The 41,656-nt window shown below is 59.7% G+C and carries 38 protein-coding genes; 21 read left to right on the top strand and 17 right to left on the bottom strand.

Translation table 11 applies throughout. From position 1 onward, the window contains the following. The 5 genes from HRF49_08920 to HRF49_08900 form a co-directional block, all read left to right on the top strand. Positions 1–2,019: heavy metal translocating P-type ATPase (locus HRF49_08920; GenBank protein ID MEP0814770.1), on the top strand; the 2,019-nt coding region annotated here is incomplete at its 5' end. Between the two features lie 110 nt (positions 2,020–2,129). After that, positions 2,130–3,215, top strand: a complete 1,086-nt coding sequence (locus HRF49_08915; protein MEP0814769.1) for a Fic family protein — start codon at positions 2,130–2,132, stop codon at positions 3,213–3,215. 233 nt (positions 3,216–3,448) lie between these two features. Further along, positions 3,449–4,939 (top strand): amidophosphoribosyltransferase, encoded by a 1,491-nt coding sequence (gene purF, locus HRF49_08910; GenBank protein MEP0814768.1) that lies wholly within the window; start codon positions 3,449–3,451, stop codon positions 4,937–4,939. Positions 4,940–5,059: 120 nt separating this feature from the next. Beyond that, on the top strand, positions 5,060–5,353 hold the full coding sequence (locus HRF49_08905; GenBank protein ID MEP0814767.1) for a hypothetical protein: 294 nt from the start codon (positions 5,060–5,062) through the stop codon (positions 5,351–5,353). 110 nt (positions 5,354–5,463) lie between these two features. Next, positions 5,464–5,751: a hypothetical protein gene (locus HRF49_08900; GenBank protein ID MEP0814766.1), complete on the top strand. Its 288-nt coding sequence runs from the start codon at positions 5,464–5,466 to the stop codon at positions 5,749–5,751. 44 nt (positions 5,752–5,795) lie between these two features. Here HRF49_08900 and HRF49_08895 read toward each other — a convergent pair whose 3' ends face one another. The 3 genes from HRF49_08895 to HRF49_08885 form a co-directional block, all read right to left on the bottom strand. Further along, on the bottom strand, positions 5,796–6,548 hold the full coding sequence (locus HRF49_08895; protein MEP0814765.1) for a DUF554 domain-containing protein: 753 nt from the start codon (positions 6,546–6,548) through the stop codon (positions 5,796–5,798). A 36-nt stretch (positions 6,549–6,584) separates the two neighbouring features. After that, positions 6,585–9,662 (bottom strand): PAS domain-containing protein, encoded by a 3,078-nt coding sequence (locus tag HRF49_08890; protein MEP0814764.1) that lies wholly within the window; start codon positions 9,660–9,662, stop codon positions 6,585–6,587. A gap of 181 nt (positions 9,663–9,843) precedes the next feature. Continuing rightward, on the bottom strand, positions 9,844–10,947 hold the full coding sequence (locus HRF49_08885; protein MEP0814763.1) for an alkaline phosphatase family protein: 1,104 nt from the start codon (positions 10,945–10,947) through the stop codon (positions 9,844–9,846). A gap of 30 nt (positions 10,948–10,977) precedes the next feature. Between HRF49_08885 and HRF49_08880 the strand changes: the two genes are divergently transcribed. The 11 genes from HRF49_08880 to HRF49_08830 all read left to right on the top strand — a co-directional run bounded on the left by HRF49_08880 (position 10,978) and on the right by HRF49_08830 (position 22,072). After that, positions 10,978–11,925 (top strand): DUF92 domain-containing protein, encoded by a 948-nt coding sequence (locus tag HRF49_08880; GenBank protein MEP0814762.1) that lies wholly within the window; start codon positions 10,978–10,980, stop codon positions 11,923–11,925. 274 nt (positions 11,926–12,199) lie between these two features. After that, positions 12,200–12,565, top strand: coding sequence for an NADH-quinone oxidoreductase subunit A (locus HRF49_08875; GenBank protein MEP0814761.1), 366 nt, complete (start codon positions 12,200–12,202; stop codon positions 12,563–12,565). After that, positions 12,556–13,071 (top strand): NADH-quinone oxidoreductase subunit B, encoded by a 516-nt coding sequence (locus tag HRF49_08870; GenBank protein ID MEP0814760.1) that lies wholly within the window; start codon positions 12,556–12,558, stop codon positions 13,069–13,071. The genes HRF49_08875 and HRF49_08870 overlap by 10 nt, the downstream gene beginning before the upstream one ends. 58 nt (positions 13,072–13,129) lie before the next feature. Then, complete coding sequence (locus HRF49_08865; protein ID MEP0814759.1) at positions 13,130–13,642, top strand: NADH-quinone oxidoreductase subunit C; 513 nt, start codon at positions 13,130–13,132, stop codon at positions 13,640–13,642. Beyond that, positions 13,639–14,787, top strand: coding sequence for an NADH-quinone oxidoreductase subunit D (locus HRF49_08860; protein MEP0814758.1), 1,149 nt, complete (start codon positions 13,639–13,641; stop codon positions 14,785–14,787). Before HRF49_08865 ends, HRF49_08860 begins: the two co-directional genes overlap by 4 nt. Before the next feature lie 80 nt (positions 14,788–14,867). Continuing rightward, positions 14,868–16,247, top strand: a complete 1,380-nt coding sequence (gene nuoH / locus HRF49_08855; GenBank protein ID MEP0814757.1) for an NADH-quinone oxidoreductase subunit NuoH — start codon at positions 14,868–14,870, stop codon at positions 16,245–16,247. Further along, the gene (locus tag HRF49_08850) at positions 16,240–17,274 is read left to right on the top strand and encodes a 4Fe-4S binding protein (GenBank protein ID MEP0814756.1); all 1,035 of its coding nucleotides are present in this window, start codon (positions 16,240–16,242) and stop codon (positions 17,272–17,274) included. Before nuoH ends, HRF49_08850 begins: the two co-directional genes overlap by 8 nt. Beyond that, complete coding sequence (locus tag HRF49_08845) at positions 17,271–17,822, top strand: NADH-quinone oxidoreductase subunit J (protein MEP0814755.1); 552 nt, start codon at positions 17,271–17,273, stop codon at positions 17,820–17,822. The genes HRF49_08850 and HRF49_08845 overlap by 4 nt, the downstream gene beginning before the upstream one ends. Positions 17,823–17,856: 34 nt before the next feature. Next, the gene (nuoK, locus tag HRF49_08840) at positions 17,857–18,249 is read left to right on the top strand and encodes an NADH-quinone oxidoreductase subunit NuoK (GenBank protein ID MEP0814754.1); all 393 of its coding nucleotides are present in this window, start codon (positions 17,857–17,859) and stop codon (positions 18,247–18,249) included. An 11-nt stretch (positions 18,250–18,260) separates the two neighbouring features. Continuing rightward, a complete protein-coding gene (nuoL, locus tag HRF49_08835; protein MEP0814753.1) occupies positions 18,261–20,507 on the top strand; it encodes an NADH-quinone oxidoreductase subunit L in 2,247 nt (748 codons plus the stop codon). Between the two features lie 5 nt (positions 20,508–20,512). Next, positions 20,513–22,072 carry an NADH-quinone oxidoreductase subunit M gene (locus tag HRF49_08830; GenBank protein MEP0814752.1) on the top strand — a complete coding sequence of 520 codons (1,560 nt, stop codon included), beginning with the start codon at positions 20,513–20,515 and terminating at the stop codon, positions 22,070–22,072. A gap of 1 nt (position 22,073) precedes the next feature. Here HRF49_08830 and HRF49_08825 read toward each other — a convergent pair whose 3' ends face one another. From HRF49_08825 to HRF49_08760, 14 genes are all read right to left on the bottom strand, one after another. Beyond that, the gene (locus HRF49_08825; protein ID MEP0814751.1) at positions 22,074–23,060 is read right to left on the bottom strand and encodes a CAP domain-containing protein; all 987 of its coding nucleotides are present in this window, start codon (positions 23,058–23,060) and stop codon (positions 22,074–22,076) included. Positions 23,061–23,083: 23 nt separating this feature from the next. Beyond that, positions 23,084–23,350: a flagellar biosynthesis protein FliQ gene (fliQ, locus tag HRF49_08820; GenBank protein ID MEP0814750.1), complete on the bottom strand. Its 267-nt coding sequence runs from the start codon at positions 23,348–23,350 to the stop codon at positions 23,084–23,086. A 65-nt stretch (positions 23,351–23,415) separates the two neighbouring features. After that, positions 23,416–24,228, bottom strand: coding sequence for a flagellar type III secretion system pore protein FliP (gene fliP, locus HRF49_08815; GenBank protein MEP0814749.1), 813 nt, complete (start codon positions 24,226–24,228; stop codon positions 23,416–23,418). Beyond that, positions 24,215–24,868, bottom strand: a complete 654-nt coding sequence (locus tag HRF49_08810) for a flagellar biosynthetic protein FliO (GenBank protein MEP0814748.1) — start codon at positions 24,866–24,868, stop codon at positions 24,215–24,217. Before HRF49_08810 ends, fliP begins: the two co-directional genes overlap by 14 nt. Before the next feature lie 90 nt (positions 24,869–24,958). Continuing rightward, entirely contained in the window at positions 24,959–25,966 is a 1,008-nt protein-coding gene (gene fliN, locus HRF49_08805) for a flagellar motor switch protein FliN (GenBank protein ID MEP0814747.1), read from the bottom strand. Beyond that, on the bottom strand, positions 25,953–26,963 hold the full coding sequence (fliM, locus tag HRF49_08800) for a flagellar motor switch protein FliM (GenBank protein MEP0814746.1): 1,011 nt from the start codon (positions 26,961–26,963) through the stop codon (positions 25,953–25,955). The genes fliN and fliM overlap by 14 nt, the downstream gene beginning before the upstream one ends. Beyond that, positions 26,960–27,202 (bottom strand): flagellar FlbD family protein, encoded by a 243-nt coding sequence (locus HRF49_08795; protein ID MEP0814745.1) that lies wholly within the window; start codon positions 27,200–27,202, stop codon positions 26,960–26,962. Before HRF49_08795 ends, fliM begins: the two co-directional genes overlap by 4 nt. An 83-nt stretch (positions 27,203–27,285) precedes the next feature. Next, positions 27,286–29,565 carry a flagellar hook-basal body complex protein gene (locus HRF49_08790; GenBank protein MEP0814744.1) on the bottom strand — a complete coding sequence of 760 codons (2,280 nt, stop codon included), beginning with the start codon at positions 29,563–29,565 and terminating at the stop codon, positions 27,286–27,288. A 117-nt stretch (positions 29,566–29,682) separates the two neighbouring features. Next, on the bottom strand, positions 29,683–30,084 hold the full coding sequence (locus HRF49_08785; protein ID MEP0814743.1) for a flagellar biosynthesis protein: 402 nt from the start codon (positions 30,082–30,084) through the stop codon (positions 29,683–29,685). A gap of 14 nt (positions 30,085–30,098) precedes the next feature. Next, positions 30,099–30,620 (bottom strand): hypothetical protein, encoded by a 522-nt coding sequence (locus HRF49_08780; GenBank protein MEP0814742.1) that lies wholly within the window; start codon positions 30,618–30,620, stop codon positions 30,099–30,101. A gap of 13 nt (positions 30,621–30,633) precedes the next feature. Next, positions 30,634–32,352 (bottom strand): flagellar hook-length control protein FliK, encoded by a 1,719-nt coding sequence (locus tag HRF49_08775; GenBank protein MEP0814741.1) that lies wholly within the window; start codon positions 32,350–32,352, stop codon positions 30,634–30,636. 324 nt (positions 32,353–32,676) lie between these two features. After that, complete coding sequence (locus HRF49_08770) at positions 32,677–33,234, bottom strand: hypothetical protein (GenBank protein MEP0814740.1); 558 nt, start codon at positions 33,232–33,234, stop codon at positions 32,677–32,679. 19 nt (positions 33,235–33,253) lie between these two features. Further along, positions 33,254–35,209, bottom strand: a complete 1,956-nt coding sequence (locus tag HRF49_08765; protein ID MEP0814739.1) for a motility associated factor glycosyltransferase family protein — start codon at positions 35,207–35,209, stop codon at positions 33,254–33,256. A 15-nt stretch (positions 35,210–35,224) separates the two neighbouring features. Then, positions 35,225–35,875: a hypothetical protein gene (locus HRF49_08760; GenBank protein MEP0814738.1), complete on the bottom strand. Its 651-nt coding sequence runs from the start codon at positions 35,873–35,875 to the stop codon at positions 35,225–35,227. Between the two features lie 266 nt (positions 35,876–36,141). Here HRF49_08760 and dnaK point away from each other — a divergent pair, with 266 nt between their 5' ends. The 5 genes from dnaK (at position 36,142) to HRF49_08735 (ending at position 41,260) form a co-directional block, all read left to right on the top strand. Beyond that, on the top strand, positions 36,142–37,962 hold the full coding sequence (gene dnaK, locus HRF49_08755; GenBank protein MEP0814737.1) for a molecular chaperone DnaK: 1,821 nt from the start codon (positions 36,142–36,144) through the stop codon (positions 37,960–37,962). A 110-nt stretch (positions 37,963–38,072) separates the two neighbouring features. Further along, positions 38,073–38,507: an Hsp20/alpha crystallin family protein gene (locus HRF49_08750; GenBank protein MEP0814736.1), complete on the top strand. Its 435-nt coding sequence runs from the start codon at positions 38,073–38,075 to the stop codon at positions 38,505–38,507. Positions 38,508–38,587: 80 nt separating this feature from the next. Beyond that, the gene (locus tag HRF49_08745) at positions 38,588–39,616 is read left to right on the top strand and encodes a nucleotide exchange factor GrpE (GenBank protein MEP0814735.1); all 1,029 of its coding nucleotides are present in this window, start codon (positions 38,588–38,590) and stop codon (positions 39,614–39,616) included. A gap of 40 nt (positions 39,617–39,656) precedes the next feature. Further along, entirely contained in the window at positions 39,657–40,799 is a 1,143-nt protein-coding gene (gene dnaJ / locus HRF49_08740) for a molecular chaperone DnaJ (GenBank protein ID MEP0814734.1), read from the top strand. A gap of 113 nt (positions 40,800–40,912) precedes the next feature. Then, on the top strand, positions 40,913–41,260 hold the full coding sequence (locus HRF49_08735; GenBank protein ID MEP0814733.1) for a MerR family transcriptional regulator: 348 nt from the start codon (positions 40,913–40,915) through the stop codon (positions 41,258–41,260). The last annotated feature ends 396 nt before the right edge of the window (positions 41,261–41,656 follow it).

Genomic DNA, 41,656 nt, shown 5'->3' with positions numbered 1-41,656 from the left:
GGCGGCGGCGACGTGCGACGCGCCGGGGGGGAGTCCGGCGGGGATGCTCCGGGCGCGTGCTGCGCGTCGGGAACGTGCCAGTCAGGGAAAAAATCATCGGCGCGGACGCCCGATCTCAAGCTGCACTTCTGCGCGGCGGGGCTGCTCTCGCTTTTCATCGGGTTCGCAATCCACGCCGCGACGCACGGGATCATGGACGCGCTGACCGGCGGATTCGGCGGCGAGGGGCACGAATATCCGGCGCCCGCCGTCGCGTTTTATTCGCTATCGGTCGCGTTCTCGTACTGGTACGTGGCGCGCAAGGCGTGGTCTTCGCTTTTGCGGATGCGGCCGGACATGAACCTTTTGATGAGCGTGGCGGTCGTGGGCGCGGCGGCGCTGGGCGACTGGTTCGAGGCGGCGAGCGTGGCGTGGCTGTTCGCGGTGGCGCTGCTTCTGGAATCCTGGAGCGTGGGGCGCGCGCGGCGGGCGGTGGAAAAGCTGATGGACCTCTCGCCGCAGACCGCGCGGTACGTCTGCGCGCCGGACGGGAGCGTGATGGAGCTGCCGGTAGCTTCCGTGCCGTTCGGCGCGACGATAATCGTGCGGCCGGGCGAGCGCATCCCGCTGGACGGCGTGGTGACGAAAGGCGCGACGTCGGTGAACGAATCGCCGATAACGGGCGAGAGCGCGCCCGCGGCCAAGGAGCCGGGCGACAAGGTGTTCGCCGGAACGATCAACAACGAGGGCGCAATCGAGTTCCGCTCCACGAAAAAGGCGGAGGACACGACGCTTGCGCGGATAATCCGGATGGTGGAGGAAGCGCAGCGGCGGCGCGCGCCTTCCGAGCAGTGGGTCGAAAAGTTCGCGCGGTGGTACACGCCGCTGATGTTTCTCACTGCAATGGTAATCGCGGTCGTGCCGCCGCTGTTTTCGGGCGACTGGCAGCGGTGGCTGTACGAGGCGCTGGTCGTGCTCGTTATCGCGTGCCCGTGCGCGCTGGTGATTTCGACACCCGTTTCGATTGTGGCGGGGCTTGCGTCGGCCGCGCGGGCGGGGGTGCTCGTCAAGGGCGGCGCGTTTTTGGAAGCGCCGGCGTCGGTGTCGGTCGTCGCGTTCGACAAGACGGGGACGCTGACGCGCGGCCTGCCCGCGGTCACCGACGTGATTCCGCTGAACAACCACACCGAAGCCGAAATAGTCGCTCGCACGGCGGCGCTGGAATCGCTGTCCGCGCATCCTTTCGCGCAGGCGATAACCGATTACGCAAAATCCGGGGGGGGAGCGATTCCGCAGGCCGAGAGCCTGGTCTCGTTCGCCGGAAAGGGCGCCGAAGGATTGATAAACGGCAAGCCGTACTGGATCGGCAGCCACCGGCTGATGCACGAGCGCGGGTACGAAACGCCGGAATACTGCGACAGGGCGAACGCGCTGGAAGCCGCGGGCAAGTCCGTGGTCGCGGTGGGCACGGATTCTCATGTATGCGGAATTCTTGGAATCGCCGACGAGATACGTCCGGGCGCGGCTGACGCGGTGCGCGCGCTCAAGGACGCGGGGATCGCGCGCGTCGTGATGCTCACGGGCGACGGCGAGCGCGCGGCCGCGGCGATTGCGGACGCGGCGGGCGTGGACGAATTCCGCGCTTCGCTTTTGCCCGAAGACAAAGTCGCGGCGGTCGAGAAATTGGTTGCGGATTTCGGCAAAGTTATGATGGTGGGCGACGGCGTGAACGACGCGCCCGCGCTGGCGGCGTCAACCGTGGGCATCGCGATGGGCGCGGCGGGCAGCGACGCGGCGATTGAGACCGCGGACGTCGCGCTTATGAGCGACGATCTTTCGAAACTGCCGTGGCTCGTGCGCCACAGCAGGCGGACACTGGGAACGATAAAGGCCAACATCGCATTCGCGCTGGCGATAAAAGCCGCTTTCATGGCGCTCGCGCTCGCGGGCGCGGCGACGCTGTGGATGGCGATCCTGGCGGACATGGGCGCGTCGCTTGCGGTAATCGCCAACGGTCTGCGCTTGATTCGCAGCCGGTGACATGTCGCCGCAATCGACATATGTTAGGGATATGTCGATTATGCGGCTGGAATTCGACAAGTTCGCGGATTTACGCGATATAATGTGCGGCGCGCCATGCGCGAATCCATATGCCCTTCAATCCGCGAATTCCGTATGACGAGCTGCCTCTCCTGCCCCCGAAGCAGGACGTGGAGACCAAGGCCGTTTTGAAACAGGCGCTGGCCGCGACGCGCGCGCTGGCCGAACTCAAGGGCGCGGGCGGCCTCATTCCCGACCAGGCGATTTTGATAAACGCAATTCCGCTGCTGGAAGCGAAGCTGTCGTCGGAAATCGAAAACATCGTCACGACGCAGGACGAGCTGTTCCACGCGGAGGCGACGAACCCGGAAAAGGCGGACGCTGACACGCGCGAGGTGCTGCGATACCGCACCGCACTAAGGCTGGGGTACGACGCGATCGCGTCGCGCGCGATTTCGCTGGAGCTGATTAAAAACATTTGCTCGACCATTTTGGACAGGCCGATGGATTTCCGCGCCGGGCAAACGGATCAGGTGTTCATCGGCAATCCGCAAACGAGGCAGCCTAGCTACACCCCGCCCCGCGGCGGCCGCGCGCTCATGTCGAAGCTGCGCAATTTCGAATCGTTCCTTGCGGGCGACAACGGCATCGATCCGCTCATCAAAATGGCGGTCGCGCACTACCAGTTCGAGGCGATCCATCCGTTCACCGACGGCAACGGCCGCACAGGGCGGATTCTCAACATCCTGATGCTCGTCCGCGCCGGGCTTCTTGAAATCCCCGTGCTCTATCTAAGCCGGTTCATTCTCGAAAATAAATCGCGGTATTACCGGCTGCTGCGCGGCGTGACAGAGCACGGCGAGTGGGAGCCGTGGCTCGTTTACATGCTGAAAGGCGTCGAAGAGACCGCGCGATGGACGACCGCGCGCATCCGCGCGATCCGCGCGCTTTTCGATGAAACCGCCGGGCGCATCAAGCGGGAGCTTCCGAAGGTTTATTCGAAAGAGCTGGTCGAAATAATTTTCCGCCTGCCGTACTGCAAGATCGCGTTTCTCGTGGACGCGGGAATCGCGAAGCGCCAGACCGCTAGCGAATACCTGCGCGCGCTGGAAGGCATCGGCGTTTTGCGCGGCGAAGCCGCCGGACGCGAAATCGTGTACCGCCACCCCGCGCTGCTGGAAGTGCTGCGGCATTGACCTGTCCGCCGAGGCGGCAAGATTCTCGGATGTGTCGAATTTGTATCCGTTTTTCGACACTTAAGGCGGCACTGCGAAACTTCCCGCGTGTTTCGGAAAGTGCAAATCGCCGCGGCGATTGGAAACAAACCTTCGACATGTCCGCCGCACGTACATGCGGCTTACGGCAGCCGGTTTAAGCCAATCCGCCCGCGGCGCGATATAATGTCGCGCCATTCGTGGCCTAAACCGCGATGCTCGAAGCAGATTCGTTTCTGGAAGCAAATCACGTCGGCGAGAACTGCGCCGTCTTCGGCGTATTCTCGCCCGCACGCGACGTCGCGCGCATCACCTTCTACGGCCTTTTCACGATGCAGCACCGCGGCCAGGAATCGAGCGGCATCGCGGTTGCGAACCCGGACTGGATAACCTGCCATGTGGATATGGGGCTGGTTTCCCAGGTCTTCAAGGAGCGCACGCTGCGGATGCTCAAGGGCGCGGCGGCCATAGGCCACAACCGCTACTCGACGACGGGGTCGAGCAAGCTCGAAAACGCGCAGCCGGTCGTGATAGACGACACGCCGGGCAAGCACATCGCGCTCGCGCACAACGGGAATCTTGTAAATTCGATAGAGCTTCTGCGCGAGCTGGGCGGCAACGGCCGCGCGTACGGCGGCGGCGCGTCCACAGACAGCTACCTGATGGCGCGGATACTCTCGGACGCGTACAAAACGAAGCCCATCGAAGACGCGATAATGGAAGTGTTTCCGCGGTTCCGCGGCGCGTACAGCCTGCTTATATTGACCAACAGCGAGCTGATCGCGGTTCGCGATCCGCTAGGAATCCGTCCGCTCTCAATCGGCAAAATCGGAAACGAATACTGCTTCGCCAGCGAGTCGTCCGCATTCCCGCTAGTGGGCGCGACGCTGGCGCGCGAGGTCGAGCCGGGCGAGGTCGTGATAGTCGACGAGGGGGGGATGCGTAGCATGCGCCTTCCGATGCCCGCCGAGCGCAAGATGTGCATGTTCGAATACGTTTATTTCTCGCGCCCGGACAGCCACATCAACGGAAAGCTGGTGTACCGAATCCGCCAGCAGATGGGCCGCGAGCTAGCGCGCGAGGCGCCTGTGGAAGCGGATCTCGTCATCGGCATCCCCGACAGCGGCACGCCGGCGGCAATCGGATACGCCGAGGAGAGCGGCATCCCGTTCGGCGAGGGCTTCGTCAAAAACCGCTACGTGGGGCGAACGTTCATCGAGCCGCTTCAGGTTTTCCGCGACCTCGGCGTGCGCATCAAACTCAATCCGCTGACCGAAGTGCTGGAAGGCAAGCGCGTCGTCCTCGTGGACGACAGCATCGTGCGGGGCAGCACGATGCGCAAGGTGGTTCGGCTGCTGAAGGAAAGCGCGCGCGCGGCCGAGGTGCACGTGCGGCTTTCAAGCTCGCCGATCCGGTACACGTGCCACTACGGCGTGGATTTCGGCGACAAGAGGGAGCTTATCGCCGCGGGGCACAGCGAGGAAGAAGTGGCGGATTTCATCGCCGCGGACAGCCTGCATTACCTTTCGGTGGACGGAATGGTGCGGGCTACGGGCATCGAAAAAGAAGGCTTCTGCCTGGCATGCTTCACCGACGATTATCCGCTGCCCTTCACGCGGCAGATGAGCATTGACATTCCCAAGTTCGCGCTGGAAGGCGCAGCCGAGCACGACACGGGCGGCAGGCCGGCGGGTCTTCCCGAGTAAACGTGGAAAACACGCGGCGCGAAGATGCGAATTCGGAATCCCTTGACAACGATTCCGGAGTTTTGTGCTATAATCCAATCGTCCCCGCCGCGGGCGCGGTATCCCAGGGGAGGTTTGCCGATGGAAAGCACCAGTGTATCGCAGGACTTCCAAAGCTTTACGTTTTTGTGGAGCCGATATCAGGCTTTGCAACATCATCTGCACCGTACTTATTCGTATCCCGGCGCGGAGCACGAAGTCGACCGGCGCCACGAAGAATTCCTCCGCGGACTCATAGAGCAAAAGCGGTTTGCGGATGCGGCGCAATACATCGAAAGCATGACGGAATTCTGCGACTCCATCAACGATTCCGCCGCTGCGCTTAGATACAGGGGCTACAAGCGGCGCCTCGAGGAATTCGTCGCGAGCGACTGAACGCGTTCTTGAACATTACGGCGTCCGGGGGACGGACCGCCGCATTTACAAACAAGACAGCTTTGCAGGCCCGCTTCCCAACGATGTGAAGCGCGGCCGGAGGGGCGGCAATGCAACGGGAAATGGAAATCGAATACACGGATTCATTTTTGCGGGAAAATTACAGAGGTCTTCTGAACCACCTGATCAACGCGTCCGAATTCGAGCTGACTCCGACCGGGCGCGAGCGCAGGCACGACCATTACCTCCGGGCTCTCGTAGAGAACGGCGAGCGCGAGCGGGCCATGCGCTATCTGGATAGCATGATCGGTTTCTGCGAGCGCCGCAACCTCGCCGAAGCGCCGCGCTACCGCCAGTACAAGGAGCGCGTGGAGCGGGTTTTCGCGGGAAGCGATTAAATCAGCAAAGCGTAACGGCGCATACCGCGGCTCCAATCAAGGGTTCAGAACCTCCAGCCGGCGCCGAGCGCGTCGAGCAAAAGCACGATCAGCGCCGTGATGATCAATCCCGGCAGCATATTCGTCGCGCGTGCTTTTATCGCGCCCAAAAGCCCCAAGCCGATCACGACCAGCATGTAACCGCCGCAAGCGGAAAATTCCGCGATCACCGGCTCGCCGAGATACGGCTGAAGAAATCCCGCGCCGAGAGTAATCCCGCCCTGGATGACGAGCACGGTCAGCACAGAGAACCAAACGCCGATCCCCAGCGCCGCGCTGTACGCCGCCGATGCGACGCCGTCCAGAAGCGACTTTATTGCGAGCGTTTTGAAGCCGAGGCCGAGGCCGTCCTCGATCGAGCCGAGCACAGTCATCGGCCCGACACAGAAAAGCACGCTGGCCGCGACGAATCCGTCAACGAACCGGGATTTCGCATCGCCGGAAATTGAAGCAGCGGGATCGCCCGAATTGGCGGCCGGCTCCTTTCCTCCGAACCGCCGCCGGAGCTTTTCGCCCGCGGATTCCAGCCTGCCCTGGAGATTCATAAGCTCGCCGATTATCGTTCCCAGCACCAGCCCGCCCAGCGGGACAAGCAGGTTTGCGGATTTGAGGCCGAGCGAGACGCCGTAAACAAGCGTCACCGCGCCCATCGCGGCAAGCACGGTGTCGCGCGATTTTGCGGGAATCCGGGAGCGGGACATCAGGCCGACCCCCGTTCCGGCGGTTATCGCGGCGATGTTGAGCAGCGTCCCGAGCACGCGTGGAGTGTAGCAAAACGAAACCGGGCGATAAGGTTACGCGTCCAACGCCTCGCGGACTTTCGAAAGCAGCGCCTGCGAGGTGAACGGCTTCTGGACAAAGAATACGCCCTTTTTGAGAATCCCGTGCTTTGACACGATTTCGTCGGTATAGCCGGACATGTAAACCACTTTGAGCTCCGGGATCGCGGCTTGAAGCACTTCATACACCTGCCTGCCGCCCTTTCCAGGCATTACAACGTCGGTCAGAAGCAGGTGAATCTGACCTGCCCTTTGCGCGAGTTGCTTGGCTGTTTCAATGTCGTGCGCCGAGAGAACGCGGTAACCCGCGGGGCCGAGAAAACGCTCGGCGAGCCTCCTTACGCTTTCGTCGTCTTCGACTATCAGAATCGTTTCATGGCCGCCGCCTGCCGCGGCCTCGTGCGCGCTCTCCGATTTCACTTCGGGCGATCCCGCCTTGGGCAGGTAAACCTTGAATGTCGTGCCGATTCCAGGCTCGCTGTATACGTAAATGTGTCCGCCGTGCTGCTTCACGATTCCGTAAACCGTGGACAATCCAAGACCGGTTCCCATGCCGAGGCCTTTTGTGGTGAAAAACGGCTCGAATATTTTGGAAGCAGTATCCGGGTCCATCCCGGTTCCGGTGTCGCTGACCGAGATGCACACGTAGTCGCCAGCATTCATCTCCGGGCGCATCGACGCGTATGATTGGTCAAAATGCTCCGAGGCGGTTTCGATAACCAACGTCCCGCCGGTCGGCATCGCGTCGCGCGCGTTAACGGCCAGATTCAGAATCACCTGCTCGATTTGCGACGGGTCGGCTTCGACTTTACCCGCGTCCGCTCCGAGCATCAGCTTCAGCTCTATGTCTTCGCCGATTAATCTCCCCAGCAATTTTTGAAAGTCCGAAATAAGCTCGTTGATTTCGAAAACATTCACTTGGAGAACCTGCTTGCGGCTGAAAGCGAGAAGCTGGCGCACTATTCCCTGCGCGCGCTTTCCGGCTTTGTATATCTCTCCGGCCTGCTCGTAAAGCTCGGACGAAGACTGCTTCAGAGCTTCCATCAACATTTCGGAATAACCGAGGATAATCGTCAGCATATTGTTCATGTCGTGCGCGACGCCGCCCGCAAGCCTGCCCACCGATTCCATTTTCTGCGCCTGGGCAAATTCCTCGCGAAGCTGGGCAATCTCCATCTCGGCAAGCTTTCGTTCGGTTATGTCCTGGTTCGCCCCGATGGTTTTAATCGTCCTTCCCTGTTCATCCTTCACGACTTGAAATCGAACGGCGACGTGCCCCGCGGTTCCGTCGGCGAACTTGACGCGGTGTTCCAATCTGGCGCTGTAATTTGGATCCGTGGTTTCAATCGCCTTCTTGATTTCGTCCGCAACCATATGCGCGTCCCGGGGATCCATGAAAAGCTCGACATACCTTTCAGGTGGAATTTCATACCCGCCCATTTCGATTGCATTGGTGTGCATCAGCTCGTAAAACTCGTCGGTGAAGCGAAAAACGTTGTTGATGTAATCGTGCTCCCAGTGGCCGACCTTGGCGATGCGCAAAGCGTTGGACAGGTGAACCCGGCTTTCCCTTAACGCGATTTCCGCGTTTTTGCGATCGGTAATGTCCAGGTGCGTGCCGATCATTCTGACGGGCTTGTCATTATCGCCGTAAATGAAGGATGAGCTTGAGAAAATCCAGCGGTACGAGCCGTCTTTGTGGCGGAACCTGAATTCGACTTCGTTGTACGGACGCTGGCTTGCTATGAAATCGTTGAACGATTTCAAAGTCGGCTCAAGGTCGTCGGGGTGCACGCGGCTTTGCCATTCGTCGAAGCTGTCCGAAATTTCGTGCTCTTCGTATCCGATCTGGCTTTTCCATTCGGGGGAGTAGTAAACCTTGTTCGTGCGAAGATCCCAGTCCCAAAGGCCGACGTTCGAGCCTTTGATTATCAGGCGCATTCTTTCGATGTTCTCGTTCAGCTTTTCCTCCGCCTGCTTGCGTCTGGTAATATCCAGATTGGTTCCGGCCATATACAGGGGCTTGCCGTCCGCGTCGCAGACAAGCTCTCCGCGCACGCCAAGCCAGTGAATCGAGCCGTCCGGGTGGACGCAGCGGAATTCAAGCTCGCCGGGATTTTCAGCCGCCTTGCAGGCTCTTATCCACTCCCGCATCGCTTCGCGGTCGCCGGAGTGGATCAATTCCATAAAGGAAGCCGCAGTCGGAGTGAAACTGTCCGGCGATACGCCCAAATTGTTATAGCTTTGAGCGCTCCAGGTTAGGCTGCCTTTCATATTGTAGTGCCAGCTTCCCAGCCTGGCGATTTCCTGGGTTTTTCTCAGGTTCGTTGCGCTTTCAAGCAATGCGCTTTCCGCTTTTTTTCGGTCGGTGATGTCTATCGTTTCTACCAGGACACAAGGTACGCCTTGCATTTCGATTACTTTACAATATGCGATGCCCGTTCGAACTTCGCCGCTCTTGGTATTAAAAATGTACTCGAAATCCCTAAGCTTTCCTTCCTCCACCAGACGCTTGCATACGGCGGTATTTTCCGGTTCTTCCCCGAAGAAGCCAAGCTCCACCGGGAACTGGCCAATTACTTCTTCCTGCGTGAATCCGAAAACGGACTCGAAGGCGGAATTCACCATCACAATCTTGCGGTCTGCCAGCCCTACCATGTAAGATGGAATTGGGCTTGAGTTAAAAATCGTTCGGAAAAGCTCGCGCGATTCTTTCAGCTCAATCTCGGCGTTTTTTTCGTTTGTCACATCGTATATCGTTCCCATGAGCGTCGCCGGTTTGCCACCCGATCCGGCCTCGCTGACGCAAAGAACGCGCACCCTCCGGATGCTGCCGTCCTTTGCGGTTAATCGGTAATCGTGTGAAGTAGTCAATCCGGGAAATGCCGCATTTTCTCGGATATGCGTATTGAAATCCCCTCTGTCGTCCGGATGAACCAGGTCCGCCCACTTGACGTGCCCGGAAAGAAAGTCCTCCGCGCTGTGTCCCGTGATTTCGGCAACCTTTCCATCGAAAACGACCGGCACAAACGTGTCTGGATAGGCCTTGTACACGATTGCGAAAAGATCCTTCGGCACTGCGCCACGGCTCATAGAATTCTCCGGAACGAAAGAAGGCTTCTAATTCTGCTTAACGGCAAGGGGTATCCGCGTCATTAATCTCTTCCCTTGCCGTTTAATTCTAGCACCGTTTGAAATTGAATTGGTTGTCGATTGCAGCGCTTAATCGAAAATCTCAAGGTCGGAATTGCGGAGATTGCTGTTGATTTGCGTTTCACTCCGCCGCGATTTTCATTTCCCCGGCTATCGCAACCTCCATCCCATATCGATCCAAAATCGCCGGGGCGATGTCCATCCGGTTCCAGGCCGGGGGCGCGGTGTAATCTCCCCTTATGAAGCTCCCCGCCCTTTCCGATGCGGCGATGGCGCTGTCGTTCGTCGCGAGGAAAACCCGCGGCGCGTTCTTGTGCGTACGCATCCCCTCGTCGAAGCCGTGGTCGGAAGTGACGTATACGAGCGCGTCGCCGATTCCGAGCGTCTTGAGCCGCCTTCGGATTTTGCCCAGCCATTCGTCGCACGAGACCAGCGCGGCTTCGTACTCCGGCGAGTTTTCGCCGTATTTGTGGCCGTTCGAATCCACCTCGGCGAAGTGGATAAAGAAAAAGAACGGCTCGCGCGCGTGCTTTGAAATTTCCGAAAGCGCCCTCTCGCCCACTATGTCGTTTTTTCCGAGCGAGTTGACGAACAGATCCATCGCCTTTTTGGCGTTGTAGAACGGCTTGCCGGGGACGAAGAGAATCCGCTCGCCGCCTTCCTGGCGGATCGTTCCAACCGCGAGCAGCTTTCGCCGCATTTTCTTGTTTTTCACGCCTTCCGGATTGCCTTTCTTGTCCAGCCTGTACCACTCCGGCGGATCGGCGCCCACGTTTTCGCCCTTGCCGATCACCGCCAGCGTGGCGAATCCCTCCGGGCCGAACCGCGCTTCCAAGCGCTCGAAAACCGTGTATCCGGCGGGAATCGGTTGATATTTTCCGTTCGAATAGACGCCGGTTGTAGACGCCGGAAAGCCGGACAGAATCTGCGCCCAGCCCGCTTTCGTGTCCGTCGTCTCGGTGATATCCACGTCGAGAAGCGCGCCTTCGGACGCGAGCTGCGCAAGATTGGGCAGCAGGCCCGCGGCGAGCATCTCCCGGACGTGCTCGCGCTGAGCGCCGTCCCATCCGATTAGAAGAACGTGCCGGGGCGCATCCGTGGGCAGCGGCTCGCCCGCAAGCACGACGCGGGAGTCGGAAAAATTTATTATCAGCGCGAAAACCAGTACCGCCGCAACAGCGGGAACCGGAAGAGAGCGCAACAATCCGTCCAGCCGAGTTTTCATTTCCGCACCCCGTGCCGGAATGGCGATGAAATGATAACAAATAATGCGTACCTGCCGGATTTGCCGGCTTATTTGCGCTACTCTATCCCCGTGCAAACGCTGCCGCTTCTTGCAGGGCTGTCCGCGCTGCTGGCGCTCGCCGGATGGCGGCTTGGCGTGCTCACGAAGCGCGGCGCGGGAGCCGCGTTCGCAGTCGGATGCGCGTTCGCCGGGGGCGCGCCGGAGTTTTATCCCGCGCTGGTCGCGATGGTCGTTTTGGGCGAGGCGGCGACGAGGCTGAACCAGCTCCTTAATCCAAAAAACGGGCAAAGACGCGCGCCGGGCGGGCGGCGCGGCGCGGGCAGCGTGCTCGGAAACGGGGGAGTGGCGGCCGCAACGGCATTCCTGTCGGTCGTCGTCAGTTCGATTTCCGATTTCCAATACACCGAGATGAGTCCGGAAGCGATGTTTCCGCTTGCCATGGCCATCGCGGGCGCGCTTTCCGCCGCGGCGGCCGACACCGTCGCGGGCGAGATCGGCAAGGCGTTCCGCGCGCCGGCTTACCTGGTGACGCGCCCGTTTTCGGGAACGCGCGTCGCGCCGGGCACGGACGGCGCGGTGAGCATCGCGGGCACGATCGCGGGCGCGTTGGCCGCGGCGGCTATCGGATGGATTGCGTTGTCGGAGTTGCTTCGAAAGGCCTATTACTTCGCGGGAACGTTCGAAGTTTATCCCGAGCTTCCGTATTGGCTGTTTTTCCTGCTCAAGCCTCTTGTCGAACTTTGGTATTCGGCACTGGACGGCGGAACGATTCTAGCGGCGGTCGCTTTTTCAGGCGTCGCCGCCTCGTTTATGGACAGCGTCCTCGGCGCGACCATCGAGCAAGGGCTGCTGATTAGGCTCGGGCTGTCCAAAGAGCACCGCAACCATGTTGTCAACTTTCTGGCGACGCTTTCGGGCGCGCTTATCGCGGCGGGGCTGGCGTATTTCCTGATTTGAGGCGGCTTCGGGATTGCACCGGGCGGCCTGTCGCCGATCCAAAACGGGCGGGGCTTTCGGGAATCGCGGCCTTCGGGCGGTAACAAACATCGGCCGGGCGCTTGTAACGCACTTTCACACAGCTTCGCCAAATGCCGGCGACGCCCGATTTCCTTGACACGCGTCCGGCGCGGTCTATATCATTTTTCCGCTTTGGGGGCGCCAGGCGCCCTCGACGCGTTTTTGGGGAGCAACCGGAGCCGTTTTGCCTTATCAGGACTACAACTGGGTAGCGCTGTTCCTGCTCGCGGGAATCGCCTTCACGGGCGTCGCGCTGCTGGTCGCGTGGATTATCCGGCCCAGCCGGATCGCGCTCTCCAAACTCACAACGTACGAATGCGGCGAAGAGCCGCAGGGCCAGGCGTGGGGCAAGTTCAACCCGCGGTTTTACGTCCTGGCGATCGTTTACCTCGTTTTCGACGTGGACGTCGTGTTCATCTTTCCGTGGGCGTCCGCTTACCGGATACTTTTGTACGGAATCGAGCCGGATTATTTCCAGGCTTTGGGCTTCCCCGCGTTCGGCGAGATGGCGCTTTTCCTTGCGCTGCTCTTGCTTGCGTGGTGGTTCGCCTACAAAGAAGGTGCGTTCGAATGGGTCTGATCGACGGCGTGAAAGCGTCGGAAGATAACGTGGTGTTGACCACGGTCGAGGCCGCGCTCAACTGGGGGCGCGGCAACTCGGTCTGGCCGCTCACGATGGGGCTGGCATGCTGCGCGATCGAGATGATATGCAGCTCGGCCGCGCGGTTCGACATCGCGCGGTTCGGAAGCGAGGTGTTCCGCCCCTCCCCGCGGCAGAGCGATTTGATGATCGTTGCGGGAACGGTGACTTACAAGATGGCGGGAAGGGTGAAAAAGCTCTACGAGCAGATGCCCGATCCCAAGTACGTGATCGCGATGGGAAGCTGCGCGATAAGCGGCGGGATACACGGGGACAGCTACAGCGTCCTGCGCGGGATAGACAAGATCATCCCGGTGGACGTATACGTGCCCGGCTGCCCGCCGCGCCCCGAGGCGCTTTTCGACGGAATATTGATGGTGCAGCGCAAGATGAAGCAGGAATCGTTCCGGAAGGACTCGGAGCGGTTCATTCTGGCGAACAAGTAGGCCGATTGTATTGGCGATTCAGGGATTTGCGATTGCCGGTGAAGGGCAAGACAGGATCGTGAAGATCCTGCCGGCGGGCGCGCAGTTCGACGCGGAGGCAAGCTCGCTTGCGCTTAAGCCCGAACAACTGTTGTCCGTTGTGGAAGCTCTTGCGGCCGACCCGGCACTCGACCTGACCTATTTGCGCAACGTTACGGCGTACGAGCGTTTTGACGCGCCGGGCGTGATGATGGTTTACCACTTCACCAGCCTGCTGCACAAGCACACGCTTGCAATTTACGTTCCCCTTGACGAGGGCGCGCTCGAAGTTCCGTCGCTCGCGAACGCGTTCAGCTCGGCCGACTGGCAGGAGCGCGAAGTTTTCGATATGTTCGGCGTCCGGTTCACCGGGCATCCGGATTTGCGCAGAATACTGATGGAGGATTCGTGCGATTTCCACCCGCTGCGCAAGAGTTACCAGCTTGACCCTGCGATGAACATCCGCAACCTGAAAGAACGCGAGGAGGAGATGCTCAAGGCGCTTTCGGGCGACGGCAAGGGAAAGGCGAAGGCCGGGGAGGACGCCGAATGACGCACCGGTTCACCACCGAAACGCTGCGCAGGCGCACCGACTCGCTCGCGACCGACGAGCTGACGATCAACTTCGGCCCGCAGCATCCATCCACGCACGGCGTTCTGCGCCTCGAAGTCAAGGCGAACGGCGAGGTCATCACGTGCGTGGACTCCCACCTGGGCTACCTGCACCGCGGAATCGAAAAGAACCTCGAATCGAAAGAGTTTTTGCAGGGCATTCCGTTGCTCGACCGCGCGGATTACCTGTCTAGCATGTTCAACAGCTACATCATGACCGCGTGCGCCGAAGAGCTGGCCGAAATCGAGCCGACCAAGCGCGCCGAGTGGATCCGCGTGATCATGATGGAGCTCAACCGGATTTCGTCCCACCTTTTGTGGTGGGGGACGTTCCTGCTCGACCTCGGCGCGACGACGCCGATGTTCTACGCGTTCCGCGAGCGCGAGGACATCTGCGACATGTTCGAGCTCGTGACCGGAGCGCGGCTTTTGTTCAACTACATCCGGCCGGGCGGCGTGCGCGCGGATGTGACGCCGGAGTTTATGAAGCGCCTTGCGAAATTCACCGAGACGTTTCCGAAATATATGGACGAATACGAGGAGCTTGTCACGGGCAACGCGATTTTCGTGGAGCGCGTGACGAGCGTCGGTGTGATGAGCGCGGAGCGCGCTATAAACTGGGGGCTCTCCGGCCCGATGCTGCGCGGAAGCGGCGTCGCCTGGGATCTTCGCATAGACGAGCCGTACTGCGCGTATCCCGATTTCACTTTCGACCGCGCGGTGGATAGCGGCTGCGACGTGATGGCGCGATACCGAGTCCGGATGATGGAGATGCGCCAGTCAAACAGGATTCTCAAGCAGGCCGTCGAAGGGCTGCCGGAAGGGCCGTACACCGCAAAGGTTCCGGTGTCCATCAAGTGCAAACAGGGGATGACCTACCGGCGCATCGAAAGCCCGCGAGGCGAGCTTGGCGGATTCATGGTGACGAGCGAGGACAAAGCCAAAAAGCCCTGGCGGTTCCACCTGCGCGCGCCTTCTTTCGTCAACCTTTCCGCAATCGAGGAGCTGACGCTGGGATACATGATCGGCGATCTTATCGCGATACTCGGCGGCGTGGACATCGTACTGGGGGACGTGGACAGATGAACCCACTCGGCGCCGCGCCGCACAACAGCATCCTGGACGCGTTTTACGCGTGGCTGGTGTCGGTGTTCACCGGCTGGGGGATGCCGCCGGACGCCGCGGCGGCGTGGGCGGGCGGCGTCAACCAGTTCGTCGCGTTTCTCGTCGTCGTCCTGTTCATCGTGGTTACGGTTCTTTTCGTCGTCCTTTTCGAGCGGCGCATCATCGGATTTTTCCAGCTCAGGCTCGGCCCGAACCGCGTCGGCCCGCAGGGACTGCTTCAAACGATAGCCGACGCGCTGAAGCTTCTTCAGAAAGAAGACATAATGCCGCTTTCGGCGGATCCGGTCGTTTACAACGTCGCGCCGTTCGCGGTGTTCGTACCCGCGCTCATGGCGTTCGTCGTGATTCCGTACGGCGCGGCGATCGCCGGCGGCAAGTATCACGTTTTCATCGTAAAAGACCTCAACGTCGGCGTGCTTTATTTGCTCGCGGTATCTTCGGTCGCGCTCATCGGATTCATAATGGCGGGCTGGGGCTCGAACAACAAATACGCGCTGATAAGCGCGGTGCGAAACGCAGCCCAGATAATCAGCTACGAAGTGCCGATGGTCGTCGCGCTTATCGGAGTCGTGATGACGGCCGGCTCGACTTCGCTCGTGGACATCGTGCACAGCCAGACATTGATTTGGAATTTGATTCCGCAGTTTGCCGGATTTCTGATTTACCTGATATGCGGAGTGGCCGAAACGAACCGCAGCCCGTTCGACCTGCCGGAGGCCGAAAGCGAGCTCGTCGCGGGATTCCACATCGAGTACAGCGGAATGAAGTTCGCGCTGTTCTTTCTTGCGGAATACACGAACGTTTTCGTCGTGAGCGCGATAGTGACGACGTGCTTCCTGGGCGGATGGAAAGGGCCGATGTTCCTCGGCTACGGCGGGCTGTGGTTCACCAGCCTGTTTTGGTTTTTCCTCAAAACCTACCTGATGGTGTTCGTCTTCATCTGGCTGCGCGCGACGCTTCCCAGATTCCGCGTCGACCAGCTGATGGGATTCGCGTGGAAGTTTCTCGTTCCGGTTTCAATCCTTCATATGACGATCGTCGGACTCGGAATGGTTTACCAGCATCCGTGGTACCTTGGGAGCTCGGTGATTTCCAGCCATTCCATTTCGGCGGAGCATTCCATCGGAACAAGCGTAAGGACGGTCGGCGAGACCGCTGTGGAAGAACCCGGATTCCGGCCGTTCCAAGTGAAGGAGCTTGAAGGCCCCGGCGTCCTCAAATGGGCGTGGTACCTGGAGGCTTACGACGCGTTGCCGTATTCCGGCAAGCTGTTCTTCGTTATTTATTCGATTTTCGTGCTTCTCTTCGCGTGGGGAATAATTTACACGCTTATAAAGGTGAAGAGGGGGATAAAGCGGTCCATTGCGCTCGAGGCGCAGTGGCGCGCCTCCTCCGGAGGTGAGCATCCAGCGCATGTCTGACATCGAACGCGAAATGCGGCCGGAAAAGCACAAGGTTGGCATAGTCGAGGAAGTGCTCGACAGGCTCGATCCGTCCGAGCGCCACGAGAACGTGCTGCCGACAACGCGCGGCCTCGTTGTCGCGATCGCTGTCATATTCGGGTTCTTCTGGTGTCTGTACGCGTCGATGGCGGTTTTCTACGGACAGGCGCTGGACGTCGACGAGATAACGTTCGGGCTGTTCGCCTTGTTTCTGCCTCCTCTGTTGATTTTCACCGCCGCCTTACTTGCGCTTTACTGGTTTCTGGCGGGCGTTTTCACGTCGTGGACCGAATGGGGGCGCGCCAATCCCAGGGCGGCGCGCTGGTTCTGGTTTCTCGGGCTGTCCGCGGTCAGTTACGTTTTGATCGATCCGTTCAATATCATCCTGGAGAGGATGAGCAACTTTTCGATTGTGGGAAAAACGGACTGGCTGGGAATGGAGGAGATCAACCTCGGCGTGATCGCGCTGTACCTCGCGATTTTCCTCCTTGTGCTCGCGCTGGGATACGAGTCTTTTTCATGGGTGCTGACCAGGTTCGCGCGCAACGTCGCTTTGTGGCACGAGATGCTCGTCTCGATTCTGCTGGGAATGAAAGTGACGCTCGTCCACTTCGGGCGCAGGCCGATAACCGAGCAATACCCGGAAGAAAAACCCGACCTCTCGCCCATTTTCCGCGGCCGGCACATGCTTGCGTTCGACGAGAAGGGCGAGCACCTTTGCATCGCGTGCAAGGCCTGCGAGAAGATCTGCCCCGACCGTCTGATCGCGATCGAAAGCGTCCGCAATCCCGAAACCAAAAAGCTTGTGCTTACCGGTTTCATCCTGGACAACTCGCGGTGCAGCTTCTGCGGGCTGTGCGAAGACGTTTGCCCGACGGGCGCGATAAGGCATTCAACCGAATACGCATATTCAAGCTTCACGCGCAACGACCTCGTCCTTGACATACTCGGCGAATATTACGAAAACACCAAACGGCTGAAGGAAGCCGCGGGGGAGGCCAAGTGACGGTAAGCAACCTGGTCACGGTTTACTTTGCGCTTTTCACCGTGTTCGCGGTGCTGGGCGCGCTCGGCGTGGTCCTTCTTCGCAACATCTTCCACAGCGCGCTTTCCATGATCGTGTGCCTGTTCGCGATTGCGGGATACTTCGTTCTGCTGAACGCCGAATTCCTCGCGATGGTCCAGGTGGTCATCTACGTCGGCGCGATCATGGTGCTCATCATCTTCGCGATCCTTTTGTCGCAAAAGATAATGCGGCGCAACATCGTGCAGACGAACGCGTACCTGATACCGGGCGCCATCGCGTCCGCGATCCTGTTCGGAGTGACCGCGTTCGTTTCGGGAATGACCTCGTTCGTGGAAATCGGAATGATTCCGTTCATCCCCGCTTGGTTCGCGCAGGTTCCGGAGAAGCTCGACAACACGACGGTTGTCGGCTGGTCGCTTATGTCCACCTATTCTTTGCCGTTCGAAATCGCGTCCGTGCTTCTTTTGATGGCGCTTATAGGAAGCATAGTCCTTGCAAAACCGGAAGGGAGCAAACATGAGCCCTGATCAGCTTTTCGTACTGCGCAACTGGGATGCGGCGATGACGTCGGAGAACGCGCTGCAGAACGCGTGGTACGTTTTTTCCACGGTTTCGATCCACCATTACCTTTTGGTCGCGGCGGCGATATTCGCTATCGGATTCTTCGGCGTAATCGTCAGGCGCAACGCGATCAGCGTACTGATGAGCCTTGAGCTGATGCTCAACGCGGTCAACATCAACTTCGTCGCTTTCAACAACATCTGGGGGCTCAAGCAAACCCGCGCGGCGTTCACCAGCATCGAGGATGTATGGAGTCCCGTCGGGCAGATTTTCGCTATTTTCGTAATCATCATCGCGGCCGCGGAGGCCGCTATCGGGCTGGCGATCATCGTGGCGTTTTACAGGATAAGGCAATCGGTCATGGTCGAAGACGCAGACCTGATGAGGTGGTAAGGGAGCGGTAGATGGATTTCTTCCTGGAAAAGGCGATTTTCATTCCGCTGTTCCCGTTCGCGGGGTTCGTCCTCATCACGTTTTTTTCGAAGGTGCTGAAGGACCGCTGGAGCGGGAATCTATCCGCGCTCGTCACCGCGATTTCCGCGTTCTTCGGAATAATGGCGTTCGTCGCGATGATGGGCAAGCCGGCCGGCTATATCTACGAAGAAAGCATCGAGCTTTTCAACCTGCCCAGCGTGTCCGGCATTTCCGATTCTTCGTTCGCGCGCGCGATCAAAAGCGCGGTGCTGTCGCCGGAACACGCCGCTGATTCGCACGGCGGCGCAGGCGGGGAACATGCGCTCGACCTGCATCCCGACTTCCACCAGCAGGTAACCGCCATCCGCTACAACATCCGGCTCGACCGGATCGCGGCGATGGTGCTTTTCATGGCGTCGCTCACGTGCTTCCTTATACATCTGTATTCCGTCGGATACATGCGCGGCGACAAGCGCTTCCCGCGTTTTCACGCGTTCATCTGTCTTTTCACGGCGTCCATGATGGGGCTGGTCATGGCGGGCGGGCTCTTGTTCCTTTACGTGTTCTGGGAGTTGATGGGGCTGTGCAGCTACCTGCTGATCGGCTTCTGGTACGAAAAGGAAACCGCGATGGCCGCCTGCAAAAAAGCGTTCATCACGACGCGCATCGGCGACGTCGGATTCTTCCTCGGCATCGTCCTTACGTTCGTCCTCGTGGGAAGCTTCGACTTCGACCGCATCTGGGCGGCTTTCCCGATTGGCGCCGCGGCGGAAGGCTCTGTCAAAACCTGGGTCACGCTCGCCGGACTGGGATTGTTCATGGGCACGGTCGGCAAGAGCGCGCAGTTCCCGCTGCATGTTTGGCTTCCGGACGCCATGGAAGGCCCGACGCCCGTCTCCGCGATGATCCACGCGGCCACGATGGTGTCCGCCGGCGTTTATCTCCTCGGCCGCGTTTACCCGATTGTGCAAGCGTCAAACACGACGCTTTTGATAGTCGCGTTCATCGGCGGATTCACCGCGCTCATCGCGGCGCTCCTCGGCACCGTGATGAACGACATCAAAAAAGTCCTTGCGTATTCGACGATTTCGCAGCTCGGATACATGGTTCTCGGCCTCGGCGCGCTGGGATGGGTGGGCGCGATGTTCCACCTCATCACGCACGCGTTCTTCAAGGCTTGCCTCTTCCTCGGCTCGGGCAGCGTGATTATCGGCTGCCACCACCAGCAGGACATGCGCTACATGGGCAATGTCCGCAAATACATGCCCATCACGTTTGTCACGTTCGCCTTGGCGACGGTCGCGCTTATGGGGCTTCCTCCGTTTTCCGGATTCTGGAGCAAGGACGAGATACTCGCCAGCGTGTGGGACGCGGCGGCGTCCGGCCGCTCACCGCTTTACTGGCTGCTGTTCGTATTCGGCGCGGCCGCGGCGTTCCTGACCGCGTTCTATATGACGCGTCTGGTCGCGATGACGTTCCTCGGCGACAAATACCGCGGGGACGAAGCGCCGAAGGACGAGCACGCGCACGACGAGCACCACGCGCCGCACGGCGCGCTGCCCAAGGAAAGCCCTCTCAACATGACCATCCCGCTGATGGTGCTGGGCACGCTGGGCGCGTTTTTCGGATTCGCGGGGATTCCCAAGCTCAATCCGTGGTACCAGGGATTCGTGCAGGACGGGCTTTTCGCGCATCCGCATCTGCCTGAATACAACCTTCCGGTGCTCGGAATCTCGACATTGATGGCGTTCGCGGGATTCGGCATCGGCTGGGCGGTCTTCGTCCGCAGGTCGAAGGCGTTCGCGCCGCTTTCGGCGAGATTCGGCTGGCTTAAAACTTTGCTTCTAAACAAGTATTACCTCGACGATTTTTATGTCGGGATGCTTTCGCCGCTCGTGGTGCGGAGGGTCGGCGCGCCGGGCTGGTCGCTCGCCAAGTCGTTTTTCATCTTCGACCAGTACGTCATAGATTTCGCGGTCAACGGCGCCGCGACTCTGACGAGGTGGTTCTCGATACTGTCCGGCTGGTTCGACAGAGTTGTGGTTGACGGGCTAGTCAACGCGGTTGCGTACATGTGGCTTGCGGTCAACTGGATAATCAGGCGGGTCCAAAGCGGATTCGTCGCGACCTACCTGTTCGTTATTCTTGCCGGAATCGTTGTTCTTTTGGTGATCACCATGATCGGCTACGGATTCGACATCCGTGTGTGGCCCGATATGACGCCTATAGGGAGTTAGCGCAAATGGAAACAGGCGGCTTCTTTGACGCTTTGTATTTGTTTTTCATAAATCCGCTGAACCAGACGGTGTTCCTGCCGCTGTTCGGCGCGATCGCGCTGCTTTTCTTCCCCAAGGAAAAGCCGCGCGTGATCAAGGGATTCTCGCTTGTCGTTTCCATACTCACGTTTCTCCTTTCGCTCCAGGTGCTGCGCAACTTCAGCCCCGACCTGATGAACTGGCAGTTCGACGTGGAGTGGATACCGCTCATGCGCGTCCACTATTACATCGGGATCGACGGGCTTTCGATGCCGCTGTTTCTGCTCACCTCGTTCATCTGCCTGCTGGCGATGATCGGCAGCTTCTCGATCACGTTCCGCGAGAAGGAATATTTTGTCCTTTACTTCATTCTCGTTTTCGCGATGCTTGGCGTATTCGTCGCCCTCGATTACTTCCTTTTTTACATTTTCTGGGAAATCATGCTCGTCCCGATGTACTTCCTCATCGCGATATGGGGCGGGCCGCGAAAGGAATACGCCGCGATCAAGTTCTTTCTGTACACGCTTTTCGGCAGCGTGTTCATGCTCATCTGCATAATCGGGATGTTCATATGGGCGGGCGCGGGCAGTTGGAAAATTGACGAAATCGCCAACTCGGTGGGACTGCTCTACCTGACCGAGCTGCCCAGAACTTTGCTTTTCATCGGGCTGCTCCTGGGATTCGCGATCAAGGTTCCGATGTTCCCGTTCCACACGTGGCTTCCGGACGCGCATGTCGAAGCTCCGACCGCGATAAGCGTCATCCTCGCGGGCGTCCTTCTGAAAATGGGAACGTACGGATTCCTGCGGATCGCGTATCCTACTTTCCCGGACATCGCCAAGAACCTCGGCCCGGTGATAGCGTTCATCAGCATCATCGCGATCATCTACGGCGCTCTCGTCGCGATGGCGCAGGCGGACTTGAAAAAGCTGATCGCGTACAGCTCGGTTTCTCACATGGGATACATGACGCTAGGAATCGCGACGCTGGGCGCGGACGGAATAAACGGCGCGATCCTCCAGATGTGCGCGCACGGCCTGTCCACCGGCGCGCTGTTCCTTCTTGTCGGCGTGATATACGACCGGGCGCACACGCGGCTCATCGCGGACTTCGGAGGCTTGTACAACCAGATGCCGCAATACACGGGCATGATGAGCCTCGCGGCGTTCACGTCGCTAGGACTCCCCGGACTGGTCGGATTCTGGGGGGAATTCCTGATTCTCAAGGGCACGTTCATGGCGCCCGAAGTGTGGGAAAACCTGATCGTATTCGGCGGCGTGAACGGAATAGTCTTCTTCAGGTGGATGGCCGTAATCGCGGCGATCGGAATGATACTGACCGCGGGATACCTGCTGTGGATGATCGAGCGCGTGTTCCTGGGCAAAGCCAACGCCAGGTGGGACAAGATTTCGGACATGTCCGTACGCGAATGGTGGAGCCTCGCCCCGGCGGGCGTGCTGATGGTTGCGCTTGGAGTTTATCCCGCGCCTCTCATGAACTTGTTCAGCCAGTTTTCCGCGGTGATAAGCGCTCGGCTTGCCGCCTAACCTAGACCGCTTCGCACGTCTGCTGCATCACCAATATTACCTGGCCGTCCTCGCGCTTCGCGAACAGGTAAATGTAATACAGCTTGGGCTTGCCGGAGCCGTCGTCCAGCGTAACCTGGCCGCTTACCGAGCCGTTTTCGCCTTCCACGAACGTGAAGTAGGTTTTCAGCCCGTTAAGCTTCCGCCTCCCCTCCGAAAGCTGGTCAAGATAACCCGCGAACGGCTCCGGAGTGTCGTACGGCGCGAGATGCTGATTCAAGTAATCCGCCGTGCGCTGCACCGGAAGCGGCTCCGAACCGACCGCGGCGTAAAAAAACTTCAGTCCCTTGTGCAGCCGCCCCACGATGTTCACCGTGTCGCCGCGCCTTATCCTGCCGGGCAAAGGTGCAAAATCCGACAGATCCACGACGAAAAGCTGGACGGCCGTTATCACGGTGATTTCCCCGTATTTGGAAATCGCGATGCCGAAACCCAGGTGGGTCGCTTCCGGCGTCATTATCGCGGCGAAGTGGCCGGGGCTTTTGAGCCAGCGCGCCTCTATGTCCGCGACCACCTGCGGCGTGATGTACGCGTCGTATTCCGCTTCCCAATAGGACACGTTTTCGATGACCATGTCGGTGCCGTTCGCTTCGTTGTAGCGCTGCGGAGCTTTCATTCCGCGCAGGTTGTAATGGCCGAGGTACCGGTTCTCCGCCATCTCTTCCGCGTGCCGCTGGGCGACCTGCGCGGCCAGCGGATCCGGCTCAAGGGAAGGAAGACCCTGGTACTTTGCCCTGTCCGAGTTTACAAGGCTTAGCATCAGCGAGCGCGCTTCGTCGAGCGAAATGCGGTTTTCGGCCGTGCCGTATTTTGTGCGAAGCTCTTCCTCGGTAGCCTCGTACTGTTTCCAGTCCTCGGATTGGGCGGGCGAGGCGAATGTGCCTCCCGCGACCAGCGCCGCGGCCAGCGCGAGCGCAAACAAGAAGCGGTTGAGTGTGTGGATTCTCACGGTATGTGACTTGTATCCTTGTTTTATCTGATGTATCTCCACGCGTTGCCGAACAGATCGGCTGCGAAGGCGTAAATCGTCGAGCCCATCCACGGCCCGAAAAAGATCAGCGAAATCGCGACCGCGATTATCTTGGGGATGAAAGTCAGCGTCGCCTCCTGGATGCTCGTGACGGCTTGGAAGATGCTGACCAGGAATCCGACCACCAGCGCAACGATAAGAATCGGCAGCGCGAGCTCGAGGGCGATCATAATCGCCCGCTGCCCTATTCCAAGATAAACGTCGCCCATGAAACCACCCGTACGCGTTCTAACGGCAAGCGGCGGCGGCGGGAATCATTATACCAGAAGCGGCGTCAAGTCACGTTGAAGCTGCGGGCGAGGCTGGCGAAAATGAGGTTCCAACCGTCCGCCATCACGAAAAGCAGCAGCTTGAACGGAAGCGAAATCAACACCGGCGGCAGCATCAACATCCCCATGCTCATGAGGATGCTGGACACCACCAGGTCTATGATGAGGAACGGGATGAAGATAATGAATCCGATTTGAAACGCGGTTTTAAGCTCGCTGGTCATGAACGCGGGGATAATGACGTATGTAGGCACCTGCTCGATGCTCTCCACGTTTTCAAGTTTCGCCATCTGCACGAACAGCGCGATGTCGCGCCTTCTGGTCTGGGCGAGCATGAACTTTCGCAACGGAGCTTCGGCCTCTTTCACCGCTTCGCCGAATTCGATCGTCCCTTTCAGGTATGGCTGCACCGCGCGCTGGTTTATCTGGTAGTTCACCGGCGCCATGATGAAAAGCGTAAGGAACAGCGCTATGCCTATCAGCACCTGGTTCGGCGGGGCGTGCTGGGTGCCGAGCGCGCTGCGCAGAAGCGAGAGCACGACGATTATCCGCGTGAACGGCGTAACCATAACGAGAAGCGACGGCGCCAGCGTAATAAGCGTGAAAAGAAGCAGAATCTGAAGCAATCCGACGACGTCCGCCGGACTTTCCGCGGTGCCTATGTCTATTCCGACGCGCGGGAGCCCCTGCGCGAACAGCGGCGTCGCTCGCGACGCGAGCCACAATCCCGCGAGAACCGACAAAGGCGCGCGGTGGCGCCGCAGCACCGCTGCCGCGACGCGTCCCAACGCCAAAGCTGCGCGCCTAATTTTCGTCATCGCCGTTTATGCGCTGCCGCAACTGCCGCAGCTTTTCCTGAAAGCTGGCCGCGCCGGGAGCGGGCGGGGCTTCGAGCAGCCGCCCCTCGTCCAGGTCGCTCGCCTGCGAGCGGCCAAGCTCGTCAAGCGTCATCTTGTCGAGAAGCGAAATCGCGCCCTGCGTCACTCCGACCACGAGCGCGAATTTGCCGGCCTTGATCAGGACCACCTGCTTTCCGGTTCCGACCGACACCGACTCGATCACCTTGAGCTGCCGCGCGGCCGAGAACGTGTCGATTTTGTAAATCTTCTTGATGAAGTGCGCGCCTAGGAAAAGCAATCCGAGAACGAAAAGCACTCCGGCGAACGCCCCCCACGGGTTGTAGCGGTCGATTCCGGATTCGGGCAAATCTTCGGGAACGAAATCATCGCGGAACATCGGCTCGCCGGTTTTACCCGCGTCCGACGCGGCGGACTTGCCGGCTTCGCTTGGGCCGCCTTTCTTCGCCTGTTCAGCCTGTCCTGCATCCTGCGCGAAAGAAATCCCGCAGGAAAAATGTTGGCAATTGTTGAAAACCGGAAAACTAAACAGCGTTATAGACGCGAGAATTGTCGTGGAAATAATAAGCTTAATCAGATTTCCGGCCACACTGCGGTTCATTTGGAATCGCGCCCAAAGACGCGGCAGATTTCACGGCGGCGAAATCAATTAGCATCTCAAACTCAACGGCCGCTTACTCGAAACGCAATGCTAGGTCGAGGTAAGCTGGTGCAGCCTTTCCTCGGGCGAAAGGATCGACGAAATTCTAACCCCGAAATTTTCGTCGATAACAACAACTTCGCCCTTGGCAAAATACTTGCCGTTGATGAGTAAGTCTACAGGCTCTCCGGCCAGTTTGTCAAGCGTGATCAAAGAGCCCTGCCCGTATTCGAGCACCTGCTTTATCGGCACTTTGCTGCGTCCAAGAACCACGGTTATGTTCAGCGGCACGTCCAAAAGCACTTCGATGTTGCGCGCCTCGTACGATATCTTTTTATCCGGAAGCTCTTCGAATTCGGCGGGACGGTAGGTCACTTTTTCCGTTTCCTGCGCGACGGGCCGCTCGGCGGCGCGCGGTTCCGGCATCGGCGCCGGAGGCGCCTGGTCTTGAAGTTTCAAAATCGAGCCTCCGAAAACGAAAGCAATCTCCCAGGTTCCGCTTTCCTCGACATCCATTTTTACCCTGGCCAAGTACGGCTCGGCCGGAAGCTTTGCCTTCAGCGCGATAGCCTGGTCCTGCAAAATGGCTTCGCCGAGCTGATGGGTCGCTTCTTTTCTTGCGCTTTGACCTACCCTTGCGGCGATTCCGCCGAACGCCTGGTTGAACACTTCCTTTGCTGCGGACAGCCTTACGTCGCCGAGCGGCTCGTCCATTCCTTCCGTCAGCCCGCGGCCGATCATCGGATTCGCCGCTTGCTTCATTATCCGCTGGTCTACGACCAGAAACACGGGGTGGGTTCCGTCGAGAACGATCGCCGATTCGATTAGCACGGACTCCGGGCCGAACATTGAATCCACCGCGGCCGGGCCGAGCTGCGAGACCGAAATACCCGCCAGGTTGCAGTCGGCGCCGACCATTGACGAGATAATCCTGGCGACGCTGTCCATTGCGGATTCGACGAACGCCCGCGCCTTGCTGTCGCCTTCGTCCCCTATGAAATCGGGCGGCACCGGAACGTCCAGGCCCCCCGCGGACAAAAAATCATTAGACGCGGACATCTTTGATCATCTCCTCCGGGTTCGTTATGTATCTGGTAATCATCACCGCCATTTTGCCGTCCACCGTGCCCGGCACACCGGCGAATTTCAGCTTTTCGCCCACGATCACTTTCAGTTCGTCGTCGGTTTTGGCTTCCAGCTTCACAAGGTCGCCTTCCCTCATGTTCAGCACATCGCCCATCGGAAGTTCCGCCTCTCCCAGTACGACGTCGATTTCGAGCTTGGTTTCGCGCAGCGTTTCCAAAACCAGCTTGCGGCTGTGCTCGGTCGCGCCGCGGCCGGTGCTGGAAATGAGGAACTGCTGCGAAAGTCGCGTGAGTATCGGCTCGAGCAAGGTGTACGGATAGCAGAGGTTGATGACGCCGGTGAAATCGCCGATCTTGCTTTCGAGCGTGAGCAGCAGCACCATGTCGTTCGGCGGCACGACCTGGACGAACATCGGATTGCTTTCCACGGTTTCCATTTCCGGGTAAAGCTCCATCATGCTCATCCACGCTTCCTTGAGGAACGAAAGGCCCTCCTCCACCAGCGTGCTTATAATCCGCTTTTCGATGTCCGAAAGCTCGCGGATGCGCTGATTCGCGCTGCCGTGGCCGCCCAGCAGCCGGTCTATTATCGGGAAAGCGATCGCGGGGCTGAATTCGAGGATCGCCCGGCCTTCGAGCGGCGGCATGCTGAACACGCAAATGACCGACGGATCCGGAATCGCAAGAAGAAATTCCTTGTATGTAAGCTGGTCAACCGATACAACGGTCATGTTGACCAGGTTGCGAAGCATTCCGGAAAGCGAACTCGCCCAAATTCGTCCGAACGTCTCATGCAGAAAGTGAATGGTGCGCAGCTGATCCTTGGAAAACTTGTCCGGACGCTTGAAGTCGTACAGACGCGCGCGCGCGTCTCCGCCCTGCGCGCCTCCAAACTCCTCGTGCGAAATGTCGCCCGAGTCGAGCGCGGACAATAAGGCGTCTATTTCATCCTGGGAAAGGATGTCGGTCAACCGCTGCCCTCCCGGAGCGCCGGGCCGCCGGCGCCCGCATCCGGCGCGCCCACTTCGAGAATGTGGATGCGCCGCCTGAATTCGACGACCCGCATGACCACTTCCTTGACAGTTTCCCTGACGATGACCTTCTTGCCGTTGGTCAGCTTAAGGATCGTGTCCGGGGCGGCTTCTATGCTCTCGATAAGGTCGCAGTTGAGCACGAACGCCTCCCCGTTGATCTTGGTCAATTCGATCATCGCATTGATTATAGCAAGCGAAATTGAAATGAAACTACGGGCCGCCCCGGAACATCCGACCGAGGCGGCCCGAAAAAACCGGATTACCGCTTGAGGTTTACGATTTCGTTCAGGATTTCGTCCTGGGCCGTGAAGACGCGGCTGTTCGCCTGAAGGCCGCGCTGGGCGACTATCAGGTTGGTGAACTCCAAAGCCAAGTCCACGTTGCTCTGCTCCAGAAATCCGCCGAATACGCTTCCCGCTCCGCCCGTGTTGGGGCGCAGCAGCACCACCGATCCGGAGTTTGACGACTCCTGAAAGGTCGTGTCCCCGACGCGCGAAAGGCCTTCCGGATTCGTGAAGGTCGCGATCGCGATCTGGGCTATCGGACGGCGCTGGCCGTTCGAATAAAATCCGCTGATGACGCCGCTCGCGTCCGTTTCGAAGCTGGTCAGCACGCCCATCGGATAGCCGTCCTGGCTGCGGGCGGCCGTAGTCGTTTCGCCGGTGAACTGCGTCACGCCGTTGATCGGATTGCCCAGCCCGTCGAAGATCAAATCAATCGTCGTCGGCTCCGCGCCGGCCGCGGTGAACTGCACCGGCGTGGTCGGATTTGGGCTGATTATCAGTCCCGTCGAGCCGAATTCGATCCTGCCCAGGTTGCCGGTCAGGACGATCTGCGGCTCCTTGGGGAAGAGCGCCTCCCAGTCCCAGATGTTCTCCCGGACGTGGGTGAATTTGAAATTCAGCTCGTGCGCGTTGCCGAGCGAGTCGTACACGATCCTGCTTGTCGTATGCACTGCGGCGGTGTTCGTGCGGATGAACGCGCGGCCCGCGGTCAGCTCGTCTATCGAAAGAACGACGCCCGGTATCAACGGGAAGGCCGCGGTGTTGCCCTGGATCTGCTGCTGGATGTTCGAAAGCTCGCTCGAAGTTCCCGCTATGGTGATGTCTTCCAGAAATCTCACAAGCGCCGGACTGCCGTCGTTCGGTATGAACGTGTCCTCGATACGGGCGTTGATCCCGTTGTTGACCAAAATCGGATCGCCCGGCACGCCGTCGCCGTCGGGAATGCTGGAGAATCCGAGCCTGTCGAAGAGTGTGGCGGAGCTTGGGTTTTCCAGGCTGAAGGTGTTCGCGACTCCCTTCAACTTATGCGTGAGCGTAATCGTGCCGTTCGCGTTTGCGGTGGCCGTTACGGATATCGCGGGCGTGGAGTTTATCAGCTCCGCGATTTTGGCCGCATTGCCCGCCGACGTGCCCGTGTCGCTGAATCCCAGAAGCGAAACCGTCACGCCGTCAATGTCGAACGTCTCGGTGGAGAGCGGCGCGTTCACGCCGATTCCCACGGACTGAGTGGTTGTCGCTGTCGCGGCCTTGCTTTCGGTCACGACGATCTGGTGATTTCCGACCAGGAACTCGCCGGGATCGGTGGGCGAGGTGTAGGTTTGGCTGCTCGCAGGAAATCCGATGTACGGCGCGGAGGTGCTTCCGTCCACCGTGAATTGCGCGCCCGGCTGGATCGCCTGAAGCACAAGCACGCCCTGATTGTTGACGTTGCGCACAGTCGCCTGGACGACCTGGTTCACCGCGCCGTCCGCGTTGATCTGGTCGGCGATTTCCTGCGCCAATTCAAGCGAGGTCATCGTGCCGCCCGTAGGAATCGAAAACGTCACGGTGTTCCCGTCTATGATGATGTCCGTCGAATCCACGAAGGTCGACGGATCGACGGCCGCTCCCGCGACCGCGACCGCGTAAGGCGCGGCCGCTCCGCTTGCGGTGGTGATGCCCGTCGAGCCGAAGCTCACGGATTGAAGATCGACGCTGCCGAACCTGTCCGCTGAAGCATCCAGGTTGCTGGCGAAGTCCACCTCGCTTGTCGCGCGCGCTTCTAGCTTCTGGCCGAATTTGATCACGATGTCGCCGATGCCGCTGTTCGGATCGATCATGAGTCCGTCCGCGGTCAGCTCGTTGAATCCCTGGACGCGGTAGCCGTTGTTGCCCACGAGCGCGCCGCTGGCGTCCACGCCGAAGTCGCCCGCGCGCGTGAAAAGGATGTTGTTGCCGCGCGCCAGCGTGAAGAATCCCTGGCCGTTTATAGCGAAGTCGGTGGAGCGGTTGGTGTTTTCGAGTGAACTCTGGCCGATTATGCTGTGGATCGCGGCGATCGCCGCGCCGAGTCCGATCTGGACGGGGTTGGTTCCGCCCAGGGTGCCCTGCGGCGAAGACGCGCCGCGGAGCGTTTGGGCAAGCAGCTCGCTGAAGATGATCGAGCTCGCCTTGTAGCCGGTCGTGTTGATGTTGGCTATGTTCGAGGCGATCAAGTCCATCTTGACCTGCTGGTTGCGCAGGCCGCTTGCCGACGTAAAGAATGCACTTGGCATCCGACAATACCTCCATGTATTAAAGATGCAGAATCAATCGGGGCCGGGCGCATCGGTCGTTCCGCGCCCCGGGCCTCATACATGGAATGTATGTCCGGCCCGCAAGCCCCGTTTGCGCTAGCCTACGGCGGCGCTGTCAATGTTCGTGACAACGCGCTCGTCCATTCCGCCGTCCTCCATCGCGGTGACCACGGTGCGGCTGGGCACGTTGACTATCAGGTACAGCCCGTCGAGCATGACCAAGCTGTCCCTTCCGCCTTTCGCGTGAAGCCTGTCAACCGCGCGGCCCAGCCTGTCCAACCTGGAACTGTCAAGCTCGATTCCGCGGGAAGACAGCCTGCGCGCAGCATGCGCCGAAAGCGAAACCGGAGACGACTTCGCCATCTCGCGCGCCAGCAAATCGCCGAACGTCGCCCCCTCCGGCGTCCGGCCCGATTGCGCGGTTTTCGATGCGCCGCCCGCGCCCGCCGGCTTGGCGGGACCGATCGGCGGATAAAGATGCTCTATTCTTTCGACCATTGCATGAGCCTCCGCTACGCGGATTTCTCCTCGGAATCGGACTCCCCTCCGGCATCGCCGGAATCGCCCGAATCGGACGATTCGGCCGGGGCCGACTCGCGGACGTTGACCACCTGGTTCAACAAAAGCAGCTTGTCGCCTATGTGAAGCGTGACGATTCCGTCGAGCACTTCCACCCAGTCCACCATGCCTTCGATGTTCGCGCCGGACGCGTCGAATCCCTGCACCCAGCGCCCCATCAGGCTAGTGGCCTGCACCAGGTTCTGGCTGTCCACGAATCCCTGGAGCGCCAGGTTCATATCTATAAGCTGCTGGACCGTGTTGAGCTCCGCGAGCTGGCTCATCATCTGCGTCGGATCGAGCGGATTCAGAGGATCCTGCTGCTTCATCTGCTCGATCATAAGCTTCAAAAACATGTCCTTTTCCGAGGCCGAATCGCCGGGTTTGGCGATTACCGGCTCGGAAGAGGACGGGAAATACACCGTTCCGTCGGGCCTTGTGACCTGGCTCGACGGCGCGGCGGAAATCATCGCCATTCAAACACCTCCTTTAAATGTAAAGCGCGCCGGCGGCCTCGCGGCCGCGGACTTCCGCGCGTTCACGCGCGGGAGCGCGCGCGGCATGCGCGCGCGCGGTTTCGACGGAGTCCGGCGCATCCCGGCCCGGATGTCCGCCTCCCTGCGCGCTTACGTTCACGTCCAGCTTGCCCGCGTCGAAGCCATGCGACTGAAGCGCCTGCCGCAGTTCGGGAAGCTGATTTTCAAGCATTTCGCGGACGAAGAGCGAGCTGACGCCTATGGTCAGCGACAGCGCGTTGCCGGAAAGCTCAAGCCGCGCCCGTACTTGGCCGAGGTGCGGCGGGTCGAGTTCGAGCAACACGTTTCGCGTGTTTGCGGAAAGCCGCCGCATGTCGTCCGCCTGCTGCGCGAGCGCGCGGTAAACCTCGTGCGCGTTTACGCGAAGCGAAGGTTCGGCATGCCGCGGAACGTCCGCGGCGGGCAGCGCGCGATCCGCGGACATCGCTCCCGAAAGTTCGAAAGCGAACGGTGCTTCGCCGCGCGCGCTCTCCCCAAACGGGATCGCGCGGACTGCGGTTTCGCGCCCGAACGCCCTGCGAAGCTCCATTCCGGCGGATTCGAGCACCGCATCAACGTCCCGCGGCGCGAGCTCCGGCATGACCGCAGCTTCCGAATCCGCCGAAATCAGCGCCGCCGCGCCGGTTTTGCCGGATGCAGGCGAAGCCGAAGCAGAAGCAGAAGCAGAAGCCGAAGCCGCCGGCATAGCCGTGAAGTTTGCGGGTGAGATTGGCGCAGGATTTCGCGGAGCCTCGACCGCGATCGTTCGAGAACTTGGCGGCACGCGATCGGATTTCAATCCGGCAAGCGTTTCCGCAGAAGCGGCCTGTGCCGCAAGCGCGGTTATGTCAAGCGGAAGCGGCTGATTTTGAACTGTCCGAATTGCCGCTGAAGGCTGGGGAAGTTGAGCGGTTGCCCCGTTTCCGGCGGCAGCCGTTAAGGCGGGATTCCGCGCGGCGGGCGATGAGAACTGCTGCTGCGCCGCGTCGGCGAGTATTTCCGCCTGAAGCTGCGCCGCTGATTGCGGCAATCCGCCGCTTACCGTTACCGTTGCGAGTATCGGCCGAACGCCGCCGTCCGCCGGACGGATGGAAGCTAGATAGATTTCCGCGCCCGGCGCGGAATTCGGCTGCGCCGAAAGCGTCAGAAGATATTTCGCTCCGCCGCTTTCGAACACAAACGTTGCAGGCGTCGCTGCGGCGTCCGGTTGGACTGCCGCCGGAAGCGCGTTGACGATTGCCAGATGCGCGGGGTGTTGAGCGGATTGGTGCGGCATTTGCGCGGATACAACCGGCGCGCCGGACGGCGCAATCAAAGCTTCCAATGCCGCGGATTCGGCATTCGCGCCCGGCGCGGCTTTCGCCGCGTCTTTTGCGGTTTCAGATTCGGGTGATTCCTCCTCGGCGCCGCCGATTATCGCGGCTAGCACCTCGGTCCAGTCCCACCCAACTCCACCGGAAGCGTCAAGAGCACCTTCGGCGCCTTGCCCGCCTCCCGCGTTATCCACCAGCACCGCGACGGAATCAGACTCTCGGGGCGGCCCGGCCGCGCCTTCCGCGGGTTGCCATCCGAAAAGCGCGAGCATTTCGCCGAAGCTTGCCCCGCCATCCGGATGCGCTCCTCCAGGAAGCGCTGCGCGAGCTGCATCCGGCTTTGCCGCGGCGAGTAAAACAGCCTGGATCGAGTTTTGCATTTGTTCACCTCCTTTTTCGTGAATTCGTCCCGGGCGAACCGGCAGTACATCGCAATCGATGCGCAGAACGATTCGTTGCGCGGCGGATGTGCGGCGGACGCGCGATTGATGCGCGTCGCCGCGCGCTGCGGGACAGCCCTGTCCCCGCCTTCCCGGAGGGGACTTCCGACCCAAGGCAATTCAAAAAGCGACACTGCGGGCCGCATCCGTGCGACCTCCCTGCCTTGCGGGCGCGTTAATCCAAAGCTATGGAAATTATCGGCCGGGCGGAATTCCACTTAAGCGGGACGAATCGCTAGAGGGCGCGACTAAGAGGAAGATCGGTTATTGACCTGTCGCGGGCGCGGCGGCTTCGGCGGGGGGAGTTTCCTCCGCCGCGGGCTGCCCGCTTTGCGCGGGCGCGAGGCGCGTCACGATTTCGGCGGCGGCCTGAGCTTCCATCACGGATAGCATCCGGGAAAGCTTCCAGTCCGAAAGAGTTTCGATTACAAATTCCTTTTCGGGATCCGAAAGCGCGGAGTATATCCCCGCCAGCTTTTCGGACTGAAGCGTTTCAAGCGCGCTGTCCAGCTTTGCCGCTTGAGCATCCGACGCGGACGGAAGAGCCGCGGGGGTTTCCTCGATTCCGCGCGCGCGGTTTATACGCGCGATCAGCGCCGCTTCGTGCAATGCAAGTTCGTCCATAGTCGTCCTGTTGAAATAATTCGGCGGCTCCGATTCGGGCGGAGCATGCACGACTCCCGCGGCGCCGAGAAACCTGATCACGATAAGCGCGACGAGCATGACCGCGGTGAAAATCAGCGCGCCGAACAGCTGCGGAGTCGTCGGAAAGACCTCTATCACATCGTCCTTCTTTTCAGTATCGTCGGCGGCCTTTGCCATAACCATTCTCCGGACTCATTCAATTCGCGCCCGCGGCCGCGGCCGCCAGCTCCGCGCCGTGTGCGTCGCGCGACTCGTAAAGCGCATTCATATCCTCGCGCGCGCTCTCGAACAGCGGCAGAAGCTGCGCGCTGGTCGCGAGGCATGTCGAGAAAAGCGCGTTGAACGCCTCGTTCATTTTGAGCATCGCGTCCTTGTCCACGCCGCGTTCGTCCAGCACCATGTCGCGCAGCCGCGTGAAGTAAAGGTACAGCCCGCTCTGGTTCACCATCTCTATGAACGGCTTCGCCTCGGCCAGCGAGTCTATTTCCTTGCGCAGCCTGACCATCCGGTTGTAAATGTCGCGGACAAGCGCCTTGTCGTGATCCTCCGTTTCAAGCAGCGCGGAAAGCTTGTTCGACAGCGCATAGCCCTTGCGCCCGGCGCGGATCATCCTGCGCAGTTCGCCTATCAGCCTGTCCATCTCGCGCAACAGGTATCCGAGCCTGAAGCCGTTTCCTTTGGCGTACGCGGCATCCAGCCTTGCACGCACGCCGTGATGCGACGTGCAGTATTTTTCAATCGCCCCGGCGAACGTCGTTATCTCGATTCCGTTTCCGTGCAAAATACCGCCCTCGGTGGCGTTGACGATCCGCCGCCCGTGGGGCTCAAGGAACCGGTTCAGCAAGAAGTCGCAATACGCGAACATCTGGCGGTTGGTGAAAACTTCCTCGCCGTTAATGTCCTTGCAGGCGATCAACCGCGTATTGCGCGCCCGTTCCGCCTCCACCGTCATCGTTTTCTTGTCGTCGTCCTCGAAGTAAGTGCCGGGAACGTACGTTCTGCCGCCCGTAAAGGAGAGATCCTGGCCGATGAAAATTATGGGGTCGCATCCGAGCTGAAGGACGATGTCGTACGCGATCGTCGCGACGCTTCCCCATACCGTGACGTTCCCCACGTCGATCCTTTGCGAGAACCAGTTGAAAAACCGCGTGCCGAACGAGCAGGAAAACCGCCTGCCTTTCCATTCGGCGACGGTTTTCACCGGCGCCTGCGGATCGTAAATCAGGTAGGTTTCGGGAAGCTTGACTCCGGCAAGGTGGCGGTAGTTCGCCTCCTGCGGGTCGCCGGTCGTCACGATGTCGGGCGTTATCCCCATTTTGAGAAGCGGTTTGACCGCCGTGTCCACCGCGCATATCACCGCGCGGTCTTTCAGCCCTTCCAGCAAATGCGCGTTTTTCGCTAGGCTGGGCCCCGCGCTCACCACCACGCCGGGAACTCCCGCGAATTCGCCCACGAGATTCTTGAACACCGCATCGCGCATCATGTATTTCAGATTGATAAGCGAGTTGACGGAGTATGAGCCGCCCATCGCCATCATCGTCTGCAGGTTGCCCGCAAGCTGGAGCATCAGCGCGCGAAGCTTGGCGCGGTGTCCTTCCATAACCTCCCAGTAAGGGGTATCGCGGTAATAGTCGCAGTCCACGACGTAAATCCCCTTGAAATTCATAATCTGGAAGTATTTAAGGCAAGCCTGGTTGAAAAGGGCCGGATCGCAGCCCGCCGCGAGCGACACCTTCGGATAAGTGAGAATCGCGGACAGATCGCGCGATTTCATCGCGAGCCGAAAAACATCCAAAGAAGGCTCGACGATCACCAAAACCGTTCCGCGCGATAGGTGCGGAATCAGCGCGTCCACGTGCCAGCCCATCCCCATGCCCAGCACCGCGACGTAGTTTCTCTCCCCTATTGACTCCGCGTGCTTCGCCGCGGTCCGTTCCGCCTCGCGGACGGGATCGTACCTGGAAGAAAGCGCGATCCTGCGCTCGCCGTGCGACAGCTCGATCACGGGCAGACCGGTTTTGGACGAAACGACCGAGGCCGCCCATCCCGACGAATTCGATTGAGAGTCCGCCTCCGCTTTCTCGGCGCACAAGTCGGCCAGATTTGGGCTGACTTTTCTAAGAAGCTCCAGATTGGATGAAAAGTGGTTCATCGTGAAATATAAAGGTCAAGCGGCGGCCCTGGATTCGGCCATCCTGCGCTGAATCAGTCCGACTTCGGTTTCCCAGACTTCCAGAATCGGCGCGATTTCGTATTCCAGGATGTCGGCGACCGCCGCGTGGTCGCGGTATTGCTGCGCCTGGGATAGCGCGGCCAGCTGCTCTTTCATGGCTTCCAGCAATTCGAACGAGCGTATCGCGCCCATCCCGGCGAAGTCCCTTGTCAGGAAGTCGTCGCCGGGGCGCACGAAAATACGATCTATCGCCGTAAGCAGGTCCAGGTACCAGCCTAGAAACGGGATTAAATCGGCAACCAAGCCGTAACCCCGATCCATGTTTCCGGTACGAAGCTCGCCGCCGGCTTCCAAAGCATCCTCCCGGATGCTTGGCACCAGCTCGCAAGCGGTTGCCAGCCCTTCGAGCGAAATATCCACCGCGTTGCGCGTGTAAGTTTCGACCAGCTCGAAGCCGGACAAAGGCTCCTTAGCCAATTTTCCTTCCTCGGTCTCGTCGATTTCCCGTCCGTCAACTACCAGCCGGTAGATGACCTCGCCCGGCGGCACCACGTTGGCGGTCAGGTAAACGACAAGGTCGCCGAACGTTTCGACCCCGCTTGCGGAAAGGTCGATTTCGCAGTAATTGCAGTAAGCCTTAACCATATTCCGTGCCCTTTTGAACCATTGGCATTATCGGCAGAGCGGGCGCTGCCTTGATATCAAAAGGAAATCGAACGGAGAAGCTTGTAACCCCAAAACCGGCCGAAAAACGGTAATATCCCAGTCTATTTCCTTGGATGACGGCGCAAATCTTACAATGAAAGTGATAGATTATCTACGAAAAGAATTTATAGAATTTTTCCCTAACCACTTGACAAGCTCGAAATCAGGCGTTATAATGGGGGCGATTCAACACGGAGGTATGCGGTATGGGTAAAGTAATCGGCATCGACCTGGGCACCACCTTTTCGGCGGTGGCGGTGATGATCGGAAACGAGCCGGAGATAATCGTCAACTCCGAAGGCTCGCGTACGACACCGTCCGTTGTTGCTTTCAGCAAGAACGGGGAACGCTTGGTGGGTGCTGTCGCCAAGCGCCAAGCCATCATCAATCCGAAAAACACGGTGCTGTCCATAAAGCGCCATATGGGCGAGGATTACAAGGTCGAGCTGCTCGGCAAAGAGTATTCGCCGCAGGAAATAAGCGCTTTCATTCTGCAAAAGCTCAAGGCGGATGCAGAAGCATATCTGGGCGAGCCGGTGACGCAAGCGGTCATCACCTGCCCCGCGTATTTCACCGACGCGCAGCGGCAGGCGACAAAGGACGCGGGCAGGATCGCCGGCCTCGAAGTGCTTCGCATCATCAACGAGCCCACGGCCGCCGCGCTTGCATACGGTCTCGACAAAGCGGAAGGCGACCAGACGATTCTCGTATTCGACTTCGGGGGCGGCACCTTCGACGTGTCCATCCTCGAGCTCGGTCAGGGCGTATTCGAGGTGAAGTCCACTTCCGGCAACAACTTCCTGGGAGGAGACGACCTGGATCAATGCATCATGAACTGGATCGTCCAGGAATTCCAAAAGCTGGAAGGCATAGATCTTTCCAAAGACCTAAACGCCATGCAGCGTCTCAAGGAAGCCGCGGAAAAGGCGAAGATCGAGCTTTCCACCACCACTTCCGCCAACATCAACCTTCCGTTCATTACGGCGACGCAGGAAGGCCCGAAACACCTCGATCTCACTCTCACGCGCGCGAAGTTCGAAGAGATTGCATCGGACATTTTCGACAAGCTCGTCGGACCGACCAAACAGGCGCTTGCCGACGCGGGGCTGGGAATCGGCGAAATTGACCAGATGATACTCGTGGGCGGCTCGACCCGCATCCCGCGCGTCCAGGAAATCGTCCGCACCCTGACGGGCAAAGAGCCCAACAAGAGCGTCAATCCGGACGAATGCGTGGCGCTCGGCGCGGCGATCCAAGGCGGCGTGCTTTCTGGCGAGGTGAAGGACATCCTGCTCCTCGACGTGACGCCGCTTTCGCTGGGAATCGAAACGCTGGGCGGAGTGTTCACCAAAATCATAGACCGCAACACCACGATTCCCACGAGAAAAAGCGAAATATTCACGACCGCGTCCGACAATCAAACCGTCGTCGAAGTGCATGTGCTCCAAGGCGAGCGTGAAATGGCCGCGTACAACAAAACGCTGGGCAGGTTCCAGCTGGTCGGGATTCCCCCCGCGCCGCGGGGCATACCGCAGATCGAGGTCACCTTCGATATCGACGCCAACGGAATCGTCCATGTGTCCGCCATGGACCTGGCCACCAAGAAGCAGCAGAAGATAGCAATTTCGGCATCCACCAACCTTTCGCAGGAAGAAATTCAGCGGATGGTCAGGGAATCCGAAAAGTATCAAGAAGAAGACAGGCGCAAGCGCGAGGAGGCCGAAGTCCGCAACCGGGCGGAAAGCCTGATTTATCAGACCGAAAAGAGCTTGCGCGATTTCGGCTCGCAGGTTCCGGAAGAGCAGCGCAAGGAAGTCGAACTTGCTCTCGAGGAACTGCGCGACGCCCGCGACAGCTCCGACCTGGAGCGAATGAAAAAGGCCACGGACGACTTGATCGCTTGCAGTCAGAAGATGGCCGAGATCATGTACGCCCAGGCCAGGAGCGAAAGGCCGGCCGGCGGCGGTTCGGCCGGTCCGGCCGACGGAGACGGAAAGACCGTCGACGCGGATTACAAGGAGGTCTAACGTTCCAAGCGGCCGGTTTCGCGATGGCCTAGGGATCGCGGGAGCGGCTTGCACAAGAACGATGGATCGAGATGAACAACACAATTTCAAATCAAAGGAGGAGTAAAGCGATGAGAAGCTTGGTTCGTTTTTCTCCGTCCAGGGAATTGCGCAGTTTGCGCGACGACATCGACCGCCTGTTCGACCTTACCTTGAGGGGTTTCGGCGAGAACACCTTCGGGGCATGGGCTCCGGCCGTGGACGTCCATGAGGACGAAAGCGGTTTGACTTTTTCCGCCGAAATCGCCGGAATGAAGAAGGAAGACATAAAGGTCGACGTCGAAAACAACGTGCTCACTCTGAGCGGAGAGCGTAAATTCGAAAGCGAGGAGCAGGGAAAGAACTTCCACCTCGTGGAGAGAGGTTACGGTTCGTTCCGCAGGAGCTTTTCGCTGCCGGCCACGGTGGATCCGCAGAGCGCCGATGCGACGTATAAAGACGGACTTCTCACCGTGAGGTTCGCCAAGCGTCCCGAGGTTCGCGGGCGCACCGTGGAAATCAAGTAAAGTTTTCGCGGGCGGGGAGCGCATCCCCGCCCGCAATTCCGGCGCTCGCGAGCCGGTCATTCTTGGAAAGGAGGTGCAGGTTGGTCGAAATCAAGATACGCGACGAGTCCGATTCCGAGGACGAGCGCGCCTCCGCGAAAATTTCAGACGACCTGATGGACCTCTACTTCAAGGACGAAGAAGCGGAACAGGCGGAGGAAGCTTCCGGCTCGGAAGCGCAGGGCGATACAGGCTCCGCCTGGGACGAAGCCATTAAGCTGGCGGACGAAGCCGCAACCAGCGCCGTCCTGCCGGCCGACGAGGAACTTCCCATCCTGAATTTGGATGACGCGGTGCAATCCGCTTGGCCGCCGGGCTCGAAAAAAGGCTGGCCGCCGCCGCGCGAGCCGGATCCCTTCAAGGAATCGGCGGCCGTTCACGAAATCGCCACCGAGGGCGACGAAGAGATTCCGTACGAAGAAAGCTCCGACGCGGGAGTCATCCACGGCGGATCTTTGGATCGAGACGAATTCGCGAAGCTGCAGCTGGAATTGACTAAATTGCACGAGGAATTGCGCGACGCGAAAGCCGAAGCCAAGCAGAATCTCGAAATGGCGCAGCGCAAACACGCGGAGCTGATCAATTTCAAGAACCGCACCAAAACCGACGTTGAGGTTCAAAAAAAGCGGGCGATCGAAGACCTTTTGCGCGACCTGATGCCGGTTATGGACAGCCTGGAAAAGGCGGTTTTTTCGGTTGCGCCCGAGGATCGCGATTCCCCCATAGTTGACGGAGTGAAGAGAACGCTGGGGCTTTTTCTCAACATACTTTCCAAATACAACGTCGAGGTCGTCAGCCAGTGCCTCGTGCCGTTCAACCCGGAGCTGCACACGCCTCTGGTCATGGTGGACACGAACGACTTCGAGGACGGCACCGTGCTTGAAGTTTACCAGTCCGGATACATACTCGGAGGCAAGTTGATAAGGCCGGCCATGGTCAAAATCAGCCGGTGCATCGAGGGAGAAGCCGAGGGAGCCGAAGCCGGAGCCGCATCGCAGGAAATGCAGGAAATCGCGTCCGCAGAATCCCGCGAGTCCGAAGCGGCCGGCCAAAATTCGGAGGAGGCGTAGCGACTGCGTACGGCGTTGAACTGCCGGCCGCGTTTCTCCGATGGATATCAAAACCGACTATTACGAATTGCTGGGCGTCGGCAAGGGCGCCGATCAACAGGAAATAAAGCGGGCTTACCGCAAGCTCGCGCGCAAGTACCATCCGGACATCAATCCGGGCGATCCCACGGCCGAGGCGAAGTTCAAGGAAATAAGCGCGGCCTACGAAGTTCTGTCCGACCCGGAGAAGCGCGCGATGTACGACCGGTTCGGCCACGCCGCGTTCCAGCGAGGGGGGGGAGGAGCCGGGCCGTCATACCAGGGCGGAGGATTCGGTGCGGACTTCGGCGGCTTCGGCAGCATCGAAGACCTTTTCGAGCAGTTTTTCGGCGGGATGGGCGGCGTGAGATCCCGGACGGCCGGGCGGCCCGACGCACCGCAGCGCGGGCAGGACGTCCACCAGAACCTGACGCTGGAATTCGCGGACGCTTACGCCGGCAAGACCATCAATTACGAATATCTGCGCAAGGAGGCGTGCCCACAATGCAAGGGCAGCGGCGCCGAGCCGGGAAGCGGTTCCCGCACCTGCCCGGAATGCGGCGGCGCGGGCGCGAAGGTTTTCCAGCAGGGCTTTTTCTCGATGCGCCAGACCTGCACGCGCTGCGGCGGCACAGGCCAGGTGATCGGCACGCCTTGCACCAAGTGCCAGGGCAGGCGGTACGTGCAGAAGCTGGAACGGGTCGAGGTCAAGGTTCCCCCTGGAGTGGACACCGGCAGCCGCATCAGGCTTTCCGGAAAGGGGGAGGGCGGCATAAACGGCGGACCGCCCGGCGACCTTTACCTGAACGTCGAGGTTCGCCCTCATCCGTTTTTCGAGCGGCGCGGCGACAATATCTACTGCGAGATGCCGATCACGTACGCGGAGGCGGTGCTTGGCGCGCAGATCGACATCCCGACCGTGGATGGACGGGTAAACCTGCGTATTCCGGCCGGAACCGACAGCGGCAAGGTGTTCAGGCTGCGCGGCAAGGGCTTTCCGCACATCCAGCAGTACGGAAGGGGCGACATGTTCGTCACGCTTAACATAGTGGTGCCGCAAAACATAGACAGGGAGAGCAGGGAGCTTATCCGCGAGTTCGAGAAGCGCAACCCGTCCAATCCGCGGCTGCGCTATCTTGAGCAGGAGCGGCAGAAGGCGAAATGAACGCGCGCCGGGCGCGGGATTGGTGATTTCGATTGGCGAAGCGCAAGACTGACGAGTTCGAGGATCTGCCCGAGGAAGAGCGCGGCATCTACTCCATCGGGACGGTGGCGCGGATGTTCGACATCCACCAGCAGAGCCTCAGGCTTTACGAAAAACAGGGGATACTCGTTCCCCGGCGGACGGCCGGCAAAACGCGGATGTATTCGAAGCGCGACGTGGAGAAACTGGAAATAATTTTGAATTTGACGCAGGAGATGGGAGTCAATTTGGCCGGCGTCGAGATAATCCTCCGGATGCGCAGCCAGATCACGCGGCTTCAGGATCAGATGCGGGAGCTGATACAGAGGATGCGCGAGCACCTGGATCACGAGTACGAAGAGAAGCTGCGCGAACTGGAAAGCACGACCGCGATCGTCCCGATTACGACGGAACGCGGAATCGCCAAGCGGGGCAGGGAATAGCGCTTAAAACCCTGAATACGGCCCGATGGCACCGCCGCGCCGAAAAGCCGGTAATTGCGCACCTGTATTCCGATATAATTGGGAGATTTCGCAAAAAACTCACCGCCGCGCGTGATTTTTTTAGCGCGCATAATTTTCCCTCGCGCGTGATTTTTCCTTGCGCGTGATTTTTCCCGCGGTTCGGGGTATAATGCACGCGTACGGCATCGGACGGCCGCGGACTATCCGCCGGAGGCGGAAGCGATGACGCGAAGAATAAGGGGCTTTTGGACAGGATCCGCAGAGCGGAGGGAACCCCGCGCCCCTGTTTCGATAGCAAAACTCAATACTCTTGGAGGCAGCGCAGATGGTTAAGCGGCTGACAAATCTGGTCATGGGGGGGGGCTGGGATTGCCA

The sequence above is a fragment of the bacterium genome (assembly GCA_039961635.1).
GTDB lineage: Bacteria > 4484-113 > 4484-113 > JAGGVC01 > JAGGVC01 > JABRWB01.
Note: the sequence above shows the minus strand (reverse complement) of the source record. Positions and strands in the feature narration are given on the sequence as shown.

Coding starts and splice junctions, on each gene's coding strand:
- HRF49_08915 (MEP0814769.1), top strand. CDS start 2,130: ATGCCCTTCAATCCGCGAATTCCGTATGACGAGCTGCCTCTCCTGCCC.
- purF (MEP0814768.1), top strand. CDS start 3,449: ATGCTCGAAGCAGATTCGTTTCTGGAAGCAAATCACGTCGGCGAGAAC.
- HRF49_08905 (MEP0814767.1), top strand. CDS start 5,060: ATGGAAAGCACCAGTGTATCGCAGGACTTCCAAAGCTTTACGTTTTTG.
- HRF49_08900 (MEP0814766.1), top strand. CDS start 5,464: ATGCAACGGGAAATGGAAATCGAATACACGGATTCATTTTTGCGGGAA.
- HRF49_08890 (MEP0814764.1), bottom strand. CDS start 9,662: ATGAGCCGTGGCGCAGTGCCGAAGGATCTTTTCGCAATCGTGTACAAG.
- HRF49_08885 (MEP0814763.1), bottom strand. CDS start 10,947: ATGAAAACTCGGCTGGACGGATTGTTGCGCTCTCTTCCGGTTCCCGCT.
- HRF49_08880 (MEP0814762.1), top strand. CDS start 10,978: ATGATAACAAATAATGCGTACCTGCCGGATTTGCCGGCTTATTTGCGC.
- HRF49_08870 (MEP0814760.1), top strand. CDS start 12,556: ATGGGTCTGATCGACGGCGTGAAAGCGTCGGAAGATAACGTGGTGTTG.
- HRF49_08860 (MEP0814758.1), top strand. CDS start 13,639: ATGACGCACCGGTTCACCACCGAAACGCTGCGCAGGCGCACCGACTCG.
- nuoH (MEP0814757.1), top strand. CDS start 14,868: ATGCCGCCGGACGCCGCGGCGGCGTGGGCGGGCGGCGTCAACCAGTTC.
- HRF49_08850 (MEP0814756.1), top strand. CDS start 16,240: ATGTCTGACATCGAACGCGAAATGCGGCCGGAAAAGCACAAGGTTGGC.
- nuoK (MEP0814754.1), top strand. CDS start 17,857: ATGACGTCGGAGAACGCGCTGCAGAACGCGTGGTACGTTTTTTCCACG.
- nuoL (MEP0814753.1), top strand. CDS start 18,261: ATGGATTTCTTCCTGGAAAAGGCGATTTTCATTCCGCTGTTCCCGTTC.
- HRF49_08830 (MEP0814752.1), top strand. CDS start 20,513: ATGGAAACAGGCGGCTTCTTTGACGCTTTGTATTTGTTTTTCATAAAT.
- fliQ (MEP0814750.1), bottom strand. CDS start 23,350: ATGGGCGACGTTTATCTTGGAATAGGGCAGCGGGCGATTATGATCGCC.
- fliP (MEP0814749.1), bottom strand. CDS start 24,228: ATGACGAAAATTAGGCGCGCAGCTTTGGCGTTGGGACGCGTCGCGGCA.
- HRF49_08810 (MEP0814748.1), bottom strand. CDS start 24,868: ATGAACCGCAGTGTGGCCGGAAATCTGATTAAGCTTATTATTTCCACG.
- fliN (MEP0814747.1), bottom strand. CDS start 25,966: ATGTCCGCGTCTAATGATTTTTTGTCCGCGGGGGGCCTGGACGTTCCG.
- HRF49_08795 (MEP0814745.1), bottom strand. CDS start 27,202: ATGATCGAATTGACCAAGATCAACGGGGAGGCGTTCGTGCTCAACTGC.
- HRF49_08790 (MEP0814744.1), bottom strand. CDS start 29,565: ATGCCAAGTGCATTCTTTACGTCGGCAAGCGGCCTGCGCAACCAGCAG.
- HRF49_08785 (MEP0814743.1), bottom strand. CDS start 30,084: ATGGTCGAAAGAATAGAGCATCTTTATCCGCCGATCGGTCCCGCCAAG.
- HRF49_08780 (MEP0814742.1), bottom strand. CDS start 30,620: ATGGCGATGATTTCCGCCGCGCCGTCGAGCCAGGTCACAAGGCCCGAC.
- HRF49_08775 (MEP0814741.1), bottom strand. CDS start 32,352: ATGCAAAACTCGATCCAGGCTGTTTTACTCGCCGCGGCAAAGCCGGAT.
- HRF49_08770 (MEP0814740.1), bottom strand. CDS start 33,234: ATGGCAAAGGCCGCCGACGATACTGAAAAGAAGGACGATGTGATAGAG.
- HRF49_08765 (MEP0814739.1), bottom strand. CDS start 35,209: ATGAACCACTTTTCATCCAATCTGGAGCTTCTTAGAAAAGTCAGCCCA.
- HRF49_08760 (MEP0814738.1), bottom strand. CDS start 35,875: ATGGTTAAGGCTTACTGCAATTACTGCGAAATCGACCTTTCCGCAAGC.
- dnaK (MEP0814737.1), top strand. CDS start 36,142: ATGGGTAAAGTAATCGGCATCGACCTGGGCACCACCTTTTCGGCGGTG.
- HRF49_08750 (MEP0814736.1), top strand. CDS start 38,073: ATGAGAAGCTTGGTTCGTTTTTCTCCGTCCAGGGAATTGCGCAGTTTG.
- dnaJ (MEP0814734.1), top strand. CDS start 39,657: ATGGATATCAAAACCGACTATTACGAATTGCTGGGCGTCGGCAAGGGC.
- HRF49_08735 (MEP0814733.1), top strand. CDS start 40,913: ATGTTCGACATCCACCAGCAGAGCCTCAGGCTTTACGAAAAACAGGGG.